At 63.0% G+C, this 57,671-nt stretch carries 45 protein-coding genes (2 of these 45 only partly in view); 20 read left to right on the top strand and 25 right to left on the bottom strand.

Features of this window, described 5'->3' with window-relative positions:
• The 3 genes in view from E4T66_RS19405 to E4T66_RS19395 are tightly spaced (at most 2 nt apart) and all read left to right on the top strand, a layout consistent with a single transcriptional unit that may run on beyond the window.
• A protein-coding gene (locus tag E4T66_RS19405) for an HlyD family secretion protein (RefSeq protein ID WP_136851409.1) crosses the window boundary here: on the top strand, window positions 1–1,157 show its 3' portion. The gene continues 1,174 nt to the left of window position 1, outside the view; 1,157 of the gene's 2,331 nt are visible here — the last part of the coding sequence; the start codon falls outside the window, past its left edge; it ends in the stop codon at window positions 1,155–1,157.
• Window positions 1,158–1,159: 2 nt separating this feature from the next.
• Window positions 1,160–2,647: a hypothetical protein gene (locus tag E4T66_RS19400; RefSeq protein WP_136851407.1), complete on the top strand. Its 1,488-nt coding sequence runs from the start codon at window positions 1,160–1,162 to the stop codon at window positions 2,645–2,647.
• Window positions 2,634–3,539 carry a sulfotransferase gene (locus tag E4T66_RS19395; RefSeq protein WP_169577729.1) on the top strand — a complete coding sequence of 302 codons (906 nt, stop codon included), beginning with the start codon at window positions 2,634–2,636 and terminating at the stop codon, window positions 3,537–3,539. Before E4T66_RS19400 ends, E4T66_RS19395 begins: the two co-directional genes overlap by 14 nt.
• A gap of 12 nt (window positions 3,540–3,551) precedes the next feature.
• On the opposite strand, the gene E4T66_RS19390 is transcribed toward E4T66_RS19395, so the two are convergent.
• The 10 genes from E4T66_RS19390 to E4T66_RS19345 form a co-directional block, all read right to left on the bottom strand.
• Window positions 3,552–4,307 (bottom strand): SDR family NAD(P)-dependent oxidoreductase, encoded by a 756-nt coding sequence (locus E4T66_RS19390; RefSeq protein ID WP_169577728.1) that lies wholly within the window; start codon window positions 4,305–4,307, stop codon window positions 3,552–3,554.
• A gap of 141 nt (window positions 4,308–4,448) precedes the next feature.
• Window positions 4,449–5,270 (bottom strand): CE1 family esterase, encoded by an 822-nt coding sequence (locus E4T66_RS19385; protein WP_282707016.1) that lies wholly within the window; start codon window positions 5,268–5,270, stop codon window positions 4,449–4,451.
• Window positions 5,271–5,370: 100 nt separating this feature from the next.
• On the bottom strand, window positions 5,371–6,228 hold the full coding sequence (locus E4T66_RS19380) for an alpha/beta fold hydrolase (protein ID WP_136851400.1): 858 nt from the start codon (window positions 6,226–6,228) through the stop codon (window positions 5,371–5,373).
• A gap of 8 nt (window positions 6,229–6,236) precedes the next feature.
• Window positions 6,237–6,524, bottom strand: a complete 288-nt coding sequence (locus E4T66_RS19375) for a phosphopantetheine-binding protein (RefSeq protein ID WP_136851398.1) — start codon at window positions 6,522–6,524, stop codon at window positions 6,237–6,239.
• Window positions 6,508–7,344, bottom strand: a complete 837-nt coding sequence (locus E4T66_RS19370) for a CatB-related O-acetyltransferase (RefSeq protein WP_136851396.1) — start codon at window positions 7,342–7,344, stop codon at window positions 6,508–6,510. The genes E4T66_RS19375 and E4T66_RS19370 overlap by 17 nt, the downstream gene beginning before the upstream one ends.
• 78 nt (window positions 7,345–7,422) lie before the next feature.
• Complete coding sequence (locus E4T66_RS19365; RefSeq protein WP_136851394.1) at window positions 7,423–9,027, bottom strand: alkaline phosphatase family protein; 1,605 nt, start codon at window positions 9,025–9,027, stop codon at window positions 7,423–7,425.
• Window positions 9,028–9,083: 56 nt separating this feature from the next.
• Complete coding sequence (locus E4T66_RS19360; protein ID WP_136851392.1) at window positions 9,084–13,946, bottom strand: type I polyketide synthase; 4,863 nt, start codon at window positions 13,944–13,946, stop codon at window positions 9,084–9,086.
• 5 nt (window positions 13,947–13,951) lie between these two features.
• On the bottom strand, window positions 13,952–22,906 hold the full coding sequence (locus tag E4T66_RS19355) for a type I polyketide synthase (protein WP_136851390.1): 8,955 nt from the start codon (window positions 22,904–22,906) through the stop codon (window positions 13,952–13,954).
• A 63-nt stretch (window positions 22,907–22,969) separates the two neighbouring features.
• Complete coding sequence (locus tag E4T66_RS19350) at window positions 22,970–23,785, bottom strand: alkaline phosphatase family protein (RefSeq protein WP_136851389.1); 816 nt, start codon at window positions 23,783–23,785, stop codon at window positions 22,970–22,972.
• 277 nt (window positions 23,786–24,062) lie between these two features.
• Complete coding sequence (locus tag E4T66_RS19345) at window positions 24,063–24,878, bottom strand: symmetrical bis(5'-nucleosyl)-tetraphosphatase (RefSeq protein WP_136851388.1); 816 nt, start codon at window positions 24,876–24,878, stop codon at window positions 24,063–24,065.
• Between the two features lie 154 nt (window positions 24,879–25,032).
• Here E4T66_RS19345 and E4T66_RS19340 point away from each other — a divergent pair, with 154 nt between their 5' ends.
• From E4T66_RS19340 to E4T66_RS19280, 13 genes are all read left to right on the top strand, one after another.
• Window positions 25,033–25,230 carry a Flp family type IVb pilin gene (locus E4T66_RS19340; RefSeq protein WP_136851387.1) on the top strand — a complete coding sequence of 66 codons (198 nt, stop codon included), beginning with the start codon at window positions 25,033–25,035 and terminating at the stop codon, window positions 25,228–25,230.
• A 61-nt stretch (window positions 25,231–25,291) separates the two neighbouring features.
• Window positions 25,292–25,777: an A24 family peptidase gene (locus tag E4T66_RS19335; RefSeq protein ID WP_136851385.1), complete on the top strand. Its 486-nt coding sequence runs from the start codon at window positions 25,292–25,294 to the stop codon at window positions 25,775–25,777.
• Complete coding sequence (locus E4T66_RS19330) at window positions 25,741–26,295, top strand: TadE/TadG family type IV pilus assembly protein (RefSeq protein ID WP_136851383.1); 555 nt, start codon at window positions 25,741–25,743, stop codon at window positions 26,293–26,295. The genes E4T66_RS19335 and E4T66_RS19330 overlap by 37 nt, the downstream gene beginning before the upstream one ends.
• Before the next feature lie 52 nt (window positions 26,296–26,347).
• Window positions 26,348–27,247, top strand: coding sequence for a Flp pilus assembly protein CpaB (gene cpaB / locus E4T66_RS19325; protein WP_136851381.1), 900 nt, complete (start codon window positions 26,348–26,350; stop codon window positions 27,245–27,247).
• 8 nt (window positions 27,248–27,255) lie between these two features.
• Entirely contained in the window at window positions 27,256–28,590 is a 1,335-nt protein-coding gene (locus E4T66_RS19320) for a type II and III secretion system protein family protein (protein ID WP_136851379.1), read from the top strand.
• Between the two features lie 40 nt (window positions 28,591–28,630).
• A complete protein-coding gene (locus E4T66_RS19315) occupies window positions 28,631–29,821 on the top strand; it encodes a hypothetical protein (RefSeq protein ID WP_136851377.1) in 1,191 nt (396 codons plus the stop codon).
• A gap of 22 nt (window positions 29,822–29,843) precedes the next feature.
• The gene (locus tag E4T66_RS19310; protein WP_136851375.1) at window positions 29,844–31,064 is read left to right on the top strand and encodes a CpaF family protein; all 1,221 of its coding nucleotides are present in this window, start codon (window positions 29,844–29,846) and stop codon (window positions 31,062–31,064) included.
• A complete protein-coding gene (locus E4T66_RS19305) occupies window positions 31,064–31,987 on the top strand; it encodes a type II secretion system F family protein (RefSeq protein ID WP_136851373.1) in 924 nt (307 codons plus the stop codon). Before E4T66_RS19310 ends, E4T66_RS19305 begins: the two co-directional genes overlap by 1 nt.
• The gene (locus E4T66_RS19300) at window positions 31,984–32,922 is read left to right on the top strand and encodes a type II secretion system F family protein (RefSeq protein ID WP_136851371.1); all 939 of its coding nucleotides are present in this window, start codon (window positions 31,984–31,986) and stop codon (window positions 32,920–32,922) included. The genes E4T66_RS19305 and E4T66_RS19300 overlap by 4 nt, the downstream gene beginning before the upstream one ends.
• Window positions 32,923–32,938: 16 nt before the next feature.
• Window positions 32,939–33,619, top strand: a complete 681-nt coding sequence (locus tag E4T66_RS19295) for a tetratricopeptide repeat protein (protein WP_211243036.1) — start codon at window positions 32,939–32,941, stop codon at window positions 33,617–33,619.
• Window positions 33,616–33,882 (top strand): DUF3613 domain-containing protein, encoded by a 267-nt coding sequence (locus tag E4T66_RS19290; protein ID WP_136851366.1) that lies wholly within the window; start codon window positions 33,616–33,618, stop codon window positions 33,880–33,882. The genes E4T66_RS19295 and E4T66_RS19290 overlap by 4 nt, the downstream gene beginning before the upstream one ends.
• A 2-nt stretch (window positions 33,883–33,884) precedes the next feature.
• A complete protein-coding gene (locus E4T66_RS19285; protein ID WP_136851364.1) occupies window positions 33,885–35,618 on the top strand; it encodes a pilus assembly protein TadG-related protein in 1,734 nt (577 codons plus the stop codon).
• Between the two features lie 74 nt (window positions 35,619–35,692).
• Window positions 35,693–38,668 carry a sensor domain-containing protein gene (locus E4T66_RS19280; protein ID WP_169577727.1) on the top strand — a complete coding sequence of 992 codons (2,976 nt, stop codon included), beginning with the start codon at window positions 35,693–35,695 and terminating at the stop codon, window positions 38,666–38,668.
• A gap of 85 nt (window positions 38,669–38,753) precedes the next feature.
• On the opposite strand, the gene E4T66_RS19275 is transcribed toward E4T66_RS19280, so the two are convergent.
• From E4T66_RS19275 to E4T66_RS19255, 5 genes are all read right to left on the bottom strand, one after another.
• Entirely contained in the window at window positions 38,754–39,185 is a 432-nt protein-coding gene (locus E4T66_RS19275) for a universal stress protein (RefSeq protein ID WP_169577726.1), read from the bottom strand.
• A 54-nt stretch (window positions 39,186–39,239) separates the two neighbouring features.
• On the bottom strand, window positions 39,240–40,037 hold the full coding sequence (rsmA, locus tag E4T66_RS19270) for a 16S rRNA (adenine(1518)-N(6)/adenine(1519)-N(6))-dimethyltransferase RsmA (protein ID WP_136851358.1): 798 nt from the start codon (window positions 40,035–40,037) through the stop codon (window positions 39,240–39,242).
• Window positions 40,027–41,061, bottom strand: a complete 1,035-nt coding sequence (gene pdxA / locus E4T66_RS19265; protein WP_136851356.1) for a 4-hydroxythreonine-4-phosphate dehydrogenase PdxA — start codon at window positions 41,059–41,061, stop codon at window positions 40,027–40,029. Before pdxA ends, rsmA begins: the two co-directional genes overlap by 11 nt.
• A gap of 61 nt (window positions 41,062–41,122) precedes the next feature.
• Window positions 41,123–42,457 carry a peptidylprolyl isomerase gene (locus E4T66_RS19260; protein ID WP_136851354.1) on the bottom strand — a complete coding sequence of 445 codons (1,335 nt, stop codon included), beginning with the start codon at window positions 42,455–42,457 and terminating at the stop codon, window positions 41,123–41,125.
• 99 nt (window positions 42,458–42,556) lie between these two features.
• A complete protein-coding gene (locus E4T66_RS19255) occupies window positions 42,557–44,722 on the bottom strand; it encodes an LPS-assembly protein LptD (RefSeq protein WP_136851352.1) in 2,166 nt (721 codons plus the stop codon).
• Window positions 44,723–44,861: 139 nt separating this feature from the next.
• Between E4T66_RS19255 and E4T66_RS19250 the strand changes: the two genes are divergently transcribed.
• From E4T66_RS19250 to pmbA, 3 genes are all read left to right on the top strand, one after another.
• Window positions 44,862–45,893: an aminoglycoside phosphotransferase family protein gene (locus E4T66_RS19250; protein ID WP_136851350.1), complete on the top strand. Its 1,032-nt coding sequence runs from the start codon at window positions 44,862–44,864 to the stop codon at window positions 45,891–45,893.
• The gene (murU, locus tag E4T66_RS19245) at window positions 45,890–46,570 is read left to right on the top strand and encodes an N-acetylmuramate alpha-1-phosphate uridylyltransferase MurU (RefSeq protein ID WP_136851348.1); all 681 of its coding nucleotides are present in this window, start codon (window positions 45,890–45,892) and stop codon (window positions 46,568–46,570) included. The genes E4T66_RS19250 and murU overlap by 4 nt, the downstream gene beginning before the upstream one ends.
• 61 nt (window positions 46,571–46,631) lie before the next feature.
• Window positions 46,632–47,978 (top strand): metalloprotease PmbA, encoded by a 1,347-nt coding sequence (pmbA, locus tag E4T66_RS19240; RefSeq protein WP_136851346.1) that lies wholly within the window; start codon window positions 46,632–46,634, stop codon window positions 47,976–47,978.
• Window positions 47,979–47,995: 17 nt separating this feature from the next.
• On the opposite strand, the gene mgtE is transcribed toward pmbA, so the two are convergent.
• The 10 genes from mgtE to E4T66_RS19190 form a co-directional block, all read right to left on the bottom strand.
• Complete coding sequence (mgtE, locus tag E4T66_RS19235; RefSeq protein ID WP_136851344.1) at window positions 47,996–49,345, bottom strand: magnesium transporter; 1,350 nt, start codon at window positions 49,343–49,345, stop codon at window positions 47,996–47,998.
• A 96-nt stretch (window positions 49,346–49,441) separates the two neighbouring features.
• The gene (gene ptsP, locus E4T66_RS19230; RefSeq protein ID WP_136851342.1) at window positions 49,442–51,184 is read right to left on the bottom strand and encodes a phosphoenolpyruvate--protein phosphotransferase; all 1,743 of its coding nucleotides are present in this window, start codon (window positions 51,182–51,184) and stop codon (window positions 49,442–49,444) included.
• 109 nt (window positions 51,185–51,293) lie between these two features.
• Window positions 51,294–51,575, bottom strand: coding sequence for an HPr family phosphocarrier protein (locus E4T66_RS19225; protein WP_136851340.1), 282 nt, complete (start codon window positions 51,573–51,575; stop codon window positions 51,294–51,296).
• Window positions 51,572–51,970: a PTS sugar transporter subunit IIA gene (locus E4T66_RS19220; RefSeq protein ID WP_136851338.1), complete on the bottom strand. Its 399-nt coding sequence runs from the start codon at window positions 51,968–51,970 to the stop codon at window positions 51,572–51,574. The genes E4T66_RS19225 and E4T66_RS19220 overlap by 4 nt, the downstream gene beginning before the upstream one ends.
• Window positions 51,967–52,863, bottom strand: coding sequence for an RNase adapter RapZ (gene rapZ / locus E4T66_RS19215; RefSeq protein ID WP_136851336.1), 897 nt, complete (start codon window positions 52,861–52,863; stop codon window positions 51,967–51,969). Before rapZ ends, E4T66_RS19220 begins: the two co-directional genes overlap by 4 nt.
• On the bottom strand, window positions 52,860–53,429 hold the full coding sequence (locus E4T66_RS19210) for a hypothetical protein (protein ID WP_136851334.1): 570 nt from the start codon (window positions 53,427–53,429) through the stop codon (window positions 52,860–52,862). Before E4T66_RS19210 ends, rapZ begins: the two co-directional genes overlap by 4 nt.
• A 16-nt stretch (window positions 53,430–53,445) precedes the next feature.
• Window positions 53,446–53,907, bottom strand: coding sequence for a PTS sugar transporter subunit IIA (locus E4T66_RS19205; RefSeq protein WP_136851332.1), 462 nt, complete (start codon window positions 53,905–53,907; stop codon window positions 53,446–53,448).
• Window positions 53,908–53,997: 90 nt separating this feature from the next.
• On the bottom strand, window positions 53,998–54,318 hold the full coding sequence (hpf, locus tag E4T66_RS19200) for a ribosome hibernation-promoting factor, HPF/YfiA family (RefSeq protein ID WP_136851330.1): 321 nt from the start codon (window positions 54,316–54,318) through the stop codon (window positions 53,998–54,000).
• 31 nt (window positions 54,319–54,349) lie between these two features.
• Entirely contained in the window at window positions 54,350–55,837 is a 1,488-nt protein-coding gene (locus E4T66_RS19195; RefSeq protein ID WP_136851328.1) for an RNA polymerase factor sigma-54, read from the bottom strand.
• A 156-nt stretch (window positions 55,838–55,993) separates the two neighbouring features.
• Window positions 55,994–56,512 carry a DUF4399 domain-containing protein gene (locus tag E4T66_RS19190; protein WP_136851326.1) on the bottom strand — a complete coding sequence of 173 codons (519 nt, stop codon included), beginning with the start codon at window positions 56,510–56,512 and terminating at the stop codon, window positions 55,994–55,996.
• Window positions 56,513–56,775: 263 nt separating this feature from the next.
• Between E4T66_RS19190 and E4T66_RS19185 the strand changes: the two genes are divergently transcribed.
• Window positions 56,776–57,671: the 5' portion of a DEAD/DEAH box helicase gene (locus tag E4T66_RS19185; RefSeq protein ID WP_136851324.1), read on the top strand. Its footprint extends 418 nt past the window's final position; only the first 896 of its 1,314 coding nucleotides appear in the window; it begins with the start codon at window positions 56,776–56,778; the stop codon falls past the right edge of the window.

Genomic DNA, 57,671 nt, shown 5'->3' with positions numbered 1-57,671 from the left:
CGGGAATCGGCAGCTGGCTTGCTGATCACTTCCGCGGCAGCGGCTTTCTGCTTTTGATGATGGTGATGGGGGCATACATGTACAGGCAGTTCAACAAGGCAGCGGGGACGCGCAGCAATCTCGGCTGGAAGCGCAACTGGATGCCGTCTCGGCGCAGCCTGCTGATTGCCGGTGGCATCCTGCTGCTATGCCTGATTCCATATCGCTATGAGCCCAGCGGCGAGTTTGTGGTGCTGCCGCAGGCGCGAGCCGATGTTCGGGCGCTGGTTCCGGGCGACGTCCGCGAGGTCCTCGTGGAAGAGGGCAGCACGGTCAAGGCGGGCGACGTCATCGCGCGCCTCAGCGATGACGAGCAACGCGCGAAAGTGGCCGCCAGCAAAGCCCAGCTGGCGCAGCTGCGCGCCGACCTTGCCCTGGCGCGCAGCGGCGGCAAACCTGAGGAAGTCGAGGTTGCGCGGCAACGGGTGGAGACCGCCCGCAAGCGTGCCGAGGTTGCTCGTACCAACGCGGATCGCCTGTCGCAGGCTTACAGCCGTCGCGCGGTGACCGCGCAGGAATACGAGCATGCGCGCGGCGCCGCCGATGTCGCGGCGCAGGAATTGGTTGAAGCCGAACGTTCGCGGGATCTGGTGTCGAGCCCCGCAGCGTCGGAACGCATCCAGGCGATCGAGGCTCAGATCGAGGAGGCTGGGGCGACTCTGGCCTATAACGAACAGGAACTGAAGAACACGCGGGTCACGGCGCCGATCAGTGGACGTGTGGTGTCGCGGGCCTTGCTGTTCTCGGTCGGAAACTATCTGAACCGCGGTGAACTGCTGGCGGTGGTTGAAGACAGCGCCAAGCGTCAGGTCGAGATCAAGTTGCCTGAAGCCGGTATCGGTGAGGTGAAGCTGGACAGCCGCAGCTACGCCAAAGTCTGGGCGTTTCCGGGGACGACCTTTCGCGGCAGCGTCACCAGCATTTCGCCAGCGGCTGAAGACGGGAAGTACGGCAAGGTAGTGCGTGTCTATGCCGTTGTCGAGGATCCGGACGATGTCCTGAAGTCGGGGATGACCGGCAACGCCAAGGTTCAGGGTGAATGGCACCTGGCGATCGTGGTGTTCACGCGCGCACTGATGCGCTTCCTGTTCGTTGAGGTCTGGTCCTGGCTGCCCTGAGCATGACCGTAGGTGCCGAGCATCGCCTGAGCGAAGCTGACTTTCGTCTGATCTGCGAGAGCGGGTTCGGCGACGGCTGGAACCACTATGCTCACAGCATGGCGTGGTTCGAGGGGCGCATTTACGTGGGCACCACGCGCGCGACCATGGCCGCGAACAAGTGGAATGTGCCGCGACCGGCGTGGCACCCCTGGCCGGTCGACAGCGCCGAATACATCTACGATGTGCCGCGCCAGGCCGAGATCTGGGCCTATACGCCCGAGATCGATCAGTGGGAGCGCCTTTATCAGGCGCCGATGGTTGCGTCCAAGCGCAGCAGTCATCCGGTGCCGCGCTACATCGGGTTTCGGGGCATGACGGTATTCCAGGGTGCGTCGGATACAAAGCCATGCCTGTATGTGTCGACCTGGGCGCCGATGCTGGCGGAGCCGCCGGATGTGCTGCGTTGCGAGGATGGCATCACGTTCGAGCCGGTTCCGCGCCCCCCGTTTTCGCCCGCCGTGCGTTCGTTCCGTACCTTGCAGGTATTCAACGGACGCGTGCATACGACCCCGACCAGTTCGACCGCCGGCGCTCGCCGTGCTTCGGACAGCCTTGGTTCGGAAGCGACGATCTATGCCACGGATGATCTGCAGAGTGCGGACTGGAAAGCCGCGAGCGAGGAAGGCTTCGGTGACCCCAACAACCTGACCGTTTTCGAGATGCACGTCTTTGACGGTCATCTGTACGGGGCCACGGTCAACGGCAAGAACGGCTTTGAACTGTGGAAAACCCGCGGCGGCGAGTTGCCGTATCAATGGACGCGGGTACTGCAGCACGGCGCCTGGCGCGGGCCGTTCAACGAAGTCGGCGTCAGCCTGTGCGAGTTCAACGGTGCGTTGTATATAGGCACGGGCATTCTCAATGGCGGCTACCACCGCGCGTTCGATCTTGGGCCGGCGGCGGCGGAGTTGATTCGCGTCTGGCCGGATGATTCCTGGGAACTGCTGATGGGGGATCCGCGGCTGACGCCCGACGGCATTCGATATCCGCTTTCCGGGTATTCGTCCGGATTCGACCAGCTGTTCAATGGCTATGTCTGGCGTATGGGCGTGCATCAGGGCTATCTCTATGCCGGAACCTTCTGCTGGGCCAATTCCCTGCCGTATCTGCCGATGCAGGTGTGGCCGGAAGACGTGCTGGCACTGATAGATCGCTGGGGCGTCGACAAGCTGGTGCGTTACCACGGCGGCTGCGAGTTGTGGCGCAGCCCGGACGGCATCCGCTGGGAGCCGGTGACGCGTTCCGGCTTCGGCAACGTCTACAACTGGGGTGTGCGCAATATCCAGTCGACGCCGCACGGCCTGTTTGTGGCCACGGCGAATCCGTTTGGGCCGACGATCGCGCAGCGTCAGGCCAACGGCGAGTGGGAATATGTGCCGAACCCGCGCGGTGGCTGCGAAGTCTGGCTGGCCAAGGACACCAACCCGAGTTCGCATGAGACCCGTTGATCCCATCTTCATTCTGGCGGCGCCATTTTCCGGCGCGTCTTTTGCCGCCGCGATCCTGGGACAGCATCCGTCACTCTTCGCAGTGCCGCAGCTGGACCTGTTCATGGCCGATTACGTTGGCGAGCTGCTGGAGATTGTCGATATCGGGCAGGGCGCACACGGCGATGGATTGATGCGGGCTCTGGCGGTTCTAGAATTCGGCGGTCAGGACGATGACCACATCGAACGGGCGCGCCGGTGGCTGCAATCGCGTGCCGATGTTTCGACGGCAGAAATTCTGCATACGCTGGCGACGATGGCTGCACCGCGTCGGTTGGTGGTGCCGGATGTCGAGACGCCGCTGCGAACCTCTGATCTGCTGCGCCTGCGGACTGCCGCGCCAAGAGCAGAAATTCTGCAGCTGCTGCGACATCCGTATGCACAGGGATTGGTGCAGGCGGCGTGGCTGCGTGAGCGACTGTTTGTTCCGGCTGATTTCAAGGATCACTCCAGACAGCCGCCGGTGATTGATCCCCAGCTCGGCTGGTTCCGGGTTCACCACAACATTGAGCGTTTGCTCGCGCACGAGGCTCAGATTCGGATTGTGCGTCAGCGCATTGAAGACATTGATGTGGCTTCAGTGGCGTCGCTGCATGCACTGTGCACTGCGCTTGGCCTTCCGGCGGAAGACGTGGCGCTGGCCGCGATGGCGCAGCCCGACGACTGGTCGTTTGCCGGGTTTGGCCCGCCGTCGGCGCCTTATGGTCTCGAGGCGGATGTGCTCGAATCGATCACGCTGCCGCGGCGTTGGGATCAGACGCCAAGGCTCGAGGGAGTGTTGCCGTGGCGCGACGACGGCTGCGCATTTTCTCCGGATCTGGTCGAGCTTGCGCGCGATCTCGGTTATGCCTGAAACCCTGAGGGCTTAGTGGCAACCGTAGCCGCCGTCGATGGACAGCATGTGGCCATTGATGAAGGAGGCTTCCGGTGAGCTCAGCCAGACCACCGCTGAGGCCACCTCTGCTGCAGTACCCGGGCGCGCCATCGGGTGCATATCAATCAGGCTCCGGACCACTTCCGGTGGGCGTGACAAGACTTTCAGCCCCAGGCCGGCGTCAATCAGACCCGGGCATACCGCGTTGACGCGAATGCCTTTCGAGGCATAGCTCAGCGCTCCGGTCTTGGTCAGTCCGGCGATACCGTGTTTGCTGGCGGTATACGGTGCGCTGGCGCCGCCATGCAGGCCGAGAATCGAGCAGTTGTTGACGATGCTGCCGTAGCCTTGCGCCGACATGATCTTCAATTCCTGCTTCATGCACAGGAAGGTGCCCGTCAGATTGACCTGAATGCAGGCATGCCACAGATCATCCTCGGTTTCAGTCAGCGGTACCGCACCACCACCCCGTCCGGCGTTGTTGAATGCGGCGTCGATGCGTCCGAAGCGGTCGATCACCCGATCGAACAAGCGTCCGACCGAGTGCGCGTCGGTGATATCGCAGGCAAAGCCCTCGACATCGACGCCTTGCTCGGCTAGGCGTGACGCCTGCTCGCTGACCTGATCCAGATCCAGATCCGTGAGTGCCAAGCGGTAGTGATGTTTCGCAAAGAGATCGGCAGTGACCTTGCCGATGCCCCCGCATGAACCGGTGACAAGCACCACCGGCGCTGATTCCCCAACCATCGCAGATTCCCCCATCGCGGCGCCCCATGTCGGGGTCTCCTGCATCGTCGCCTGGCGGCGGTTCAATGCAGTCCTATGGTGATGCTGCGCGTAGTCGATCGCTTACGCAATAGGAGAATTATCCCCGGTGGGGTCCGGAATTCAACGGGCGGCTGGTGTCGCGGATCGGGCAATCTGGGTGCCAAAGAACTGGCCGATGGCTCGGCTGGCGTCCCATGTTGCGGTATTTTGACCAAGCAATCGGGGCAGGTAAGTGGCGCCGCCGGGCCACTGGTGACCGACGCCTGCCAGTCCGCACCACTGCAGCGTTTCTCGGCAGCTACTGCGTGCACTGCAGCTGACAGCGCCTTTCTGCTCAATGACCTGTTCGCCGGCGCCACAGCCATTGCGCTGCGCCAGCGAGTTCACCACATCCGCCATTGATGGCCGGTAGCTGTCATCGAACACGCCGCCGTTCCACGGAATTCGCGGGTCGTCGCGGCCTTGGATCAGCAGCGCGGAGACACCGCTGCGTGCGGCGCAGGGGCTGAGCATGATGCCGCCGGAGACCGGTGCGATCGCGCTGAAGGTGTCGGGGGCCTCGCAGGCGATGCGGTGCAGCAGCATCGCCCCGTTGGAAAATCCGGTGCCGAAAATATGCGCGGTATCGACGGCATAGTCCCGTCGAACCTGCGCGATCACCGCGCGGACGAAGCCGACATCGTCGATCCGCTTCTCCATCGCCGGCCCACAACAGCGCCCGGCGTTCCAGGTGCGCCCGATTCCATCCGGATACGCGACCAAAAATCCACGCGCCTCGGCAACACGATTGAAGCCGGTCTGCTCCGCCATGATTTCGCCGCTGCCCAGACCGCCATGCAGCGCGACGACCAGTGGCATCGGTCGCTGCGCCGAATAGCCAGGAGGGATGAATATCCGGTAGCTGCGAACGCCATCCGCTGTCGATAACGTGCTTGAGCGCATCGCGCTGTCCGCGGGTGTGGCGGTGGGTGCGCGTGGAACACTGCACGCGCAGAGCATCAGAAGCACCGCCGTCAGCAGGCCGATGCGACGGCAGAAACGACTACGATGCATCGCCAGCGAAGTCCTGCAACACGGCCGCGACGGTGGCGGCGTGGCTGACCGGGAAGAAGTGGCCGGCGCCAGCCAATTCCTGATACCGCGGGGCAGGGAGCAGCTCCTTCAGGGCTGCGGCCGACGGCAGGCAGCGTGAGCCCTGCGCATACATCAACAGACTCGGCATCGTCAGCCGGCGCAGGACTTCGGTCTCGGCGCCGGGCTCGGCGAATTCATCACGTGCCCGCGTTTCGTCGAGTAGACGTAACCACTGGCGTGCGGCGCGCACGGCGCCGCGGCCTTCGCCGAACGGCGTGAAGCTATCACGCAGATCGGCGTCGAGCGCATCGGCCCGCAGGCGCGCGGTCGCCTCGAGAAAGCGGAAGCCGACCTGAGTCTCAGCATCCCAGTCATAGCCGTACGCACGGGTGCTGGCGTCGGCAACGGCACGCTCGTAGGCACTTAGGGGCAGATCATGCATGCGCATCTGCGGCTGCAGGCGCTGTATCCGCGAGTCGAACAATGCCAGGCGGGTACACCGCTGCGGTGCCTGAGCAGCAGCTTCCAGTGCGATGGCGCCGCCATAGCTGTGACCGGCGAGCACTGCGGCGTCGATATCCAAGGCATCCATCAGCTGCAGCAGATCGCCTGCCATGGCGCTAGCGGAGTAGCCGTCGGCAGCGCGACTGCTGTAGCCGTGCCCGCGCAGGTCATACAGGGTCACGCGAAAGCGCGGCGCCAGCGCGGTCGCAGCCGCAAACCAGAATGCGCGGTTGGCCGCGAGGCCATGGACCAGGATCAGATCCGGCCCGTCGCCAAGCTGTTGCCAGGCCAGCTGTGCGCCGTTGATGTCGGCCTGGGCCATGCCTGATTTCAGCCGCGAACGAAGGCGCTGAGAAAATCTGCGATCTGGCCAATGCTGAGGTCGTCGACATAGCGGCCGTCCTTCATCAGCAGCTTGTCGAACGGTGTTTTCGACAGGCCGAAGTCTTCTTCGATGGCGACCGTCAGCTGGATGATGTCCACCGATTCGAAACCGAGATCGGCGAGCAGGCGACTGTCGGCGCTCATGGCGGCGTCGAGGTCGTTGTCCCAGTCCTGGGTAAAGTCCTCAAGCAGGACGATCAGTTTGCCGACGATGGCGTCACGGTCTAGAGGCATGGTCAAGTCTTGGAGGGGGGAATGGAAATGGGTCGGTGTCGCTGCAGAACAGCGGCTTTGACAATCGCTCGAAGCGCAGGGCTTCGCCAGCGGGCGTCACACGATAGGTGTCCGGCATCAGTTCGGCAAGGTCGTTGTCCGCGAGGCGCTGTTCGAAAAATTCCAGGGTCGCCTCGACCTGCGAGAAATCGACCTGATGCTTGAACGGAGCAAGATCATAGCGCCACCACTGCAATTGCAGCAGGCGCTCGACGATGCGCTCGTCGAAACGCAGTCGGATCACCCGCGCCGGGCTGCCAACTGCGATCGCGTAGGGCGGGATGTTGCGGGTAACCACGCTGCGTGCGCCGATACAGGCGCCATGGCCGATACTGACGCCGCGTTTGATAAAGGATCCAGCGCCCACATAAGCCTCGTGCCCAATGTAGGTATCGTTGGGTTGCTGGTCGGCCCAGGCGGATTCGTCGCTAGCTTCCGGTCCGAGCCGCACAAAATCCGGCGTCGAATAGATGTTCGGCATGTGCTCCGGCCGAGTGAATGCGAACGGATGCGAGCTGAACCAGTCCATCGGATGCTCCGGTGGACCGATGATCGACGATTCGCCGATCTGCGAGTAGCGTCCAAACGTCACGCGATAGGCGCTGGTGGAGCCGGCCGCGTTGAAATACGCGAACGCACCGACAGTACAGTTCTTCAGCCGATGCCGATAAATGTACGCCGGCCGTTCGTAACTCAGTTCGCCGTGAATCATGCGGCCGTCACCGGCCAACAGGCCTCGCGCCGACAACTCGGTCAACGGCACCAACTGCATATCACCCATCACAAGACTCCTTGACGGACGCGTTAACGTCCGGACATGACCCGGGCTCCCCCCGGTTCTGCCAACATCCCGGAGTCGTTATTCCATGTAGCCGAGCATCTGCAGCTGCTCGATCATCTTTTTCTTTTCCTCTTCATCCATCTCTTCACGGGCTTCACCGCTGCGCTCCAGGCGCGTCTTGGCGCCTTGCTTGACCGGGTTCTCAGCCATGTATTCCGCAGCAAAGAAACTGGTTGGAACTTCGCCCTCGAGGTCCGATGGTACCGAAAGACCGAGGCTATACAGCAGCGTCGAAGCGACGTCGACGATCTGGCGCAGTTCGACTTCCTGGCCGGTTGCGTCGATGCCCTTGCCGTACGCCATGAAGATTCCGTCGGGGTGATGTGTCCCGGCGGCATTGGGGCGCTGGACGACGGCCGGCTTGTAGTTGCGTATCGAAACGAAGCCGTTGTCGCTCAGCACCAAGGTCAAGTCGCAGGCCTCCTTCATGTGCGGACCCGGGAACCATTCTTCGCGCTTGAGCACGTCGACAATGATTTGCTTGCCCGTTTCAGGGTCCTTCAGCGACATCAGGTCGGCAATCAGCTTGTCGCGGAAGGCGACATAGTCTTCCGGCTTGATGCCCGGATCGCCGGGATTTTCGGCGACGCGGATGTGGATGCCGTTGGATGACGGCGTGCGGCAATAGGCCGTGGTCTTCGACCAATCGAGATTGGCGAAGTCGCTGGCTTCACGGCGCAGCGCCTGCTCGCTGCCGTCGCTCTCGGCCCACTTCAGATAGCCCAGGTCTTCCAGCAGGCTGTTGATGCGCAGCACGAAGTTCGATGCGGTGAACCCGTGATCCGAGGCGAAGAACACCTGCGCTTCAGGGCCGGCCAGGGTCACCAGGCGCTCGATGTAGCGGTCGAGATTGCGGAAGTATTCCAGGCACACCGCGCGCATGCGGGCTTCCCAGCCCTGCGGGTTAGCCGGAACCAGTGCGGGATCGAGGAACTGCCAGGCTTGATGCTGGATCTTGTCAGTGCCATCGAACATCACGGCCATCAGGTCGGGACGTTCGCTGTCGAGGATGTACTCGGCAATCTTGAACCACTGTTCTTCGCGCGGCAGGTGATAGCGCACCCAGTTTTCGGTGTCCTCCGGCGACAGCACTTCCAGCGCCTGCTTTTCGTTGTCGAAATCCCACGCCAGTTCCTTGGGATCGAAGCCGGGAATGTTCTGCTTCATGCGCTCGAACAGTTCGCGCGGATGCGTATTGCGACGCAAGTGCTTGGCCGGAATGAAGCCCGGCACAATGAAGCCGTTGATGTTGCCCGGGGGCGGCGCCGTCAGCGGGAAATTCAGTGCGGCAATGCGCTTTTTCTTGCGGCTGGCGACCGACCAGATCGTTTCCGAATCGACATCGCGCGCGTCATACAACGTCCAGAACACTTCGCCGCCTTTATCCTCGGCACGGATGAAGTCGAACACGCCGTGCTGGCCAGGGCCCTTGCCAGTCTGGATGCTGGTCCATGCCGGGGGAGTCAAGGGATTGGGGGTCGAGCGCAGCTTCGCGCGGACGCCGCCTTCGACGACGCGTTTCATGAAAGGCATCGTCACGCCTTCACCGGGCAGGTCGCGAATCATCTGATCGAGAACGGTGAAAGTGCAGCCGTCGAGGCCGATGAACAGGGTGCGGGTCATGGGGGGTGATCCTTGGGTATAACGGAGCTCGAATGGAGTCGGACGATCGACGGCTTCTAGGCCGCAGTCTCCGCCCGGGGACGCTGCAGCACGGACTGCCCGACACGGCAGACCGCAACGACTTCATGGGGGCCAGGGAAACGGACGTCGATGTCGAAAGTCTGACCCTGATACTCGATCTGTATCGATGCCCGCGCACTGTCGAAGCGTGCGTGGGTGACGGTCCAGTCCAACGGCCGGCCTTGCAGGCCGGTTCCGACCGCCTTGGCGGCCGCTTCCTTGGCGCACCACAACGCGGCTGTGCGACGCAGGTGCTCGCCATGGTCGGCATGTGCGGCCAGCGGTCGCTCGGCTTCGGACAGTCCACCGGTGGAAAGGTGGCCGACGTCGATCCCTTCGAGGCGCTGATAGTCCAGACCGAGCATCGTGCCCGCCGGTGCCAGAGCAGCCACCGCCCAATAGCGGCTGTGACTGATCGACAGCGTCGGCAGTGCGTGGCCATGCAGCGCCGGGCAGACGATGCGGGGTGCGCCGTCCGCGTCGTTGGCGATTTCGATATCAGCAGCGCACAACGAAACACCGAGGCTCGCGGCCCAGTCGCGGACGACGTCCTTGGCCGCGGCGCGGCCCATCAGCCATTCCTCGCGGCGTGGACCGGTCTGCGGCAGCGCATAGAAACTGCGGCGCTCGGCGTGGCTCAGCAGCATGTGCGCCAGCATGCGTTTCCAGATTGCACCACCCTCGTCGAGAAAGTGCTGCGGAAACGGTTCCATCTGCCGCATCAGGATCTCTGGCGGCAATTCAGCGGAGAGATAAGGCTGCGTCATGAACTCGCGATCCGGACGGATGCGGAATTCGTAAAGCCGCTGCGGCACGGCGAACTTGCGGTCTTCCCAGCCGTCAGCGCGCATGATCACCGCACCATCGGCGCCGATCATGTCGAACTGGGCTTCCAGAATGGTTTCGTCGGTGAAGCGGACGTCACCGCGGCAGATTACGCGCGTTCCCGCCGCAGGCGGCGGGCCGTACAGGCTGAAACGACCGAGCCGGAACGGGAAGCAGTTGAAGCCCCAGGTGTGCTTTTCGGTCAGCCAATAGCCCGCGAGCTGGCCGGCAGCGTCGAGCATCGCGGCGTCGAACTGGAAGTGCGGCGCCTGGGTGAACGAGAAATAGTCGTGGGTCGGGATGGCTTCGAGGTCGGCTTCGATCGAGTCGGAGCCCCAGCGTCGCACATGTTTGACACCCTGCAGGCGCGGGCCGTGAAACATGCCGTGGCTGTACAGCTCGCCATCCGGATTGTTGGCCGGTGCAAACTCGTCGGAGGACGACCACGGGCGTGCGGCAGGAGCGGGTGGGTACTGCTCCGCCAGCAATACCGTGCCTTCAAACACCAGCATGCCACCTTGCGGTCCTTTGCCGAGCATGAAGATGCGCACGTTGACGCGCTCATCGGCGGTGCTGGTGGCGTCGCGGACTGCGACGATGCGCAGTCGTACCGAGTCGTCATCCAGTGACAGCCAGCGATTGCCGCGGGACTGTTCGATCGCCACGACAACCCGGTCGTCGCGCCCGATCAGACGCATCGCCGCTTCGGCCAGGATTTCCATGCTGAAAGTGAACGGAATCACGGCGATCGGCAGCAGGTCCGGATCACGCAGCGACGGCGCTCCACCGATGGTGTGGTCGCGCAGAAACAGATCGCGGGACAGCGAGAATTCACGCTCGATGACCAGGCGCGTCGGCTCCTGTTCGACGATGGTTCCCAGCATCGGGAAGTCGTCCTGGCGCCGGGTTTGCACCGGGGGCGGGCTGGTCGCCGCCGCCGCCGCCGCTGCCGGCACTGCGGCAGCGTCTGGTGCTGCGGGGGGGGCGCCTGCAAGTCCGAGCACGCGAGCCTGACTGTCGAGAAATTCCTGCATCAGTGCGAAGTGCGTTTGCAGGAACGTCGAGCGCGGGTCGTTGCTGGCGGCTGCCACGGGGATTGCCGGCGCCACTTGCGCTGGAGACGACGACGGCGCAACGACCGTGCCCAGGATCGGCAACGGCGGCACCGGGATTGACTCGGGCCAGTGCAACTTCGGCATCATCAGGTTCAAGCTCGGACGCCGTTTGACCGCAGGCGGCGTTGCTTCAAGATCCATTGGATCGATGTTGCGGAACGCAAACAGCTGGCGCGGATCAATCGCTACGCCGGTTGTGTACAGCTGAGCCAGTGCGTGCTGCAACTGGCTGATGCCGGATTTACGGCGGCTGTTGCTGGCAATTGCGATGACATCGTCGCGGCCACGCAGGATGTCGGAAACAAAGGATGTCAGGTTGCCGCTGGGGCCGGCCTCGACAAACACGCGATAGCCATCGTCGTAGAGGCGCTGAACCGTTTCGGTGAACCGCACCCGGCTTTCCCATTGACTGGCGACCAGCTCACGGATTGCGTCGGCGTCGTCAGGAAATGGACCGACACTGCAGGCGCTGTACAGCGTCGCAACGCCGGGTCCGAAGCCGATGGATGCAAAATAGCGCCGGTAGGCGTCGCCAATCGGCTTGAACAACTCGGTGTGATACGCGCGACCGAACGGCAATTCGACGCAGATCGCGCCTTCGCCGGACAGCTCGGTCTTCAGCGCGTGGATATCCTCGCGACTGCCGAACAGCACCAACTGGTTCGGGCAGTTGTCCATCGCCACCTGCAGCTTGCCGTCGGCGCGGGCCAGCAGGGCTTCACGCTGAGGCGGCTTGAGCGCGCCGACCGTCAGCAGTGCGCCTTCGACGATCGCACCCTGTTCGTCGAGGTCGCGATAGATGCGGTTGAGATCACGCACGGTATCTGCGATCTCGCTGCGGTTCTCGAAGCGTCGCACCCGCGATGCCGTCAGCGCGGTGTTCTCGCCGGTGGAGTGGCCGAGCATCGCGTCCGGTTGCAGACCCAGTGTGCTGAGAATCTCGTACAGCGCCATGCTCGCGGTGAATACGGATTCCGCGCCGTAATCCATTTCGTGCAGCTGAGCTTCCAGCCCGGCACGGGTCTGCTCGTCGATCGTGGTCGGAACCGGAAAGATCACGGGTGCGCGCGCACCGCGGCCTTCTGTGGTGCTCTCCAGAAAATCAAACCAGCTGCGCGCCTGCGGGAAATGCACGCAGACGTCTGCCAGCATGTTGGTGTACTGCGCGCCTTCACCGGGGAACAAAACGCAGACTTTGCCAGGCGCATTGCCGATGCCGTAGTACAGACCGCCACGGGTCTTGAACGGACCGACCGCAGGATCGTGCAGCTTGTCCGCAGCCTGTTCGAGACGCTTCAGCAGTTCGGCCTTGTCGGCTGCGACGATCGCAAGGCGGTGCTCGCCTTCGGAGCGCTCGGCGCAGGCTTTGGCCAGCGACGGCAGCGATGCCAGCGGTGAACGCTGCAGGGTTTCACGCAGCGCACCGACCGCGGCCAGCAGATCGGAGCGCGACGCTGCACCCAGCACGACCAGCTCGGACTCTGACGGCGCGTGCATCACCGGCACCTGTACCGCGGTGCCGTTGCTTGGCCGGTATTCCTCAAGAATCACGTGCGCATTGATGCCGCCGAAGCCAAAGGCGTCGACTCCGGCACGGCGCGGCGTGCGGTCATCGTGGATCCACGGCCGCGTCTCGTTGTTGATGTAGAACGGCGTTTTCTCGAGTTCCAGTTCCGGCGCCGGCTCGTCGCACAGCGTCGGCGGCAGCACCTTCTGGTACAGCGACAAGGCCATCTTGATCATGCTGGCCGCGCCCGATGCTGGAATTGCGTGGCTGATCATCGATTTGACCGAGCCCAGTGCGATCCGCGGCAGTGCGCCGTCACGTGCGCCAAACTGGGTCGACAGCGAGCGCACTTCAGTGCGATCGCCCAGCGCGATGCCGGTGGCATGCGCTTCGATCAGGCCGATCGTTGCAGGGTCAATGCCGCAGGATTCATAAGCGCGACGCAGTGCCACGACCTGGCCTTCCTGACGCGGCGCGAACAGGCCCTTGGCCTTGCCGTCGCTGGCGACGCCGATGCCCTTGATCACTGCATAGATGCGGTCACCGTCGCGCTCGGCGTCTTCGAGGCGCTTCAGCACCAGTACGCCGCAGCCTTCGCCGAGCAGCGTGCCGTTGGCGCCTTTCTGGAACGGCCGGATCTGATCGCGTGCCAATGCGTTGATCTGCGAAAAGATCATGTAGGTCTGCGGTGGCGTCTGCGCGTGTACGCCGCCGGACAGCATCAGGTCGCAGCGGCCTGAACGCAGTTCGCGTGCGGCGTGTTCGATCGCTACCAGCGACGACGCACAGGCGGCGTCGACGATGTAGTTCGGCCCCATCAGGTCGAGCCGGTTGGCGATGATGCCGGTCGTGATGTTCGGGATCAGGCCCGGCAGCATTTCCGGATTGAACGGAGGCAATTGGGCGCGGAGGCCTTCACGCAGCGCGTCGATTTCGTCGGCACTGAAGTCGGGGCGAACCGTCGCCACCAGTTCGACCACCTGATCAAGCAGGCTGCCGTGGGCCAGCAGAGTAGCCTGACCGCGATTGGTGTTGTTGCCGCGACCGAGCACGATGCCGGCGCGCTCGTGATTGAACGGCTTGTCCAGGTATCCCGAGTCCGCCAGGGCATCGCGCGCGTTCTGCAATGCCAGAAAATGGTCGGGTTCGCGGCCGTCGACCGCGTTGGGCATGACGCCGAATTCGCGCGGGTCGAATTCGGCGAGGTCATGCAGCCAGCCACCTTGTGAGGTGTAGATGCGGTTGGATGCCGTGGAGTCCGGATCCAGGTACGGCTGCGCCCAGTCCGGCGACGCATCGGTGACCGAATACACCTTGTTGAGGATGTTCTGCCAAAAGGTCGTGACGTTGCGTGCACCGGCATAGCGGCCGGCCATACCGATGATGGCAATATCGAGCGGTTTCGAGTCCATGGACGTCACTGTTGTCCGGCGAGTCGGTTCAGCGCGGCGCTCATGGTGCCTTCGAGCTGCAGCATCTCCAGCACCACGCGACCGTCTGCATCGACGAACCAGGCGTCATAGATCACCGCATGTTCGTGCGGGGCCGGCCGCATGCGCATCAGTAGCCGCAGCGGACCGGCGGCACTGCCGCGATAACGGCGGATCGAACCGAATGCAGAGGGCAACGCGGTCATTTCGTGATGCTTGCGGGACCACACAATCGCCAACTGTGGCGGCACATCCATCAAACCCGGATCGAACAGCCAGTCGCCGCCGTCGGTTCCCAGCCAATGTGCGACCGATGACCGATGCACGGCAGCATCAACGCCAGCCGGTGCAAGTGCGTCAATCGCATCGACCAGCCGGAAGCGGTCGCCGTGGAACAGATACTCGGCGTAGGCGCGTTGCGGCGAAAACGGTTCGGCGCCGTCCAGTGCCGCCAGATTCGGTGCCAGCGGCGCTTCGGGCAGCTGCTGCACCAGCACCACCGTCGCACGGTACGCCGGCAGCTTGCGCGCGGCATCGACGATTTCAACCGTGACCGCCTGACTGCCCGGATCGGAATGACTCGATGCGCGCGCGCGCAACTGCACATCGCGGCCGCTCTCGGTGTCGATGACGATGCCGTTGAACATGCGCAGATCGCGCACCTCGCTGACCATCCAGCCCGGCCAGGCGCTGGTGGCAAATTGCGCGATCCACTCGACCGCACCCGCAGCGGGCATGACCGGTTTGCCGTCGAGGCGGTGGTCGTCCAGATACGGGTCGGCTTGCAGACTGAGGCGGTGGTCCAGCGTCATGCTGCCGCCGGGGCCGATGCGCGAGGTCGCGCGGATCAGCGGCAAGTCGGAGGCCTGAGTCGGATTGACCGGCGGTGACGTCAGGGTTGTGCCCCAGGTACCACGGCCCGCGACCAGTTCGACTTCATGCCGCGGTCCGAGCGCCAGTTCTTCGCGGAACATGCGGCGACCGGCCGCGACCGGAATCGGTTCGATGCCCTGGTCGCGGAACGCCTGCTTGACGCCTTCGCTGGCCATGCCCGCATCCCACGGACCCCAGTTGATCGCAATGACCCGGGTCTCGGGCCAGCGACGCTGTAGATCCCAGGCCATGCGGTTGAGTGTTTCATTGGCCGCGGCATAGTCGGTCTGTCCACGGTTGCCATAACGTCCGGCGACCGAGGTGAACAGGGCCAGACATTTCAGCGAATCCGGGCGCAGCTTGCGGCTGAGCACAAAGGCGGCGTCGAGCTTCGTCGACAACACGCGTTCGAACGACTCTGCGGTCTTGTCGGCCAGCAGTCGGTCTTCGATGACGCCCGCGCCGTGAATTGCAACGTCGATACGGCCAGCGCGAGCGTAGACATCGTCGATCAGCGCGCTGAAGGCCTTTTCATCGCGAACGTCACAGGCGAGATATTCAACCGTCGCCCCCGCCGTGCGCAGTCGCTGGATATTCGCGCGAATTTCGCGATCGGCCAGCAGCCGTGACAGGGTGCGATCGATATCGGCCGGCTTGGGTTTCTCGCCGCGAGCGATCTGCGCATTGATCAGAATCTTGCGCAGTGCCTGCGGATCGCTGGCGTTCCGGGTGGAGGCATCTTCAGGTGCCGGTTCGCTGGAACGGCCCAGCAGCACCAGGCGCATGCCGGGTCGCACCAGCCCTTCAAGAATTTCCGCAGTGATGCCGCGGGCGCCGCCGGTGGCCAGCACGACCCATTCACCCTTGGGCTCCAGATGCGGAGCAAAGGCACTGTCAGCGAGTGGCTTTTCGACGGTCGCAGCACCCAGGCGCTCCAGTCCGACATAACCGGCTTCGGGTTGCGCGTCGTTGCTGCGCAGTTCCGTCAGCAGCAGCGTCGCAATGTCATCGTCGGATTGCCCGTCAAAATCGACCGTGCGCATTGTCGCGTTGGGGAATTCGTGACGCAGGCAGTTGGTCATGCCCACCAGTCCGCCGGCAGTGATCGATCCGCTGCCCATGGTGTCGCGGCCGAAAGTGCCGCCGAGCCGGGTTGCGGCGATCAGATGCACGGTCCGGATGTCGTCACCCAGGGCCTGCGCCGCATGGAACAGTGTCAGCAGATTGCGCTGATACTTTTCGCGCCACTGCGCCAGCGACTCGGCTACCTGGGGGCTCAGGCCATGCAGGTACAGCATCGCCTGGACCGCGCCGTGACGGGCACGAGCTTCGGTGATGGCGTCGCGCACCCGTTCCGGTTCGGTGGCTGCAATCATGACCGGGGTTGCGCCCTCGGCCTTGATTGCTGCGATCAGCGTGCTGCTGATCGCGGTGGAATCACCCAGCAACAACACCAGCCCCGACAGCGGCGTGCTGTCGCCGCTCAACGGCGCTGGCGTCGGCTTCAAAACATAGCGCGGGATCGTCGTTGAGGCCGCGGCGCCGGTCGTTGCCGACGTCATTGCCGCTGACGTCATTGCCGGCTGCGGCGTCGACGGCGAAGGAGTCAGCGCCTGGATCTCGGCGAGGATGGCGTTCAGGGTCTTGGCGCGGGTGAAACGTTCCATCGCCGCCTGGACGTTGCCACCGAGTTCACCAGGAAGGGCCTTCTGGAACGCGCCGAGGATTTCGACACGCTTGATCGAGTCGATGCCGAGATCGGCTTCGAGATCGGCGTCGAGCCCGAGCATGTCGTCCGGATAGCCGGTGCGTTCGGCGACGATGCCGAGCAGCAGCGCCTTGAAGTCGATTGCCGGCGTTGCAGCCACTGCGGCAGCTGCCGCAACAGCAACCGGCGCCGCAACCGCGGGTGCCAGCGCCTGGATCTCGGCGAGGATGGCGTTCAGGGTCTTGGCGCGGGTGAAACGTTCCATCGCCGCCTGGACGTTGCCGCCGAGTTCGCCGGGCAGGGCCTTCTGGAATGCACCAAGGATTTCGACGCGCTTGATCGAGTCGATGCCGAGATCGGCTTCGAGATCGGCGTCGAGCCCGAGCATGTCTTCCGGATAGCCGGTGCGTTCGGCGACGATGCCGAGCAGCAGCGCCTTGAAGTCGATTGCCGGCGTTGCCGCCACTGCGGCAGCTGCCGCAACAGCAACCGGCGCCGCAACCGCGGGTGCCAGCGCCTGAATCTCGGCGAGGATGGCGTTCAGGGTCTTGGCGCGGGTGAAACGTTCCATCGCCGCCTGGACGTTGCCGCCGAGTTCACCGGGCAGGGCTTTCTGGAATGCGCCAAGGATTTCGACGCGCTTGATCGAGTCGATGCCGAGATCGGCTTCGAGATCAGCGTCCAGCCCGAGCATGTCTTCCGGATAGCCGGTGCGTTCGGCGACGATGCCGAGCAGGATCGACTTGTAGTCAATCGTGGTGACGCGTGCGTCTGCCGCCGTAGCTGCGGGCTCAACGATCTCAGCACCGCCGGTTTCAGGCGCCAGGGCCCGAACTTCGTTCAGGATGGTGTTGAGTGTCTTGGCGCGGGTGAAGCGTTCCATCGCCGTCTGGATGTTGCCGCCAAAGTCACCGGGCAGGGCTTTCTGGAACGCGCCGAGGATTTCGACGCGCTTGATCGAGTCGATGCCGAGATCGGCTTCGAGATCGGCGTCGAGCCCGAGCATGTCTTCGGGGTAGCCGGTGCGTTCGGCGACAATGCCGAGCAGTACAGCCTTGAAATCAACGCGTGGCGCGCTGCTGTGGCTCGGTACCGGCTTGACGATGGCCGGTGACGGAGACACTGCAGCAGGCGCAGGCGCAGGCGCAGGCGCGACCGCAGATCGTGAAGTCGCTGGTGCTGCGACTGCGGACGGCGTGGTGTTGGCGATCGGCAATGGTGCCGAGATCTGAGGCAGGGCTGCCGACGTGGAAGGGGCCCCACCGCCCAGGAACTGCTGGACCACGCGTTCCTGCAGCTGCAGGAATTGGCGCATGGTCTGCTGATAGGCAACCACGGCTTCACTGTTCAGGGCTGCGTTAACGGGCGCCACAGTGCTGGACGGCATCGGAGACGCAGCGCTTGCAGGCGCTGCCGCAGCGGCGGACTGCGCCGCGGCCTGGAGCTCGGCTGCGCGCTTGGCCTGGGCGGCTTCTGCAGTGGCCTTGTTCAGCGCGGGCTGACGGCCGGTGCGAATCTGCGGGTCGGTGATCTGGCGTGCGCAACCTCCGCTGACCATCCAGGTATGCTGCGGCAGCGACAACGGCTGCGCCATCTGCGCCAGCTCGTTCAGATCCAGCAGTGCCAGATCACGTCCATCGAACAGATTCAGGATGTCGAGTTGCACGCCGGCTGCGCACAGATCGGCGATCCCCTGCAGGGTTCCACGCAGGCTGCCGCCGGCGTCCAGCGATACCGCCAAAGCCTCACGCCCTCCGAGAATCTGCCGCACCATGTTGCTGCAGATGCTCTTGGGGCCCAGTTCCAGGAACACACGACAGCCGGCGGCATACATCGCCTCGATTTCGCTGACGAACTCGACGCTGTTGAGCAGATGGTCATCCAGCAGTGCCTGGATCGCATCCGGAGCTTCCGGGTAGGGGGCACCGCGGCTGTTCGAGTAGACCGGGCACTGCGCCGGCGCAAATTGCGTTGCACGGATTGCGGTAGACAGCGGTGTGCGTGCCGCGGCGACCAGCTCGGTATGAAACGCGCCGGATACCGGCAGCATGACTGCGCGAATCCCGGCTTCCGCCAGTTTTGCGACCGCCTGCTCAACGCCTGCGCGTGCGCCCGAAATCACGCTTTGTTCGGGTGCGTTGTGATTGGCAATACGGACGCCGTCGATGCCTTCAATCAGCTCGGCGATGCGTTCGCGCTTTGCCTGCACCGCGGCCATGGTGCCGGGTGCCGAGGTGGTTGCGGCCTCTGCCATGGCGCGGCCGCGAACGGCGGACAGATACAGCAGGCTTTCGGCGTCGAACACGCCGGCGGCGTGCAGCGCCGCGTATTCGCCGTAGCTGTGCCCGGCGGTCGCCACCGGGTTCAGCCCCAGGCGATGCGCCAAGCGCAGATAGCCCAATGCCAGCGCACCGATGGCCGGCTGCGCAACGCGGGTATCGGTCAGCGCCTGCTGCTGAGCAGTCTCTGCGGCCGGGTCGAACGCTGCCGGGGGCATCACGTAAGACGACAACCGCTCGGGGAACTCGCTGCGCAGACTGCGATCAGCCAGTTCCAGTGCGCTGCGCAGATCGTCCAGATAGAGCGCCGATTCGCGGCCCATGTTGACGTACTGAGCCCCCTGGCCGGGGAACAGGAACGCGACGTCGGGCGACTGCGCCGGGGTTTGCCGGTTCAGCCGCGCGGTCGGAGGCAAGGGTTTGCTGGCGTCATGCAGATGCGCCACCACCGCGTCGATCTCGGACAGCAGCGCGCTGGCCTGAGTCGCGACCAGGCACAGCGTCAGTGCTGCGCCGCGGCGTGCTTCGGCCGCGCGAGCCAGCGCAAACGCGAGTTCGCCCAGGACCACACGACTTCCGGGCTGCAGCATTCCGCGCAGTTTTTCGAGGTCCCGCGCCAGGCTGGCGCTGTCGGCGGCTCGCAGCAGCAGCAGTTCGGCCGGCCAGCGGCCCTGACCGATGACCGGCGCGGTTGACGCGTACTCCTCAAGCACCGCATGGAAATTGGTGCCGCCGAAGCCGAACGCGGACACGCCACCGCGGCGCGGGTGGTCCGGATGCGCCAGCCACGGCCGCGCATCCTTCAGCAGGTAGGCGGGCGAGGCGGGGTCGGCGATGGTGTCGATCGGCTGACTGACGCCGTGATGCGCCGGCAGGACGCGGTGATACAGCGACAGCGTGACCTTGATCAGTCCGGCGACACCGGCGCTGGCCTTGGTGTGGCCGATCAGCGTCTTGACCGAACCCAGTGCGACGCTCTTGGGCGCAGCGGATTCGGCGATCAAGGCGCTGGTAATCGTCTGCGCCTCGGCGCGATCGCCGACAGCGGTGCCGGTGCCGTGCGCTTCGATCAGGCTCAAGGTCGAAGGAGAGAAACCTGCCTTGGCGTAGGCGCGATGCAGTGCCCGCACCTGGCCTTCCGGGCGCGGCGCGGTCAGGCCGAGTGCCTTGCCGTCGCTGGAGCCGGAAACTGCCTTGATCACCGCGTAGATGCGGTCGCCGTCACGCTCGGCATCGGCCAGACGCTTCAGGGCCACGACCGCGAGGCCTTCGCTGATCGCAATGCCGTCGGCGTTCTTGTCAAAAGTCTTCGGCTGGCCGCTTGGGGACAGCGCCTGGGTTTTCGAAAAACACAGGTAACCGAACGGCGACTGCACCGTATCGATGCCGCCAGCCAGCACCATCGAGCTGCGACCCGATTCGAGTTCACCCACCGCCAGACTGATGGCTGCCAGTGATGACGCGCACGCGGCATCGACGGTGAAGTTCACGCCGCCAAAATCGAGGCGGTTGGCGACGCGGCCCGCAGCGACGTTCAGCAGGGTGCCGGCGAAGGATTCTTCGGTCCACTCGGGCAGCCGGTCCCAGGTTTCGTCGGAAATGTTGTCGACGAAGCGGGGCAGTTCAGCACGGACGCCGTATTGCAGGCCGAGGTCGCCCAGGCCGCCGCCCGCACCGAGGATGATCGAGGTGGTTTCACGTGCAAAGCCGCCGTCGCGATAACCGGCGTCGTCCAGCGCGCGACTGGCCACTTCCAGCGTCAACAGCTGCATCGGGTCGATGGATTTCATCGACTTGGGCGGAATGCCGAAGCGCATCGGATCGAAGGCGACCTCGTCGATGAAGCCGCCCCAGCGCGAATAGACCTTGTCCCGCGCCTTGCGGTCGGCGTCGAAGTACTGCTTCCAGTCCCAGCGTGAACTCGGCACTTCGCCGATTCCGCCGATCTTGTGAACGATGTGATCCCAGTAGTCCTGCGGCGAGTCCGCCTTGGGCAGCAGCACGCCGATACCGACGATGGCCACGTCCGACGGCTGTGCCGCCTGGACCCGCATCTTGTGCGCGGCAGCCAGCGTTTCGAGCATGGCCTGACCGTCGTGACTGACTTCGGTGTGCAGCGCTTCGACGCTCAACACGTGATCGCGCAGGGTGGCGACCTGACCGATCATGTACATGCCATCCGTCAGCTGCTGCTGCGGATCGATTGGCACGATCTTGCCGTCGCCACTGCGGTCCACGCCCTTGGACGCAATGCGCAGGCGGCCCAGATTGAGATCCTCGAGGATGTCGCGGATTTCCTCGGCGCTCTTTCCTTCGCCAATCAGGCGCTTGCGGGTTTCATAGAAGTCGTGGGCAAACTTGGTGTCGACGCAGCGGGTCGCGTGTCCCGGTCCGGTTTCCAGGCTCATTGTGCGATGACACTTCAGGGCTTCGGCCTGGAATCCCTCGACCACAGCGCCCGATTGCACGATTTCCTGGGTGAACAGATAGGCCGTGCCCATCAGGGCGCCGACCTTCATGCCGCGCGCAGCCAGCGGCGCGGCCATGGCCGCGATCATCGCGCCGGAAGTGGCGTCGTGAATGCCGCCTGCAAACAGGACGTGGACCTTCGATTCTTCGCCGGCCGGCACATCGGTCAGCAGCACTTCGATCATCTGCTCCCACAACGGGAAGCTGGCCAGCGGACCAATATGACCGCCGCATTCGCGGCCTTCGAACACGAAGCGGCGCGCGCCCTGTTCGAGATACATCTTCAGCAGCGCCGGTGCCGGTGCGTGGATGTAGGTTGCGATGCCGCGCTTCTCAAATTCAGCCGCCTGATCGGGGCGACCGCCGGCGATCAGCGCAAACGGCGGTTTGCATTTCCAGATTTCGGCGCATTGCTCTTCGCGCAGGGCGTGAGGAACAAAGCCAAGCATGCCGACGCCCCAGGGGCGATCGCCGATCTGCGCGCGCGTCTGCTCTAGCATCTGCGCAACCTGCGGTCCGCGCATCAGCGCCAGCGCAAGAAACGGCAGTGCGCCGCCCTTGGCGACGTCGACCGCGAATTCAGGGCTGTCCGATACACGGGTCATCGGCCCCTGGCACAGCGGGAAGCGGGTGCCGTGTGAACGCGCCAGTGGGCCGTCTTCGCCTATGAAACCCAATTCTGCAGCCTGTTCCGCCTGCTGGCGCGACGCGCGGCGCATGGCCTGCACCAGGCGTGCGACGCTGCGGTACTGCTTGCGGTACTGTGCGGCCAGACCGATGCCCTGGCCCAGCGGCAGAACGCGGCTGGAGTCGGCGCTCCAGCCCAGGCTTTCGCTGAGCCGATGCGTCCACTCTTCGACCGTCAGGCTGCCGCCTTCGGCGGTGCGGGTGAGTTCCTCCGCCGCTTTCAGTGCAGGGCTGTTCGGGCGACCATAGACCCGGCACGGGCGGCCGAGTAGCTCGCCAAGCAGGCGGGTCTCGGCGCCGTTGAGACGGCCCAGTTCGCTTTTCTGCGTCTCAGTCAGCGGAGACTCGGCCAGCAACAACAGGGTATCGTCGAGGACGACACCTGCCGCGCCGGCAACGCGGCATGCGGCTGCGGCGCGCACGCCAATGCCGCCCTGGACGTAAATCGGCCGTTGTGTGCGACGGCGCACCTTCTGCAGCAGGATGTAGCTGGTGTCGTCGCCGACCCAGCCACCGGATTCGTGACCGCGCAGCAGCAGCGCTGCGCAATGGGGTGTCACGGTATCGACATCGTCGGCCGAGGTGATCTCCGCGAGGCAGAAATCCTGATCCCGAAGTTGGAGTTTCTTGCGCAGCGCCGGAAGCTCGGTTGCCGCTCCTGCCAGCACAACAGTCAACGCGCGTGCACCGGCGGTGGCAATGATTTCAGCCGCGAGCGACGCCTGCGCTGCAACGACGCGCAGACCAATGCGGGCATCAGTGGCCTCGAACAGTCGCCGCAGGTTGTTCCGCGCCTGGCCGGTATCTGTCACGAATTCCAGGTCGAGCAGACCGGTGGCACCCGACCGCGCCAGTGCCAGCGCCAAGCCCGGATGAGCCATATCTGCGGGAACAATGCCCGCAATCTCGAACGTCTTGTCTGTCATCTTCCCCGCTCCGTGTACTGCTTACGGCTCTGTGCCGCTCTAACGTCGGCACTCGTGCCCTGACTATCGTTTCTTGCCTTCCAGGAACGGTACTTCCAGTACCTTTTCGTGAACGATCGGTCCGTGGCCGAAATAGCCACCCTCGCCGAAACATTCGCCATGGTCGGCGGTAATGATGAAATGGGTGCCTACCGGCGCCTTGCTGATCAGTTCGTCCAGCAGCCCGTCGACATGTTCGACCGTCTTTATCTGCTGTTGATGCAGCATCTTCATCTGATCGTCGTCGAAAAACACGTCTTCTGTCGGCTTTCCGAGGTCATCGTCCATGCGCTTGAACACGCCATGCACGCCCGAGATGTGCGGCAGACTACCGGGATCCAACATATACGGATAATGCGTCTCGCCCAGGTTAAGAAAGTGGAAGCTGGGTTCGTCCTCGTCGAACTCGACTTCCTTGATGATGCCGCCGAAGTCATTGTGATTGGACATCAGCTTGTAATCGTCGAAATGACGATTCAGGTGACTCATCGGGTTGAGTACGGGCAGCGATACACGTGCAACCGTGCGGTACCCCTCGTCCTGCAGCACCTTGGGCAGGGACAAGGTCGGCACAAAGCTCTTAAACGACATGTCGTCGACGCCGAGGCGATCGACCCAGCGCACGAAGTCCTTCTTATAGACCTCGGAAGCGAATACGCCCTTGGGGCTGTCGTGCGGGATCATGCCCATCAGGTAGGTGTAATGCGACGGCGAGGTCCAGGATGCATAGGCATAGCGGCGGTCGCCGATTCCGATGCGGTCCATGTTGGGGGTTCGCGCAGCGGCATAGCTGTCGAAGCGGCAGCTATCCATGACAATGAAAATCAGATTGTTGCTCATATCATTTCGGTGGCGATGGGCGGCTGCTGCGGACTGTAGTCTCTGCAAAGGACGAATTGATGACCTGCATGCGACGCTAGGCCAAAGCGTCCAAAAAAATTGAGCATGGCGTCACGATTTTCTGAAGCCAGAGCCGTGCCATTCATGAAAAATTGGGTTCAAATGCATGCGATAACGGCGTTAGCAGCAGCCGCGTGTCGGAGCAATGGCAATATTAACCCCGGCAAATCTGGGCATGCTGTAGGAATATCTCCATACTCGAGCCTGACTCGAGATGTCATTCCGTACGCGAAGTCACCTGAAACAGGCAGCGATCCTCCAGACGCAAGGCCGTCATCGCGCCACCCCAGACATAACCCGTGTCTAGGCCAACGACATTCCATTGTGGCCAGGTGATTTGGCCCAGCGTGGACCAATGCCCAAAGATGATGGTAGTGCCGATGCTGCACCGATTTGGGGCGGAGAACCAAGGCAATAAGACTTCTGGCTGGGTGCCTGGCGTTCCCTTGCTGCGGAATTCAAAGCTGCCGTCGGCGCTGCAGTAGCGTGCCCGGGTCAGGCAATTGATCGTGAAGCGCTGTGCCTCGACGGCATCGAGATCGTCTCGCCATTGTGTGGGCTGGTTGCCATACATCTGCGGCAGGAAGGCCTGCAGCGCATCGACGTCCCGCAGGGTGGCTTCAACCCTGCTTGCGGCGTGCTGCGCATCGGCGATATGCCATTGCGGTGGCAGACCGGCGTGAATGACCAGCACATTGTGAGTCGGATCGTGCCAGGTCAAGGGCAGGTTGCGCAGCCAGTCACGCAGGATGTCGCGATCATCGGCAGCGAGGATGGCTTGCAGGCTGGCATCGGCGTCAGCGTGACCGTACAGCGCCGCGAGCAGGTGGAGATCATGGTTGCCTAGAACCGAAATGGCTGCAGTCCCCAAAGCGCGGACAAAGCGCAGCGTCTCCAGTGATGCCGAACCGCGTGCGACCAGATCCCCGGTGAGCACCAAGCGATCGGAGCCAGGATCGAACGCGCAAAGCTCCAGCAGGCGCCGCAATCCGTCAAGGCAGCCTTGCACATCGCCGATGACATAAGTGGACATCAGGAAAGCTTCGGGATGAATGTCATGAAAATGTTAACGATTACCGACAAACGGTAGCGTTGCTGCCAATCAAGAACTTTGACGCCTTTGCGCTTCGGCACGATAGTATGACCGCCGGCTGAGTGGTGTCGGTGTTCCGAGTGGAGTGATTTCGATGGTTAAGGTATTCAACAAGTTTCTGCGGGATGAAGAGGGCGCAAGCGCGGTCGAGTACGGTCTCATTGTGGGTCTGATTGCAGTCGCACTGATTGTGGTTCTGACGGCGCTGGGTGGAACGAGCACTTCTGGCTTGAAAGGCCTGTTTACCCAAGTCAAGGACTCAGTTGATACGGTGCAGACACCGACGCCGTAACGATGACATGGCGCAGCGATGATTTCCGTGCTGCGACCGCCGTCCGGGAACGTCGTTTCCGATGATCCTTGCGCAGTGGCTGCTGAGCGGGTGGTCTGTGGCCGTGATCGTTGCGGATTGGCATGCGCGACGGATTCCGAACGGCTTGTTGCTGGCTGTTTGCGGTGGGGTCGTGCTGTACTGGGGATGGGCCGGGGAGGGCGTATTGGGGCAGACGTGGCGCTCCTCCCTGATCGGTTTCGGCCTTGGCGTGACGGTCTGGCTTCCCGGGTATCTGTGGGGGCAGGTCGGAGCCGCTGATGTCAAGCTTGCCGCGTGCTGCGGACTTGTACTGGGGGCTTATCCGACCGTCGTCTGGCTGTTGCTGAGCTCGTTGCTGCTGGGCTGCGTCTCGATAGTGGTGAAAGTGGCACCGGGACTGGCGCAGCGTCTGCGTCAGCGCGACGCACAAGCGGGCAGGGTCATCCCGGCAGGAGCCTGTATGATGCCGGCCTTCGTCGCAGTCATGTGGTGGCCGGCGTTCGCCGGATCAGGGCTATCTGGATAGCAGCCATGGGTCGCAGCAGACATCAAGTCGGGATTCGGTCGGTCGGAAATTGGCGGCGGATACGCGGCGCGGTCGCGGTGGAATTCGCTTTCATTTTTCCGATCCTGTTCCTGCTGGTCTACGGCACCATCGTCTACGCCTATGTTTTTGTGCTGCAGCAGTCGATCACACATGCGGCACAGGAAGCAGCCGAAGCGGCGGTCGCGATTGTTCCCGGTCGCGAGAACACCAATACACTTCGTGAGGCTGCGGTACGATCAACTGCGGTCGCAGCCCTGTCCTGGCTGCCGCAAAGCCAGCGACAGCGCGTGCTAGGTGATTCCGGCAGTGCGGTGCTGGTTCAGCCCTGTCCGGCCGGCGCTGAAAACTGCCCATCCGACAGCGAGGGGCTGCGGGTGACGCTAAAGTTCAATTTGAAGACGCCGACGATGCTATTTCCGGTGATCAATCTTTACCTCGTCGGGGAAATACCACCGCTGCCCGATACGCTGACCGCTTCGGCGGTGGTCAGGATCTAGAATAAGACGTGCCGGTTTCGGACTGAAACCATCATTGCGGGAGTCGCACGAGATGAGCAGTACAGTTCTGAAAATCATCGCGGTGGTGTCGGTACTGCTTGCTGTCATCCTGGCGGCGATCGGCTACAAGGTCAGTCGCGGGTACGCCGAGCGCGCCGAACAGGTTGAAGTGCAGGTTCAGCAGCAGCAGGCGCAGCAGGTGCTTGCGGTGGTTGCTTTGAAACCCTTGTCCGCCTATCGGGCGATTGCGCGGGATGATGTGGCACTGGTGCCGGTTTCGGTCTCGCCGGCGGATCCCTACACCAATCTCGACGATGTCGTAAACAAAGTGCCGCTGGTTGATATCGATGCCGGAGCGCCGGTGACCCAGCGCTATTTCAAGGAAGGCAACGTGCTGGCGCGGATCATTCCGCCCGATCATCTGGCGCTGTCGGTCGAGGTCAATGACGTCATCGCGGTCGGCGGATTTGTGCGACCGGGCGATATTGTCGATGTGTTGCTGTATCTGCGCGGTGGCGCCGCGGGGGTTTCGCCGCAGTCGCGAGTGCTGCTGAAAGCGGCGCGGGTGCTGGCGTACGAAGAACGCATCATCGATCGTCCGGAAGGGATCAAGGACGACGATAAGAAGCCTTCAAGGGTGCGGACTGCAGTGCTGGCCGTACCCCAGAAGGAGACCACCAAATTGATGCTCGGCGCCAGCATAGGCGAGTTGCGGCTGGCTTTGCACGGTCAGGCGGCTGAAGCGGGCGAGTCCCCTGTGTCCGAGAAGACAGAATTGCCACTGACCCCGGAGGCAGTGACCGCCAAGACGGACAATGTTGCGCCAGAACAGGCGATCAGTCTGGAGGAACTTGGACGGATCAAGCCGCCGCCGTCCCGTGCTCGCGTAGCGCCAAGACCGCGAGTCGAGATTGTGCGGGGCACCGCCAGTGAAGTCGTGACCACCAAATAAGGCTTGCTATGAATCAGATCATGATCCGTCTCTGCATCCTTGTTGCGTGTGCCTTGTATGCGCCGTTGTCGCTGGCAGTTTCGGCCAACGACGTGATTCTGGTCGAAGTGGATACGCACAGGCTTCACCGCGTGACCGGTGAAGTTTCGCGAGTCGCCGTGGGGAACCCTCTGATTGCCGACGTCTCCGTAATCAACCGCCGCGAGGTATTGATTACCGGCAAGAAGCTCGGGATCACCAGTCTGATGGTCTGGACCAAGGGGTCGGACTTTCCGCGCGAGTATCGCGTGCGTGTCGGGGCGGTACAGGATCCGCTCAAGGCGGCGACACCGGATCCCGAGTTGAGCCGCGCAGTAGTCGAAACGGGCAGCAGCCTGTCGGGCAAGTTGCCGAATCTGTTGGCGCATCGTCGTGCCCAGCTTTCGGCACAAACGTCGAAGGATGGACAGATCGCCGACCGCAGTGCGGTCGACCTTGAGACCCAGGTGCTGACTTCGGTCAAGATTGCCGAAGTCAGCCGCAGTACGTTGCAGAAATATGGACTCAACGTACTGGTCAATCGAGGGACTACCGGCGGTGTGTTCGCGCCGGGCGGCTTCAACAACTCGGCGCCGACATCGAACGGGTTTTCGATCAATCCCACCAGTGGGATCGCGGCGCCATTGAGTGACGCTTTCAATCTGGTGGTTGGCGACGGTAGCAGCAATATCCTGGGCATTCTGAGCCTGCTCGAAGGCAAGGGGTTGGCGCGGACCCTGGCTGAACCGAGTCTGGTTGCCATGAGCGGACAGACAGCAAGCTATCTGGCGGGTGGCGAGTTTCCGGTGCCTGTGAGCCAGGGCGGCGCCACTGCCGGTGGAATCTCGATCCAGTACAAGGAATTCGGCGTGCGCCTGACGCTGTCGCCGACGGTACTGGCACGCGATCGCATTGCTCTGAAGGTGGCCCCGGAGGTCAGTGATCTCGATTTTTCGGCGGGCATTCAGGTCGGTGGTGTTTCAGTGCCGGCGCTGCGTGTACGCCGGACCGATACCACGATCGAACTCGGCGACAATGAAAGCTTCGTGATCTCCGGATTGATCAGCTCCAGTCTGATCAACAATGTCGACAAATTGCCCTGGCTCGGCGACGTGCCGGTACTTGGCGCATTGTTCCGGTCCACCAGTATCCAGCGCGAGGATCGCGAACTGATCATGGTGGTCACGCCGCACTTGGTGCGTCCGTTGGCGGCGGGCGTGCGTCCGCCTGCGCTGCCCGGTTCCGAATACAACAACTACCGGCCGAGCGCCGCACGTTCGGTGTTCCTTGAAAACGGCGACTTCGACTCCGGGTTCAGTCGTTAGAATTCTCTGAAAGAACCCAGACAGGACGCGAATTGCGCACATGAAATCCCAGGCCATAGTCATTGCTGACGATCCGGTCTACCTGAGCTGGCTGGAAAACTCTGCCGGCGATGCCGCCGAATTCTCATTGATCCGGCCGCTGGATGCTGAGGACCTGATCGAGCGGGTGCAGTCGATGGGACGCATCGATGTTGCGTTCTTCCAGTTCGAGAGCGCCAATCTCGATGCTCGGATCAGCATGATGGAGCGATTGGCCGAACGTATGCCGGACTTGCCGGTGGCTGGGCTTGGGGCAGACAGCAATCCGGACATTGTGTTGTCGGCGATGCGTGCCGGCGCGCGCGACTTCCTGGTGTTGCGACGGGATGAGGGCGATGTTGCGGCGCTGCTGGCAAAGCTGCTGCGGCGAACGACGCCAATGGCACGCGCGGCACAGAAGCAGGGCCAGATGTTTGCGGTGTTTGCAGCCAATCCGGTCGATACCATTGCATTTGTTGCAGAACACATTGCGTTGGCGATTGCCGAAGCCTCCCCCAAACCGGAATCGGTTCTGCTGGTCGACATCGCGACCCCCCCCGGTGCAGCGGCCATTTTCCTGAACATCAACCAGTCGTACAGCGTGCTGGATGCGATCAACGATGTATATCGATGTGATCAGACACTGATCGATACCGCATTCGCCAAGCACGCCAGCGGGGTCTATTTGTTGAGCCTGCCGGAGGATCTGGTTGGGCGCCCCTCTGCGAACTACGAAGAATTCATCAAGCTGCTGCAAGTATTGCGCGGCCTGTTTACCAGCATCGTCGTCGCATTCGACGGACATCTGCCGCTGGATACGATCGCAGGCATCGTGACGCAGGCGGATCGGTCGGTGTTGCTGACCGATCAGTCGATTATCAAGTCGCGGCACAGCAAATACCTGCTGCGGGCATTGCGTCTGGAAGATTGCCCGCTGGATCGCGCCGCACTGGTGGTGGACAACTATCGCCATCGGCTGGGACTTGAGCCCGGGCATCTGGCAGAGATCCTCGACATCCCGTTGCTCGGAACCTTGCCGGCGAGTCCCGGCAACGGCCGCATTCACGCGATGAATGCTGGTGAGCCGATGTACACCGTTGCGCCCAAGGATCCATTCTGTGCGGGTACGCGCAGTCTGGCTGCCGCTTTGCTGGCCGGACAGCCGCGCATGGAGCAGCCCGGTCAGGGCGTCCTCAGCCGCCTGTTCGGGTGAGCCCATCTCGCTATAGGCTGCCGTGAGCAATTCAGACCCGCAGATCACCCGGTTCCGCCTGTCTGATCAGTATCAGCAGCTGAAGAACAACTTTCATCGGCATCTGATCCAGCAGATCGAGGAGCGCAATCTCGACATCGATCAGTGGGATGAAACCAAGATTGAACGTTTCGTCACCGAGCAGATGCGGCGCTACGTCGTCGATCAGCGTCTGCCGGTCAACCAGCGCGAGTCAGAGGCACTGGCGCGGGACGCACGCGACGAGCTGATGGGCTTCGGTCCAATCCAGTCGCTGGTCGATGACGATAGTGTCAACGACATCGTCGTCAATGGTCCGAATAACGTCTTCGTCGAGCGCGAAGGGCGCCTCTATAGTGCGCCGGTCAGGTTCTTCAACGATACGCATGTCGTGCGTGTGATTCAGCGCATCCTGGCTCCAATCGGCCGTCGCGTTGACGAGTCGACGCCGATGGTAGACGCACGTCTGGCCGATGGCTCGCGCGTCAACGCGATCATTCCGCCGATTGCGCTGGATGGTCCGTGCCTTTCAATTCGCAAATTTCGCAAGCAACCGCTGACTGCGGACGATTTGTTGCGCAGCGGGACGCTGAATCAGGCGGAGCTCGACTATCTGCGCGATCGTGTCGACCGGCGCACCAATCTCCTCGTCGTTGGCGGTACCGGGACTGGAAAGACCACCTTTCTGAATCTGCTGTCGACCTGGATTTCCGAAGAGGAGCGCGTAGTTACAATCGAGGATGCTGCCGAGCTGCGATTGAATCATCGGCACGTCGTCCGCCTGGAAACGCGTCCGCCGAATCTGGAGGGGCAGCGCGCAGTCACTGCACGCGATCTGGTCCGTAACGCATTGCGCATGCGACCGGATCGCATCATCGTCGGCGAGGTTCGCGGCGATGAGGTGCTGGACATGTTGCAGGCGATGAATACGGGCCACGACGGCTCGATGACCACACTGCACGCCAATAGTTGTCGCGATGCTGTCCATCGGCTTGAACTGCTCGCCGGTTTCGCCGGCTATACCGGCAGCGAAACAACGTTTTTGGGACAGGTGGCTTCGGCAATTCAGCTTATGGTCCATGTTGGCCGCCTGAAAAGCGGCGAGCGGCGAGTGATGGCGATCACCGAAGTGCTGGGGTCGCGCGGCAACGAGCTGATCATGCGCGATCTGTTTCGCTATGACATCGAGACGCGCAGTCACATCGACTGCCGGGGAGACCTGTAATGGCGCTGGCGCTGCTGTTCCTGGTTGCAGTGGTGGCAGGCGGGGCGGCGATCGCGCTGTTCATTCGAGCAGGGCAGCGCGAGCGCGAGGAAGAGGTGCTGCTGCGTCTGCGTGCGATGGGCAGCGAGGAGAACGCCGCGCTGAGCGTACAGATGAGCGCTCGCATCGGAAATCCGCTGGTACGCTGGGCCTGTCACCTGGTCTGGCGGACGGGTGCCGAACTGACGCCACAAACGGTGGGGCGTATTTTGCTGGTGTTGATGCTGCTGATTCCGGCCGCGCTGCTTATTCTCGGCTGGCTCGGCGGCATGCTGGCAGTGGCCTTGCTGCTGGTTATTGGGTGGGCCTATCTGAACCGGATGGCGGCTTTGCGCCGAGCCCGCATTGTCGAGCAGCTGCCAAATTTCCTCGATGCCGTGATTCGGGTTCTTGCTGCAGGCAATACGCTCGATGAAGCCTTGGCGTCAGCTGCACGCGAAAGCCCAGATCCGAGCAAGCAACTATTTCTCAGTGTCAGCCGTCAGGTGCGACTGGGGGCAGCGGTCGAGACCGTCTTGCTGGAGACTGCCGAGATTCATCGGCTGCGCGAGCTCAAGGTGATGGCCTTGGCGTCAGCAATCAACCGCAAGTACGGCGGCAGCCTGCGCAACGTTCTGCGCAGCCTGATCCAGGCGGTGCGTTCGCGCGATTCGGCCGCGCGCGAGCTGCGCGCGTTGACAGCAGAGACCCGGTTCTCAGCGGTGGTGCTTTCTGTCATTCCGGTGGCCCTGACTCTGTTCATCCTGGTTCAGAACCCGGACTACTACACCAACATGTGGCAGGACAACGTCGGCCGTATCCTGCTGGTTGTATCGATCCTGTTGCAGATCAGCGGCGCTGCGGTGATCTACAGGATGATGCGATCGACAGAGGAGTTCGCATGAGCCCCGCGGTCTTCGCATTGATTGTGTCGCTGGCGGTTCTTGTGGCCGTCATCGGCGTGCTGGCGGCTGTGACCTTGGGCTTGCGCGCACGTGGTACTGCGCGCATTCGGCGGCGGCTGACACCAGATGATGCCGACGTCAGTGATTTTGAAGACGTCGACCAGGCGCCGGTCATTGCTGCCATGGCCCGTGGTGGTCGGGCGATGGAAGCCTGGGTCGACAGCGAAGGTGAAAGCAATTTGCTACTGCTGCGTGCGGGATGGCGCAGCGGTGAGCGTCGCCTGATGTGGTATGTGTTCCAGGCGGTGTTGCCATTCGCACTGTTTGGATTGGTGCTGGCGTACTGGCTGTTTGCCGAGATCCAGAACAAGGGCCTGATTCTGATCCTGTTGCTGGCATCGGCGGCGGTATTGTCGTTTCTGGCGCCGCGTTGGATTCTTCGCGCCGTTGCGGCGGCACGCCAACGGCGTATCAAGTCCGAAGTGCCTCTGTTGATCCACCTGCTGGTCCTGCTGTTCGAGGCGGGTTTGTCCATTCGGCAAGCGCTGTCGAGCCTGGTCCGCGAAGGGGGTGGGGTGCTGCCCGAACTGGGTCGTGAGGTCGAGATTGTCATACGGCAACTCGACGCTGGCGCTGAAACCAGTGAAGCGCTGAAGAACTTGTCAGATGTCCTGGCCGTCGAGGATCTGACCACGGTGCTTGCGACCCTGCGCCAAGTCGACCGCTACGGCGGTGAAATCCGTGAGCCGCTGCTTGAAGTCCTGGACGTGATCGAGGAGCGGCGCAGTCTGGATCTGCGTGAGCGGGTCAATCACATGTCCGGCCGTATGACGGTCGTCATGGTGTTGTTCTTCTTTCCGGCCTTGATGATCTTCGTCGCCGGGCCGGCATTTCTGTCGATCATTCGTGCACTGGCAGAAGTCAATGCGAAATGAGCGTGTCATAACGCTGATGTTTTTCGCGGCACTGGGTTGCAGTGCCTGCGCCTTGCCGCGTCCGCTTGATTCGACATCGTCAGGTTCGCAAGCGAGCAAGACCAAGGGCGCAGAGGATTCGGTGGATCGTGCGGTTTACCGGGATCTGATTGGGTCGATGCTGGATCAGCATCAGTACTACGCCGCGTTGGCGCATGTGCAGCAACAGCAACAGCGGAGCGGCAACACGCCCGAGCTGAAATATCTTGAAGCCGAGGCGAGGCGTAATCTGGGTCAGGTGGCACAGGCTGATGCGCTGTATCGCTCGTTGTTGCGCAGCGACATGGCGGCGGAGGCCTATCACGGACTTGGCCTGCTGCATGCGCGCCAGCGGCCCGCACAGGCCGTTGCCTATCTGCAGGAAGCTGCGCGGCGGCGACCGACCGATGCCGAAATTCGCAACGATCTGGGTTATGCGCTACTGAGCATGCGGCGTTACGACGAGGCACTGCCGGAGTTTTCGACCGCGGTAGAGCTGGCCCCCGGTTTGGAGCGAGCGCGTAACAATCTGCTGCTGCTGCTGTTGGCGCGCCGTGATGAAGCGGCCGCCAGCAAGATGATTCGTGAGGCTGGAATTTCGTCAGATACGGTGGCGCGTCTTCGACGCCAGGCAAGCAGTTTTATGGCCCCGCAACGGGCCGTTGGAGGTGTGCAATGAAAAGATGGGCAATTGCAGCGGCGTTGGCATTGGCAAGCGCGACAGCCTGGGCGGCAGATGACGCACAGGCCTTGCCGCAGATTGGCGACAGCACACGTGCTTGGCTGGAACTGCAGTCCAGCGGCAATGCTTCGCTGGGTGCGGTGAGACCGATGCCGGGAGAGGTGGCGGAGAAGGTGTATCAGCGCTATCTGAAGAGCTTCGAGAAAGAGATCCCGGATAAGTTTGATCGCGAGCAGTTTGTCTCCAGTTCCGGTTCCTGAGCATGCGTCGCTGGCGCGCTCGACAACGTGGCGCAGCGGCAATTTTTGCTGCGATTGCGGCGGGCGCGTGTCTGATCGCGGTCGCGCTGGTGATCGATATCGGGCGTTTGTATTCCGCACAACGCGATCTGCAGCGCATGGCCAATCTGTCCGCGCTGGATGCCGCGAGAATCGCGGGCGGATGCATGGGCGTTCCCGGCAATCCGCAGGGTGCGGCGTTCAGTGAAGTGTCCGACAGCATCGTCCGCAATGGTGCGCGTAAAGGCGTCATCACGGTCGATTCGGTCCTGCTGGGGCGGCAGTACGATTCTCCGGATGGCGTGCGACGGTTTGTCATCACAGAGCCGGGAAAAATCAATGAAGCGGTGCGTGTCGAGCTGTCGCGCCCGGTACCGCGCGCCCTGTTGCCGTTTGCCCGCGCCGGCGGCGGCACGTTGCGCGCGAGTGCGGCGGCATATTCGCGGCCCAGTGCTAGCGTAAAAATAGGGACCCGGTTGGCTGAAGTCGATCCTGACTTCCTGAACAAATTTCTAAGCGCAGCGCTGGGCGGCCCGGTGAAGCTGGACGCCGTGGGCTATGCCAGCTTGATCGACGCAAAGCTGCCGCTGGACGAACTGATCGATCAGCTCGACGATGCAGGTCAGGGCAATGTCTTGTTCGAACGCATCAGTATCCATGGACTTCTGCATGCGACTGCCGATGCGTTGTCGGCAAGCGGGCAGAGCGTGGCGAGTGCCACGGCGCAGCAGATGGCTGATGTTGCGACCACCAGCGCCACGGTTGTGCCCGCTGAACTGGTTTCGCTCGAGCGGGACCTGTCAGCGGCTGTGGGTTCGTCCCTGATTGACGTTGGCGAGCTGACGCTCGCTACGGCGCAGGTGGCGACGCAGTCTTCCGCGGTGCGATTTGCCTACGCCTTGCCGCCGCCCTTGGGTGACAGTGACATCCTGATCCGGGTCCTCCAGGCAGCGCAGCAGGGCCCGGCGATTGCTCCGGCGCTTCCCGGAGAGGATGCAGAGCCGGAATATGTATCGAACGCTCAAGGTCTGGTGCAGACCAATCTGAGCGTGAGTTTCGCTCCTCTTGGCGTCACGGCAAAACTGCCGCTGTGGTTTGAGTTGGCGCAGGGGACTGCAGAAGTCACCAATATCGAATGCGCGCGCGAGGGTGTGGCTTACGATCGGGTCGCCGTACTTGCGCGCACCAGTCTGAGCCGTCTCGGCATCGGCGAATTCGACGACATCAACGCACCCGAGCCGAAGGTTCGGCCGGCTGCACTGGTCGACGCTGATTTCAGCGCTGGCCTGCTCGGCATTCCGCTGCCGGTTCATGTGCGTATTACTGCGCTGGCACTTCACGCTGTCACCAGCGGGCAGGATGCTCTGGTGTTTCAATCGCCATTCGAGGATCCGCAGACGGCGGGAGGATCACTGGAATTGGCGGATGCGATTGCGCAGTTGCCCGGCGCTGTCGATCTGAACGTGGAAATTACGCCGTTGGGCAGCAATGCCCTGCCACTGCTGTCAGGCGTGGTCGATCCCACACTGGATGCCGCGCTGGCATCGGCCAAGAGTGCGATTGAGGCGGCCCTGCGCAATCGCCTGGCCGAATTGACACTGCCGATGGCCGATGCGCTGTCGCGCAATATTCTGAGCGGCGCCGGCCTTTCCGTAGGCAACGCCGACGTGTGGGTCTTTGGCGTCAACGTGACAGAGCCATACTTGTTTACGCACTGAAGACGACAGGGGGCGGCATGCGGCTTCAGGGCCGTCAAGCAGACTTGCGCTACTGGGCTACCGGTTTGGCGGGCGTGTGCGCGCTCCTGCTGGCGATGCAGGCGTTGCTGTGTCTGTGGCAGGCGCGTGCGTTGCAGCTGAATCTGGATCATCTGTATGTGTCTGCTGCGGCTGAGCACAGTCTGGCAGACGCACTGGCGCAGGATTCTGGTGAGCGCAGCCTGCGGCCGTTGCTGGACTCCCTGATGCAACGTGGCGATCTGGGATTGCGCTTCCTGGCGGTGCGTGATGCAGAAGGCGTCGTGCTGACCCGGGCGGGCATCTTCGAGTCATGGCAGTTGCCCCGGCTTCCGCAGTCGCTGATGCGGCAGATGCGCGATCGGCTGTATCAGATCGTTGGCAGCGGCGGTAGCCGCCGTATCGTTTCCGCGCAAAATCGATTGCTGGGCAGCGTTGAATACCGTATCGCTCCCGGTGAAGTGCAGGGGGTTCGTGTCGAAGCGGTAGCAGCACTGCGACTGGCGGGATGGATGTCCGCTGGTGTCATGATGGTGCTCGGTGTGATGGCGCTCATCGGCTGGCAACGTCTGCGCAAGCAGCAGCCGCAGTGGGCCGGACGTGCGAATCCACAACGACGCGAAGAGGAAGAAAGCCGCAGCATTGAGCTGGAGCAGCTCGGCGGGCGTGGTGGCGCGCTGATGCAGACGCTGGACTACGGCTTGATTGTGACCGATCGCGAGACGCAGGTGCGGTATTGCAACGGCATCGCCGAACGTCTGACGGGGTGGCCATCAGCCGATGCTGCAGGGCGCCTGCTGTCGTCGATCCTGCACGTGGTCGAGGAGGGTGGTGCGGTTCGCGATGGCCCGGTTGAGGCTGCGATGAAGCAGGGGCGCAAGTTTTCCGCGCTGGTCAAGTTGCGCGGGCGCAACGGTGAATCGCGTCCGGTCGATGTGACCGTGAGCCTGCTGCGCGGCACGCGCGGACACACTGACGGCTGGGCCATCGCCTTGCGCGACGCCAGCGTGAAGTTGCGCGAGATAGAAGGGCTGCGACGAGAAGCGCGCCTGTCGCAGGCTGTTGTGGACCATCTCGAAGAAGGTTTGCTGACGACGGATACAGCCGGCGTCGTGCGCTCTGCCAATGCGCGCGCCGAACGCATGTTCGGCTATTCCCGTGATCAACTGGTCGGATTTACTGTCACCAAGCTGATGCCGGTGCCGTTTCTGAATGTCCCTGGTGTACGCATTACCGACTACGTCGTTGGACGCAGTAGCGGCAAGTTGCCCAAGGTCGTGGGCTGGCGACGGGACGCAACGACATTTCCGGCCGAACTGTGGGTGCAGTCGATGCGCGTCGATGAGGCCGACGGACTGGTTGTCATCGTGCGCGACATCAGTGAGCGCTTGCGCGGCGAGAATCTGGCGACACGCTTGGGTCGCTTGCTCGACAGTGCTGTCGAGGAGGTCTACATCTTTGATGCCCAGACCCTGCGCTTCCTCGAGGTCAACCGCGGGGCGCGCAATAATCTCGAATATCCCGCTGAAGCTTTGGCGCGCATGACCCCGCTGGATATCAGCGACGATCTCTCCGAGGAAACGTTCAACGGTTACATCGAGCGACTGCGCGATGGAGACCGGGATCACCTGATCTATCGTTGCCGGCACAAACGCGCCAATGGTGAAAGTTATCCGGTTGAGGTGCGTCTCAATTTTTCGCGTGAAGAGGAGCCGCCGGTATTTATGGCGATTGCGGTGGACATCAGCGATCGGCTTGCCGCAGAGGAACGGCTCAACCAGTTGGCACACTACGACGCTTTGACCGGGCTGCCTAACCGCATCACCCTGTACGACCGTTTGCAGCAGGCAATGCTTGCAGCGCAGCGCGATCCACGCGTGCTCGGCGTGTTCTTTCTAGATCTTGATCGTTTCAAGGCGATCAACGATGAGCACGGGCATGAGATGGGCGATCAGGTGTTGAAGACGGCGGCCGAACGCATGCAATCGACCGTGCGTCCCACTGACACGGTCGCGCGCCTGGCTGGCGATGAGTTTGTCATCATTGCGCCCGGCTTACGGTCGGCAGACGATGCGCGCTTCCTGGCGCAGAAGCTGCTCGCCCGGTTTGATCAGCCGCTGGATCTTCCGGGCCTGTCGCTGACGACCCGTGCCAGTATCGGCATCACGCTGTATCCGCTTGACGACAGTGACATCGAGGGTCTGCTGCGACACGCCGACAGCGCGATGTACGATGCCAAGCAGGCTGGCCGCGGCTGTTTTCGCATGTTCAACAGCGAGATCGATCCGCAGCGTCGGCGCCGGCTCGAACTTGAACGCGAGATCCATGTTGCCGTCGCGCTCAACCAGTTCGACTTGCTGCTGTCGCCGGCTTTGGCGGCCGATGGTCAGGTTCTGGCGGTACTCTCTGGACTGCACTGGAATCACCCGCGCTATGGTGATGTTGGGCACGATGAAGTGATGCAGGCGGCTGGGCGCGCGGGTTTGGTCGCCGATCTGGAGCTATGGCAGATCTGCCAGGTCTGTGAGGTGCTCAATGCCCCGAATCTGCGACCGCTGTCGCTGCCATGTGTCGTGGCGGTTTCGGGTTGGCAATTGCGTGATCCTGAATTCAGCCGTCATGTAATCGACCTGTTGCAGCGCTACTCGATCTCCGGAGAGCGGTTGATTCTTGCGCTCAGTCCGGACGGTCTGGCCGAAGCGCAGACTGCACCAGCGGATCCGCGTGCCTTGATCGCACGGGGTATCCGTTTCGCGCTGCGGGATTTCAATGCGGTCCCGGAAGCGAAAGGACAGATTCCGCTGACGTTTGCGCTGGTCAATGCGGCCGACCCTGAGGTACTCGAATCGCTGTCCCACCGGCGCGCCGAGTCGACCGGCGCAGTGCGCTGGATTACCTACGGCATCGCAAGTGAGAGCGCGAAAAGGCGGGCTTATGCCGCAGGAATCGATGCCTGCTCGGGTTCTGCGGTGGCCGGTGTGCGCGGTGCTTCAGCGCTTGAGGCATGGCTTGAGACACGCAAGCCGGACTGAAGCCGGCAGAGAGGCACGTATTTCAGTGCTGTGCTGTGACGCTGCTGCGCATGAGTACAAGGTGGACGAGGTGCCGCGCAGCCCATCAGGACAAGTGAACTGCCAGGACGTCACAACGCGCGCGCTGGACGATGTCTTCCTCGGTGTGACTGAACAGTGCCGCCAGACCGTGACGTGGGTGATGACCCACAACGATCAGATCGATCTGGAGATCGGCGGCGGCGCGATGGACTTCGGCGGCGACGCCGCCACTGACGATGCGTTGCTGATCGACGGCAAGATTGCAGCGCTCGCACAAATCCATCAGCCGCGACTGGGCCTGCGACTGTAGCTGTGTAGCCAGATCGGGAGGCGCCGCCATCAGGGCTTCGCCGGTTTCCAGCGGGATATATTCGACGATGTGGATCACGGACAAGCGCGCTCCGAACTGTCGCGCCAGATCGCCGGCGCGCAGCAGCACGCGTTCACCGAGTTCGTCCAGCGAGATCGCCGCAAGCAGGTGTTGATAGGCTGACATCGAGGGGCTCCGCAGCGTGAATACAGCTGCAGTATCCATGGCGCAGCGTTGACGTCAACGGCTGATCTGATTGGCCAGGCGCGCAAAGTCCGCGGCGTACAGTTTTTCGGCGCGCAGCTTCGGATCGATGCCTGCGGCTGCAAAGTCTTCCGGGGTTGCGGTGCCTTTGAGCGAGTTGGACAGTGTCTTGCGCCGCTGCGAAAACGCCTGCGCGACGAGTCGATCGAAGCTGCCCCAGTCGCGCACTTCGAACGCCGGTGGGCGCGGCGTGAGCCTGACGACTGCAGAGTGAACCTTGGGCGCTGGCTTGAATGCGCCGGGGCCGACATCAATCAAGTGGGCCACTTCGCAGCGTGCGGCGAGGGCCACGCTGAGGCGCCCGTAGGCGTCGTCTTCCGGCGTAGCACACATGCGATCAACCACCTCTTTCTGCAGCATGAAGTGCATGTCGCGGATTACATCGGCTTGATTCAGCAGGTGAAACAGCAGCGGTGTTGAGATGTTGTACGGCAGGTTACCGACAAGTCGCAGCGGCGCGCCGTCGACGACGAAGCGGCGATAGTCCAGTTTGAGTGCGTCGGCCTGGGTGATGCGCAGGCCCGGATGATCGCCACAGATTGCACGCAGATGCGGGATCACGTCGCGATCGATCTCGACGACATCCAGCTGCCCGCAGCGGGCCAGTAGAGGGACGGTCAGTGCGCCCATCCCGGGGCCGATCTCGACCAGCGTCTGCCCTGGCTTCGGTGCAATCGCACGAATGATGCGTTCGATCACATCGGGATCATGCAGAAAATTCTGGCCGAAGCGCTTCTTGGCGGTGTGCCCCTCGACATGGATATCAGATTTCATATGCCGTCCGGTCGCTGCGTTTGGCCGCAAGATTCATCGCCAGTTCCAATGCGGCACACAGGCTGCCGCTGTCGGCGCGACCGGTGCCGGCCAGATCCAGTGCCGTGCCGTGATCGACCGAGGTGCGGATGATGGGCAAGCCCAGGGTGACGTTCACGGCGGACCCGAATCCTGCGTGTTTGAGCACCGGCAGGCCTTGGTCGTGATACATCGCCAGCACGGCATCAGCCTGGCGCAGACGTGAGGGCACGAACAGCGTGTCTGCCGGGAGTGGGCCTTCGAGTTGCAGGCCCTCGCTGCGCAGACGGTCGAGGACCGGAATGATGATGTCGATTTCTTCGCGTCCCAGGTGCCCGCCTTCGCCGGCATGCGGGTTGAGTCCACACACCAGGATGCGCGGTTGCGTGATGCCGAACCGTGCGCGTAGTGAGTGATCGAGCGTGCGCAGACAGTAGTCGAGCACTTCGGCGTTGATTGCATCGGCCACGGCGCGAAGCGGCAGGTGCGTGGTCACCAGCGCAACCCGCAGATCTCCGGCGACCAGCATCATCACCGGCTGCACGTTGCCGCAGCGTTGCGCCAGAAATTCGGTGTGACCGGAGAAATGGCCGGATGGATCGACGCCGGCGTCGTTGATGACGCTTTTCTGCACCGGACCGGTGACCAGGGCATCGGCACGCTGATCCAGACAGCGATCGCAGGCCTGTCTCAGGGTTTCCAGCACGTAGCCAGCGTTGCCAGGATCAAGATGCCCCGGTGTTGCAGGCCGTTTCAGGACCACCGGGAGTACTGGAAGTTGACCCGCGCGATGGGGCTGTCGCTCGAGCGCATCGTCGACGGCAACGACTTCCAGCGGCAGGCCGAGCTGACGCGCACGTTCGCGCATCAGCTCGGGATCGGCTACCGCGATCAGCTGCGCGGGCCAGTCTTTCATGGCCAACGCGCAGACCAGATCGGGGCCGACGCCGGCGGGCTCTCCTGGCGTGACCAGGACGCGTGCAGTGACGTGAGGTTCAGGCGGCATTCGGCAGCGTCCGACTGTGGGACGCGACGACTCGATGCGCCGCGCTCACAGAATGCTCCGCTCAGCCGTCCTTGGACGCTTCTGCAGCGGACGCGTCGGTCGGCAGACGGTATTCGACATAGGCTTCGTTGCGCAGGCGGCGCAGCCAGATGTCATATTCCTCGGCTGCTTTGCGATTTCCGATCGCGGCACGCGCACGAGCGCGGCGGGTTTCGTCGGTGGTGTCACGGGTGCGGCGGTCGATTACCCCCGCGACATGCCAGCCGAACTGCGTACGAAACGGAGGCGACAGTTCGCCCGGCTTCAGCTGATCGATGCGGACCTGGAATTCCGGCGCGAACACGCCTGGTGGCTGGAAGCCCAGGTCGCCGCCGCTGTTCTTCGAGCCTGGATCGTCGGAATACTGCTTTGCCAGCGCCGCAAAATCATCGCCACCCGCAAGGCGGTCGTAGATTTCGCGCGCAAGCACGCGGGCCTGTTCGTCGGTGCGGACGGCGTTGGTGGTGATCAGAATGTGGCGTGCATGGGTTTCCGTCACAGTCTTGCGCTCTTCGCCACCGCGCACTTCATCGAGCTTGATGATGTGGTAGCCGCCGGAAGTTTCCAGAATGTCGCTGAGCTGTCCGGCGGTGAGCTTGGCTGCGGTCTGAGAAAACAGCTGCGGCAGGTCGGCGCTGCGCCGCCAGCCGAGATCACCGCCCTGCAACGCCTGTTGGCCGTCAGAATGCGAAATGGCGACTTCGGCGAAGTCTTCGCCCGACTTCAGACGCTGCAGCAGCGTGTCAGCCTTCTTGCGCGCCTGCTCCCGGGCCTCGGCGCTGGCACCGTCAGGCAGGGACACCAGAATGTGCGACAGGTGATATTCGATGTCTGCATTGGCGCCCTGGGTGCTCAGCAGATTGTCGACATCCTGGTCGGTGACGGTGACGCGACTCTCGACTTCTCGGGTACGCAGACGCTGGATCATGACCTCGTCGCGAATCTGTTCGCGCACGGCGAGGTAGTCGAGGCCGTCGCCACGAATGGCATCGGCGAACTCGGACAGGTTCATGCCGTTCTGTTTGGCGAGGTTGGTCATCACCTCGTTGAGCTCACGGTCGTCCACGCGGATGCCGGCCTGCATCGCGCGCTGGGTTTGCACGGTGTTCAGGATCAGGCGTTCCAGAACCTGGGCACGCAACGCGTCTTCCGGCGGCGCGGCAATCCCACGATTGCGGATCTGCAATCGCGCATCATCCAGCGCGCGATCCAGCTCGCTTTGCAGGATGACACCGTCGTTGACGACGACGATGATGCGATCCAGCGGCTGGGCGGCGGCACCCGCAACGGCGCTGAAGCTGAGTGCGAGCGCAGCCAGGGCGGCAGCGAGCAGGGGTCGGAGGGACAGCAGCTTCATAGGGGCGCGAGTCTCGAGAATGCGTTGAAGCCGGCATTATCGCCTATTGGGCGAGGTTGCCGGGAGTGGGTGGATCCTGCTGGGTCCAGGGCTTGGGGTTCATTCGACAGCACTATGCGGCAGAAGGTTCTGCAGGCCGGTGCCGACGCGGGCCAGGCCCTTGAGCTCCAGTTGCAGATAGACGCCGGAATTGAAATCGCCTGCGGTGTTGCTGACATAGCGCCGATAGGCCGCCTGGACGCCCCAGCAGCAGGTTTCGTACTGGAGTCCGGCGACTGTATCCAGCGACTGGCGATCCGACAGCGAATAGCGCCAGCGGCCAAGCATGCTGACGCCGTTGTACAGCGGGGTTGCCAGCAGGACATCGGTCTGTTCGAGCAGACCTGCACGATAGCGGTAGGCCAGCTGCAGCGTGCGCAGGTCGGAGTGATAGCGCATGGCGACGCTGCTGCGGCTGAATTCCGCGTTTTCCGGCGACCACTGCGTATCCAGCCCCACGCTCAGCGTCTCGGACAGATGGTAGTCCAGGCTGCCGATGAAATCGGTTGCGCCCTGCTGTGGGCTGCTGTCGTCCGGCAGCTGCACCCGGGGTGCTGTAAACCGGAACAGCTGCCCAATGCTGCCGCTGACGAGCTCCGCTCCGGTCTGCGAGTCCAGATGTCTGCCGGTGACGGCAATGGCCATGTGGTTGGCATCAGAAATGCGGTCAGCACCAGAAAAGCGGTTGCGTGCGAACAGCTGGGTGTAGTCGAAATCGGGTTCGCCGCTGTCGAAGATCGGCAGATCGTCCTGGTTCGCGTAGGGGGTGTACAGGTAGAACACGTGCGGCTCCAGTGTCTGGACCGCACCGCCGTCCGTAATGCGTTCAAAGCGCAGGCCGTATTCCGCGCTATAGCTGTACAGCGCGCGATCGGGATTCTGCGATTGCAGCGCTGATTCGTTGGCGAGCTGGTAGGCGGTGTAACGGAAGTCGATCTGGCTTTTGATGAACCATGCCAGCCAGTCCTTTTCCATGCGCAGGAACGGATGCAAGTCGACACGTTGACCTTCGGTCGAATTGTCACGCGCAAAGTTGACGTACTCGCCCTCGACGCCTGCTCGCGTGTCCCACAGGGCATTGCGCGTGATCGCGTCGAAGCGCACCTGCGGCAGGCGTTGGTACGGATCGTCCGTCGTGGCCAGATTACTGGCGATGGTCTGATAGTCCTGGAACAGCATCTGCACCGTGTAGGCGGCCGGTGCAGCGTAGGTGAAGCGTGCACTGCGCTCCAGGTGGGTGATCGCGCTGAGATCGATATTGCCGCCGAAATCCTCAAAATACCTGCGATCGCTGGCTTCGGCGAAGCGGATATCGGCACCCAGCCTGCGGCTGATCAGACCCCGGTGATTGAAGTAGCCGTAGGCTCGGGTTTCACCGTTCTGATTGTCGCTTTCCAGGTACTCGTAGCCCATGGAGCCTTCGGCGCGCGGCATCAGATAACGACCTTCGCCGTTGAGCTGCAAGCCACGATCACTCATGTAGCGCGGGGTCAGCGTGGCGTCATAGTTGGGTGCCAGATTCAGGTACACCGGTTGGCGGTAGTCCCAGCCGGTGCGATCGGAGCGGCCGATAGTCGGAAACAGCAGTCCGGTGCGGCGGCGATCATCGATCGGAAACTGGAACCAGGGGGCGTAGAAAATCGGCACACCCATCAGGCGTAAGCGCGCATTGCGTGCAGTGCCCAGGCCCTCTTCGTGATCGAGATGAATGGTGCCGGCCTCCAGGTACCACGCGTTGGAGCCCGGCGCGCAGGTCGTGTAGCGCACGCCATCCAGTTCTGCTGTGCCTGCGCGTGACAGGCGAATTTCCCTAGAGTCGCCGCGGGCCGCACGCTGCGGCAGCACGAACTCGGTGCCACTGAACAGGCCGGTTTCGTCGTCCAGATCGAACTCCGCGCTACTGGAACGGATCGTCAGCTCGCGGTTGCGGAACAACGACTCCGCGTGAATCTGAACGACGCGTTCGATTTCGTCGAAGTCGAGCTGATCGGCGGTCAATTCCTTGTCACCCTGGCGCAGGCGGACTGATCCTAGCAGCCGCGACAGGCCGTCCGCGGAGGCGTCGACGGAGTCCGCGGTCAGCTCAAGTTGCGGATCGGAGCTCAACTCCAGTGCTGGCAGGGTGTCGGTCAGCTGTGCACACACGCCCGTGTCGCCATGCGCCTTGGGCGCGGCGAGCAGACAGATGCTGAGTGCAAACGGCAAGGACCTGCGCACGGCTGACATCGGGCGGGGGACGATGGCGGTAGCCGGCAAGTATCGGTGCAGGCCGCGCCTCGACGCAATCTTCGAATGGCCAGCGCGTGCGTCTGGCGCCCCGAAGCACTAAGCTGCCGCCGCTGCGACCACTGACCCGATTCATTGCATGAAACCGACTCAGACTGATGTCATTTCCGCGCTGGATGCGCGCGCTGTCGAGGGCCGCGACTGGGCTCTGGCAAAGATTGGCGGCGATGCCGAGGTGGCGTTCCGCCCAGCTTCTGCCGATGCCAGCTTTCGGCGCTATTTTCGCCTGAGTGACGGTGATGCCAGCTGGATCCTGATGGATGCGCCGCCGCAGCAGGAAGATACTGCACCTTTCGTGCGGGTTGCCGAGCTGATGCATCAGGCTGGGTTGAATGCGCCGCGCGTACTGGCTCAGGACAGTGCACGTGGCTACTTGCTGCTGAGCGATCTCGGAAAGCAGACCTTTCTGGACGTGATCAGGGCTGATGGAACGACGCCGGAAGCCGCCGAGACGCTGATGCTGGCCGCGATTGATGCGCTGCTGGAGTGGCAGCAGTCCAGTCGCCCCGGGGTGCTGCCACCCTACGACGCTGCGCTGCTGCAGCGGGAGCTGGACCTGTTCGAGGATTGGTACGTTGCCCGACATCTGCAGCGCACGCTGACGCCGCCGCAGAAAGCCGCGCTGCGCGGCATACAGCAGCTTCTGATCGACTCGGCGCTGGCCCAGGCCCCTGTTTTCGTGCACCGCGACTACATGCCGCGCAATCTGATGGTGTCAGCATCGGGGCCTGGAATTCTCGATTTTCAGGATGCGGTCGAAGGCCCGATCAGCTATGACGTCGTTTCGTTGGTGCGTGACGCATTCTGGTCATGGCCGGCGGACCGGGTCGATGCCTGGATGCGACGGTATTGGGCGCTGGCGCGCGAGCGTGGACTGCCGGTCGACGCCGATTACGCCGAATTCCGCCGCGCCGCAGACTGGATGGGGCTGCAGCGACATCTGAAAGTGATCGGCATCTTTGCGCGCATCAACTATCGCGACGGCAAGCCGCACTACCTGGCTGATGTGCCGCGATTCATTGCCTATGTGCGCTCGGTGGCTGCGGACTATCCGGCCATGGCGCCGCTGCTGCAGCTGTTCGACGAACTCGACCTGCGCGCGAGCTCATGACGCCGAAGGCTTTCATACTCGCCGCCGGCCGTGGTGAGCGCATGCGGCCGCTGACCGACCACACCCCCAAGCCGTTGCTGCAGGTCGGCGGGCAAAGTCTGATCGTGCGCCACTTGCAGCAACTGGCCTCGGCGGGTGTGCGTGAGGTGGTGATCAATCTGGGTTGGCTGGGTGCGCAGATTCGCGAAGCGCTCGGGGATGGTCGGGACTATGGCGTGACGATCGCCTACTCCGACGAGGGCTGGCCGGCGCTGGAGACCGGCGGCGGCATTCATCACGCGCTGGCCTTGCTCGGCGATGCGCCGTTCATCGTCATCAACGGTGATGTTAGGACCGACTTCCCGCTGCGGCGCTTGGTGGAGCGGGCACAGACAATGTCGGCCAGCGATCAGGCGCATCTGGTGCTGGTGCCGAATCCGGAGCATCACCCGCAGGGCGACTTTGTGCTGTCGAATGGCCGTGTCGTCGAGCCGGCCGATGCCGCGACATCACGACACACCTTCAGTGGATTGTCGGTGCTGACGCCGACCTTGTTTGCAACTGCCCAGGCGGGGGCCTTCGGACTGGCGCCATTGCTGCGCTGCGCCGCTGCGGCGGGGGCGGTAAGCGGTGAGCTGCACAGCGGAGCGTGGTCGGACGTGGGTACACCGCAGCGTTTGGCGGCGTTGAACGCATAATTCGAAGCGGGCGCTGCCGCGCAGGATGCTAACCTGCGCGCTCCTCCGCCAACGATCCGACATGAACGACTCCGCCGTCGCCCTGCCCAGCGAATCCGAACTCCAGACCCGCGTCGCCCTGGCGCTTGACGCCGCTCGCGTTGCCGGCGCCACCGAAGCCGAGGCCAGCATATCGGCCAGCCGCGGGCTGACCGTCAGTGTGCGCAAGGGCGAGGTCGAAAGCCTTGAATTCCAGCAGGACCGTGATCTGGGGGTGACCGTTTATGTCGGTCGGCGCAAAGGCAACGCCACCACGGGTGATCTCAGCGATGCCGGCATCCGCTCTGCGATTGACGCCGCGATGGCGATTGCGCGCTTTACCGGCGAGGATCCGTACAACGGACTGGCTGATCCGTCATTGCTTGCGCGCGGCCCATTTCCGGACCTGGATCTGGACCACCCTTGGACGATCAATGCCGATCAGGCCGTTGATCTGGCCATCGAATGCGAGGCCGCCGCACTGGCGGTGGATCCGCGCATCACCGGCAGTGAGGGGGCGTCCGTCAACACCCACCGTGGCACCTCGATCTACGCCAACAGCAATGGATTTGTTGGCTATCGTCAGGGCACGCATCACAGTCTCAGCTGCGCCGTCATCGCCAGTGATGCCAACGGCATGCAGCGTGACTACTGGTACAGCAGCACGCGCCGCCCGCAGGATTTGATGGCTGCGGATGCGCTGGGAGCCAAGGCCGGACGCCGCGCGCTGGCACGCCTGGGTGCGCAGCGGATGGCAACCTGTCAGGCGCCGGTGCTGTTTCCGGCCGAGCTGGCACGAGGATTCTGGGGGCATTTGCTGCAGGCAATTTCCGGCAGTGCGCTGTATCGCAAGGCCAGCTTTCTGCTGGACAAGCTGGACCAGCCGGTTTGTGCCGACTGCGTGACTCTGGAACAGCGTCCGCTGATCCCGATCGGCGCCGGCAGTGCTGCATTCGACAGCGAGGGCGTGGCCACGCGCGAGCGCACGCTGGTCGATGCCGGAGTGCTCAAAGGCTGGCTCCTGGGCAGCTACTCCGCGCGCAAGCTCGGCCTGCAGACCACCGGCAACGCCGGCGGCGTGTTCAATCTGCTGGTGACGCCGGGAACCGACGATTTCGAGGCGCTGGTGCGCCGCATGCACCGCGGACTGATCGTCAGCGAGTTGCTGGGCCATGGCGTCAATCTGATCACCGGCGACTATTCGCGCGGTGCTGCCGGTTTCTGGGTCGAGAACGGTGAAATCGTGCATCCCGTCGAGGAAATCACGATCGCGGCCAACCTGGCTGACATGTATCGCGGCATCGTCGCGATCGGCAACGATATCGAACCCTTTTCGAATGTGCGGACCGGATCGGTGCTGATCGAGCAGATGACGCTGGCGGGGCACTGAAGCCGGCGACGCGCCGCTCAAGTCAGGATCAGGCTTCCCAGTCCCAGCAGCGCAAAGAAACCGATCACGTCGGTGACGGTGGTCAGGACCACCGAACCGGCGAGGGCAGGGTCGATGCCGATGCGTTTGAGCAGCAGCGGAATGAAGACGCCAGCGGCGGCGGCAATGACCTGATTGATCACCAGCGCCAATGCAATCACCAGTGCCAGCAGCCCACTGCGGAACCACAGGCCGGCGATCAGTGCGACCACCAGCGCCCATAGCAGGCCGTTGATGGCTGCGACCGCCAGCTCCTTGCGCAGCAGAAAGCGCATGTTGGCGGCATCGACCTGACCCATCGCGAGGCTGCGAATCATCAGCGTCAGGGTCTGGCTGCCGCCGATGCCACCCATGCTGGCGACCACCGGCATCAGCACGGCCAGAGCAACAACCTGTGCGATCGTCGCTTCGAAATAGCCGACCACCCAGGCGGCGGCGAACGCGGTCAGCAGGTTGATGCCCAGCCATACCGCACGGCGTCGCGCGGCGCCGCGTACCGGCGCGAACAGATCCTCGTCCTCGTGCAGGCCGGCCATCGACATCATGTTGTGTTCGGCTTCGGCGCGGATCACGTCGACGACGTCATCGATGGTGATGCGTCCGACCAGGATGCCTTTGGCGTTGACGACCGGCGCGGCCACCAGATCCGCACTCTCAAAGCGGCGGGCAATCTGACGTTCGGTGTCCGTGTCCGCGACCGCAGGCGGTTCACGCTCCATAGCGTTGGCGACGATCTCATCGGGCGCGCGTGTCAGGATCTTGTCCAGCGACAGCGCGCCCAGGTAGGCGCCGTAGCGGTCGACCACGTACAAGGCATCGGTATGCGCCGGCAGTTCGCCGCGCAGACGCAGGTACCGTTGCACCACATCCAGCGACACATCCGGGCGGACGGTCACCGTGTCGGTGTTCATCAGGCCGCCGGCGGTGTCGGGCTCGTAGGCCAGCACTTGTTCCAGGCGCGCGCGATCGTCCGCGTCCAGCGCCTTGAGTACCTGCTGTGTGACCGTCTCGGGCAAATGCTCGAGAAAGTCGGCGAGATCGTCGATCTCGAGTTCTTCGGCGGCCTTGATCAGTTCGGCCGTGTCCATCTGCCGAATCAGTGCGGTACGCACCTCGTCGGGGACGTGCAGCAGCACCTCGCCGTCGTCCTCCGGGCTGACCATTTCCCAGACCAGATTGCGCTCATGCGGCGGTAGCGATACCAGCAGGTTGGCAATCTCGGCGGGATTCAGCGCGTGCAGCGTCCGCTTGACCGGCAGCATCTTGCCGTCCGCGAGGGTTTCGCGCAGACGTTTAAGTGCCGCATCTGAATGATTGCGTTCGCTCATGCCATGGACGGTCTGGAACCGGACGAGAATAGCATCGCGAGCTTTCGCTGCGCTGACTGCGATACGGCGTTTGCCGGGTCTGCTGAGCGCGTTGGCTCAGTGTGTGTGCAGTCGGTCCAGCTCTGCGATGCGGTCGCGCATCTGTTGTGGTTCCTCGCATTCGAGCAACTCGGCAACGGCGCTGCGCAGGCGCCCGATGTCGGACTCGACCACGATCTGCTTGACCTCCAGCACGCTGGCCGGATGCATCGAAAAATCGGTCAGGCCCAGGCCCAGCAGCAGTCGCGTGAAGCGTGGGTCGCCGGCCATTTCGCCGCACATGGCGACCGGGATGCCGGCTTTGCGGCCTGAATCGATGGTATGGCGGATCAGCTGCAGCACGGCCGGATGCAGTGGGTCGTACAGGTAGTTGACCTCGTCGTCGACACGGTCGATCGCCAGGGTGTACTGGATCAGGTCGTTGGTGCCGATCGAAAAGAAGCGCGCATGCCGAGCGAGAATCGGTGCGGCAATGGCCGCTGCTGGAACCTCAATCATCGCGCCGATCGGCACATGTTTGTCGCAGGCAATCCCTTCGGCAAGCAGCTCATCGCGTGCACTGTCAATCAGTGTGCGCGCCTGACGGAATTCCTGCAGGTTCGAGATCATCGGCAGCATGATCTGGATCTTGCCGTGCGCAGAAGCGCGCAGCAGCGCGCGGACCTGAACCCGGAACAGTTCGGGCTCCTTCAGGCACAAGCGAATCGCACGCAGTCCCAGCGCCGGATTGGTTGGCAGGGGACCGTGCGAGCGCCCGCTGTCGACCTGCTTGTCGGCGCCCAGATCCAACGTGCGGATCGTGATCGGACCTTTGACCGCGGCGACGATGCGCGAGTAGGCCTCGTACTGCTCGTCCTCGGTCGGCAGCTCGCGCCGGTTCATGTACAGAAATTCGGTTCGATACAGACCGACGCCCTCGGCGCCGTTTTCCTCAGCGACCTTGGCGTCTTCCGGCATCTCGATATTGGCGAGCAGATGAATGTGCACGCCATCGCGCGAGATCGCGTCGCGGCCCTTTAGCTTGACCAGGTCGGCGCGATGGCGCTGCTGTGCTGCCTGCTTGTCGCGATAGAACTGCAGCGCCAGCTCGTCCGGATCGGCCAGCACGTGGCCGGCTTCGCCGTCGATGATCAGCAATTCGTTCTCGCGGATCAGCCGGCGTGCATCACGCAGACCGACCACGGCCGGAATACCGAGACTGCGCGCCAGAATCGCGGTATGCGAAAGCGGTCCGCCGTACTCGGTGACAAAGGCGGCGACCTGCTGCTGCGACAGCAGAATGATGTCGGCCGGGGTCACGTCGTCGGCGACGATCATGAAGGGTTCGGCGTGTTCACTGCGCGTCGGCAGCTGCTTTTCCGATTTCAGCAGAATGCGCAGGATGCGGCTGCAGACGTGTTCGACATCGTCGCGCCGGGTGCGCAGATAGGGATCATCCATCTGCTCGAAAACCGCAATCAGCGCGTCGCGGGTGCGGCGCAGCGCCGCCTCGGCGTTGATGCGTTCGTTGCGGATGTGCCCGACCGTCGTATCGGTGATGGAGCGGTCATCCATCATCAGGATATGCGTGTCGATGAATGCGGCGATATCGCTGGGCGTGTTTTCCGGAATCCGCGCGCGGACCTCGCGCAACTGCTCCTGCGCACGCTTGTGTGCGCCGTAGAAGCGCACGACTTCGCCATCGACGTCATTGGCTGCCAGCGCGTACTCGGGAATATCGAGTTCACCGCCGTGCATTTTCTGCACGCGTGCGATGGCAATTCCACGCGATACACCAATGCCCGAAAGCCACAAGCTCATGCGCACACTCCGGTGGCGCAGTTTCGAGTCGGATGTTTCCAGATTCCAGAAGACGCGACAGCAGGCGCTGTTACGGGACGCTGGCAGCTGGCAGCTGGCATCCGCGATTTCATTCGTCTTCTCCGAATCGCGCAGCCACCAGTTGCGCAAGCTCGTCCAGTGCCTGCCCGGCATCATCGCCCTCGGCGACGAGGGTGATCTGCGTGCCCTTGGCGGCGGCGAGCATCATCACGCCCATGATCGACTTGCCACTGACCTCTCGACCGTCCTTGCGTACACGGACGTCGGATTCGAATTTGCTGGCCAGGGTCACCAGTTTGGCGGCGGCGCGTGCATGCAGGCCGAGTAGGTTGACGATGGTGACCGTGCGTTCCACTGCTGACTCCTTCATGAATCGGATCCGGGACAGACGATGATGCCGCGACTGCCGCCCTCGACTGCGCTGCGGGTCATCGCTGCGAGATCAAGGCTGGGGTAATTGAAGATGCGCACCAGCATCGGCAGGTTGACGCCGGCGACGACCGAGATCGGGCCCGCGTGGCGCAGCTTGTTGGCGATGTTGCTGGGGGTTGAGCCAAACGCGTCAGTCAGGACCAGTACGCCGTCGCCGGAATCGAGTCGCTCAAGCATCTTGCGGCCCTGGCTGATCAGGACTTCATGTGCCGAGACCCGGCGAACTTCGAGTACGTCCGCCGCCAGCGGCAGTTCGCCCATCATTTCGTGCAGCGTGTCGAGCAGGTGATGCCCGAGTTTGCCGTGTGTGACCAGCAGCAATCCGACGCTCAATTTTTCTTCTCCACATCATTCTGGCGCTGTTGTCCGCGCCATAGTTCACGATGCCGGACGGTGATCTGATCCAGGCGTTCCGCGTAATCGGCGGCGAGTGTCTCGACCACGAACACGCTGCGATGCTGCCCCCCCGTGCAGCCGATGGCAATGGTCAGGTAGGCGCGATCCTGCTTGCGCAGTTCCGGCAGCCAGCGGTCAAGGAAGCCGCGAATGTCATCGACCATGCGCACAACCGCCGGGTCACGGCCGAGCCAGGCCGCGACCGGGGCGTCGCGACCGCTGAGTGCGCGCAGCTCTGGTTCCCAGTGCGGATTGGGCAGGCAGCGGACATCGAACACGAAATCGGCGTCGGTGGGGATGCCGTTGCGGAAGCCGAAGGATTCGAACTGGATCGACAGTTTGCCGGAACCGCCGCCGGGAACCTGTGAGAGGATTTCCTCGCGCAGGCCATGCAGATTCTTCAATGTTGTGTCGATCGTCGCATCGGCCAGATTCGCGATCGGCGACAGCAGCGATTGTTCGAGCTCGATTGCGTCGGCGAGGGTGACATCGCCATGTGCCAGCGGGTGGCGCCGGCGTGTTTCGGAATAGCGCTGCAGCAAGACTGTCGTGTCGGCGCGCAGGAACAGCACATGCGTCTGGATGCCACGATCATGCAGACGCTGCAGGTAACGTGGGAAGCGTGCGATCTGCTGGGGGCTTTCACGCGCATCGACACTGATTGCGAGGCGCTCGTAGCGTTCATCGGCGGACTTCAGGCCGTGCCGAGACAGTGGGCCGAGCAGCAGCAGCGGCAGATTGTCGATGCAGTGATAGCCGATGTCTTCGTACTGCTTCAGCGCGACGGTCTTGCCGGCGCCGGACAGGCCACTGACGATGACCAGCTTCATGGCGCAGGGCGCCGCCGGGTCTGGCGGCGGATGGCTGACATCTGCCGGCGCGTCATGTCTTCGTCCGCGCGGTAGCCGGCGCGTCGCAACTTGTAGTCGCGGCACGCAGCTTCGACCAGTACAGCGAGATTGTGGCCCAGGCGCAGCGGAATCGAGATCTGCTCGATGTCGGTGCCGAGAATGCGGCACTGACTTCTGCGGCCGGACAGCCGTTCGATCCCGGATTCTGAATGTTGTGCGGCCTGGTCCAGGGCGATGACCAGTTCCAGCGTGACTGAGTCGAGCAGGCTGCGGCGACCGTACAGGCGACCGATGTTCAGAATGCCGAGGCTGCGGGCTTCGAGAAAGCCGCGCAACAGTGGCGGGCAACGCCCGCGCACTTTTTCACGTTCGATCGAAAATTCGGCGGCGTCGTCCGCGATCAGACGATGCCCGCGGCTGAGCAGTTCGAGCGCCAGTTCGCTTTTGCCGACGCCGCTGGCGCCGGTCAGCAGAACGCCGACGCCATGCACGCGCATCAGGACGCCATGCAGCGTCGCGGAGGGATCAGCGGCGCGGCGCGGCATCGCTCGGCGCTGTCGGTCAGCCGCCCGGCGTATAGGCGCTGAGCAACTTGAACAAAGCACCTTCGTCGGCGGCTTCGCGTGCCTGCGCGCAGAACGCATTGTCCGAAAACATCTCGGCGATGGCGGCCAGATGTTTCAGGTGGGCCTCGGTCGCGCCTTGAGGGACCAGAAGGCCGAACACCAGATCAACCGGCTGACCGTCGTGGGCGTCGTAGTCCAGCGGGTGTTTCAGGCGCATGAAGGCGCCGACGCTCTGGGTTACGCCCGGCATGCGGCCGTGGGGAATCGCGACACCATGGCCGAGGCCGGTGCTGCCGAGTTTTTCGCGCGCTGACAGGCTGGTCAGGATGTCCGCGGACAGAACGCCGGGCACGCCGCGAGCCAACAGCAGTGAGAGTTCCTCCAGCGCCTTCTTCTTGCTGGTAAAGGTATGGCCCTGGCTGACACGATCCGGGGAGAGGATTTCAGCAATTTTCATTGTCGGTTCCTGAGCTAGCTAAAGGGCCCGGACATGGTAATGGCCGGGCCCTGGCAAGCGTGATTCTACTGAAGTCTTAGTGCGCCTGCGTCAAGACTCCATACGCTTGTGCGCTTCCTTCTGATGATGGTCGCGCATTTTTTCCTTGTGCTTACGGGTCTGCTGATCGAGCTTGTCGGTCATCAGGTCGATTGCCGCGTAGAGATCCCCGTCGGTGGCTTCAGCGTGCAGATTGGCGCCGCTGGCATGGACCGTCGCCTCGGCTTTCTGACGCTGCTTTTCCACGCTCAACACCACCTCGGCACTGATCAGATTGTCGAAATGCCGTTCCAGCCTCTTCAGCTTGGAAACAACGTAATCGCGCATCGGAACAGTGATGTCGACATGGTGACCGGAGATGTTCAGGTTCATCGTGACCTCCTGACTGGGGATATGCCGGTTATCAGACCGGCGGCTTACGTTCGTGCGAGGGGGGGATCCCCAGGCCTTCACGGTATTTTGCGACAGTCCGGCGCGCGACCTGGATGCCTTCTTTCAGCAGCAATTCTGAAAGGGTCGCATCGGACAGCGGGCGCGCCGGGTTTTCGGCTGTGATCATGCGTTTGATCATGGCCTGAATGGCAGTTGCCGAGCAGACGCCGCCGCCGGTGGTCTGCACGTGGCTCGAGAAGAAGTATTTAAGTTCGAAGAGCCCACGCGGAGTGAGCATGTACTTGTTGGCAGTGGCGCGAGAAACGGTTGATTCATGTATGCCAAGCTGTTCTGCGATATCGCGAAGGACCAACGGCCGCATCGCTTCAGGTCCATAGTCAAGGAAAGCGCGCTGTTCTTCAACTATTGACTGCGCAACCCGCAGAAGAGTTTCATTGCGGGCTTCGAGACTGTTCAGGAAGTAGCGGGCTTCCTGCAGGTGCTGCTTGAGCATCTGCTGATCGCGGGAACTGTCCGCGCGCCGGATCAGGCCCTGGTAGTGGCTATTGATTCTCAGCCGCGGCGTGTGTTCCGGGTTCAGGCTCACCACCCAGCGGCCACTGCGCTTGGCAACGAAAACATCGGGCGTGATGTAGTCCGACTCGTGGGCCTGGAAAGGACGTCCAGGGTGCGGCTGCAGCGTGCGAATCAAGGTCAGTGCGGCGTGCACCTCGGCAACGGGTTCATTGCATGCGCGTGCCAGTGCTTCGATATCGCCGCGGGCAAGTAGCGACAGATGATCGTCGACGATCTTCAGCGCTGCGAACGCGCCCGGCGTGCGCGCCGGCATCGCTTCGATTTGCAGGCGCAGGCACTCGGACAGATCGCGTGCGCCGACGCCGGTCGGATCGAAATCCTGTACCAGTGCGAGCACGGCATCGCATTCCTCGGGGCTGGCGCCGTTTCGTGCGTGGATCTGCTGGAGCAGGTCGGACCAGCTCTGCAGGTAGCCGTCCGCGTCGATCGCATCGATCAGATACTCGGCAATCTGCGCCTGACGATCTGTGAAAGGCGCCATCCGCGCCTGATCAATCAGGTGCTCGTGCAGTCCCATCGAGCGGCGCAGGTTGGCCTCAAGGAAATCCCGCAGCTCGTCATCGTCGGACGAGCGAGGCTGGATTGGGAGGTCGTCGTAGACGTCCTCCCAATCGGCGTCGACCGGCATCTCGGCCGGGATCTCGGCATCTTCGCGCAGTTCGAGCGAGGGCGTGTCGTCCGATCCGGATGCGGTGTCTTCGGTGCTGGATGACGACGTCGGGCTGTTGGTTTCGGCCGCCGAGTCCGCCGAATCGGCGGCGGTGTCGTCGTCGTCGCGTTCCAGCAGGATGTTGGAATCCAGAACCTGCTCGATTTCCTGCTGCAGATCGAGACTGGACAGCTGTAGCAGCCGGATCGCCTGCTGCAGCGCTGGCGTCATCGTCAGTGACTGGCCCAGCCGCAGTCCAAGTGAAGACTTCATAAAGGTGTATCGACCCGAAAGTGCTAGAGCTTTATCTGATAGTCGGACTTTGACCCGACCGGAGGACGGTGCAAACGACGGCTCGACAGGCAGTGCCGGCGATTCCGGCAGGGCCTGTCGGTGACCGCGGCATTGAACATTTGGATTCCGGCATGCCTACTTTGCTGCCTTGACCGTGATGGTGATCTTGTCGGACATCAGGGCCGGATTTTGCGGCTGATGTTTCCAGTCACCGAGCAGCAGTTGCAGTGTATGGGTGCCGGGCGCCAGATTCAGCGTGGTTTCGGTCTGGCCACCGCCGAAGTGCTTGATCTGGTCAGTTGCCGGCAACGGTTGCGCGAAATCGACGGTCGGACTGTCGATCAGCAGATGGTGGTGGCCGGTGTTGGGTTGATTGACGCCTGCCGGTGCCACCCCCATGCCGCCGAGGCCGAACACGACATGGACAGGGCCGGTGACGATGTCGCCGTCTTTGGGGCTGATCAGATAGACCTTGGCGCCAGCCGGCGCCGCCTGTGGGAGGTTCAGCGATTCTTCGGCCTTCTGCGCAGCCTGCTGCTTGGCGACGTCCTTCAGGTCCTTCCAGGTGTCGGCGTGGACGGGGAGGGTGATCGTTCCAATCAAGAACGCCGTGCTGGCGGCGAACCGGAACAGGGTCAGCGGGGATCGCGACATCGGTCTCTCCTGGGTTTGGTCAAAAAATCGGCACATTCCTTGCTTGCCTTAGCATGACAGATTAGGTGAATCCGCACAGGGCCGCTATACTGCCTGCCGTTTGTGCAGCGCATCACCGGTTTGCGCTCTTCGCCCGGCCCCGTTCTTCGACGGGGCCTCTTGCCGCAAACCCCTCGGCCGCTAGGCCGTAAATATCTATCCAGCCTGAACCGGCCTGGGCCTCGGTCTTCGAGTCCAAGTGGGCGTGTTTTCAGGAGTTTTTCATGTTGTTTTCTGATCTGGGCCTTGCCCCGGAACTGCTACGCGCGGTTGCCGGACAGGGCTACGAAACGCCCACGCCGATTCAGCAGCGTGCCATCCCCGAGATTCTCGCGGGCCATGATCTGCTGGCTGCGGCGCAGACCGGCACCGGAAAGACGGCGGCGTTCACGCTGCCGATGCTGCACCGTCTGCAGCAGGCGGCACCCGCGGCTGATGGCCGGCGTGCGGTACGGGCGCTGGTTCTGGTGCCGACCCGCGAACTGGCCGCGCAAGTCGAGGAAAGCGTGCGCACTTATGGTGCGCAGCTGAAGGCATTGCGAACCGTGCTGATCTTTGGCGGCGTCAGCATCAATCCGCAGATTGACGCGCTGCGCCGCGGCGCGGATCTGATTGTGGCGACGCCAGGCCGATTGCTGGACCACCTCGGTCAGCGCACGGTCGATCTGTCGAAAGTCGAGTTTTTTGTGCTCGATGAAGCCGATCGCATGCTGGACATGGGTTTCATCCGTGACATCCGCAAGATCATCGAGCGGCTGCCACAGCGCAGGCAGAACCTGATGTTCTCGGCGACGTTCTCGCCGGATATCCGCAAGCTGGCCCAGGGCCTGCTGCACAATCCGGCGACGATCGACATTGCGCCGCGCAACAGCGCCGCTGAATCAGTCGAGCAGCGTTCGATTTTCGTCGACAAGGCCAACAAGTCCGCGTTGCTGTCGTACATGATCGGACACTTCAACTGGCGGCAGGTGCTGGTGTTCACCCGCACCAAGCACGGTGCCAACCGCCTGACCGATCGCCTGAATCGCGACGGCATTCCGGCTGCGGCGCTGCATGGAAACAAGAGCCAGAACGCGCGGACCAAGGCCTTGGCTCAATTCAAGGCGGGCGAGATCCGGAC

This window comes from Sinimarinibacterium arenosum, from assembly GCF_005047655.1.
Taxonomy (GTDB): Bacteria; Pseudomonadota; Gammaproteobacteria; order Nevskiales; family Nevskiaceae; genus Solimonas.
Note: the sequence above shows the minus strand (reverse complement) of the source record. Positions and strands in the feature narration are given on the sequence as shown.

Excerpts from the sequence above, each read along its gene's own strand:
- E4T66_RS19400 (WP_136851407.1), top strand. The coding sequence starts at position 1,160 with ATGACCGTAGGTGCCGAGCATCGCCTGAGCGAAGCTGACTTTCGTCTG.
- E4T66_RS19395 (WP_169577729.1), top strand. The coding sequence starts at position 2,634 with ATGAGACCCGTTGATCCCATCTTCATTCTGGCGGCGCCATTTTCCGGC.
- E4T66_RS19390 (WP_169577728.1), bottom strand. The coding sequence starts at position 4,307 with ATGGTTGGGGAATCAGCGCCGGTGGTGCTTGTCACCGGTTCATGCGGG.
- E4T66_RS19385 (WP_282707016.1), bottom strand. The coding sequence starts at position 5,270 with ATGCGCTCAAGCACGTTATCGACAGCGGATGGCGTTCGCAGCTACCGG.
- E4T66_RS19380 (WP_136851400.1), bottom strand. The coding sequence starts at position 6,228 with ATGGCCCAGGCCGACATCAACGGCGCACAGCTGGCCTGGCAACAGCTT.
- E4T66_RS19375 (WP_136851398.1), bottom strand. The coding sequence starts at position 6,524 with ATGCCTCTAGACCGTGACGCCATCGTCGGCAAACTGATCGTCCTGCTT.
- E4T66_RS19370 (WP_136851396.1), bottom strand. The coding sequence starts at position 7,344 with ATGGGTGATATGCAGTTGGTGCCGTTGACCGAGTTGTCGGCGCGAGGC.
- E4T66_RS19365 (WP_136851394.1), bottom strand. The coding sequence starts at position 9,027 with ATGACCCGCACCCTGTTCATCGGCCTCGACGGCTGCACTTTCACCGTT.
- E4T66_RS19360 (WP_136851392.1), bottom strand. The coding sequence starts at position 13,946 with ATGGACTCGAAACCGCTCGATATTGCCATCATCGGTATGGCCGGCCGC.
- E4T66_RS19355 (WP_136851390.1), bottom strand. The coding sequence starts at position 22,906 with ATGACAGACAAGACGTTCGAGATTGCGGGCATTGTTCCCGCAGATATG.
- E4T66_RS19350 (WP_136851389.1), bottom strand. The coding sequence starts at position 23,785 with ATGAGCAACAATCTGATTTTCATTGTCATGGATAGCTGCCGCTTCGAC.
- E4T66_RS19345 (WP_136851388.1), bottom strand. The coding sequence starts at position 24,878 with ATGTCCACTTATGTCATCGGCGATGTGCAAGGCTGCCTTGACGGATTG.
- E4T66_RS19340 (WP_136851387.1), top strand. The coding sequence starts at position 25,033 with ATGGTTAAGGTATTCAACAAGTTTCTGCGGGATGAAGAGGGCGCAAGC.
- E4T66_RS19335 (WP_136851385.1), top strand. The coding sequence starts at position 25,292 with ATGATCCTTGCGCAGTGGCTGCTGAGCGGGTGGTCTGTGGCCGTGATC.
- cpaB (WP_136851381.1), top strand. The coding sequence starts at position 26,348 with ATGAGCAGTACAGTTCTGAAAATCATCGCGGTGGTGTCGGTACTGCTT.
- E4T66_RS19320 (WP_136851379.1), top strand. The coding sequence starts at position 27,256 with ATGAATCAGATCATGATCCGTCTCTGCATCCTTGTTGCGTGTGCCTTG.
- E4T66_RS19315 (WP_136851377.1), top strand. The coding sequence starts at position 28,631 with ATGAAATCCCAGGCCATAGTCATTGCTGACGATCCGGTCTACCTGAGC.
- E4T66_RS19305 (WP_136851373.1), top strand. The coding sequence starts at position 31,064 with ATGGCGCTGGCGCTGCTGTTCCTGGTTGCAGTGGTGGCAGGCGGGGCG.
- E4T66_RS19300 (WP_136851371.1), top strand. The coding sequence starts at position 31,984 with ATGAGCCCCGCGGTCTTCGCATTGATTGTGTCGCTGGCGGTTCTTGTG.
- E4T66_RS19295 (WP_211243036.1), top strand. The coding sequence starts at position 32,939 with ATGTTTTTCGCGGCACTGGGTTGCAGTGCCTGCGCCTTGCCGCGTCCG.
- E4T66_RS19290 (WP_136851366.1), top strand. The coding sequence starts at position 33,616 with ATGAAAAGATGGGCAATTGCAGCGGCGTTGGCATTGGCAAGCGCGACA.
- E4T66_RS19285 (WP_136851364.1), top strand. The coding sequence starts at position 33,885 with ATGCGTCGCTGGCGCGCTCGACAACGTGGCGCAGCGGCAATTTTTGCT.
- E4T66_RS19275 (WP_169577726.1), bottom strand. The coding sequence starts at position 39,185 with ATGTCAGCCTATCAACACCTGCTTGCGGCGATCTCGCTGGACGAACTC.
- rsmA (WP_136851358.1), bottom strand. The coding sequence starts at position 40,037 with ATGAAATCTGATATCCATGTCGAGGGGCACACCGCCAAGAAGCGCTTC.
- pdxA (WP_136851356.1), bottom strand. The coding sequence starts at position 41,061 with ATGCCGCCTGAACCTCACGTCACTGCACGCGTCCTGGTCACGCCAGGA.
- E4T66_RS19260 (WP_136851354.1), bottom strand. The coding sequence starts at position 42,457 with ATGAAGCTGCTGTCCCTCCGACCCCTGCTCGCTGCCGCCCTGGCTGCG.
- E4T66_RS19255 (WP_136851352.1), bottom strand. The coding sequence starts at position 44,722 with ATGTCAGCCGTGCGCAGGTCCTTGCCGTTTGCACTCAGCATCTGTCTG.
- E4T66_RS19250 (WP_136851350.1), top strand. The coding sequence starts at position 44,862 with ATGAAACCGACTCAGACTGATGTCATTTCCGCGCTGGATGCGCGCGCT.
- murU (WP_136851348.1), top strand. The coding sequence starts at position 45,890 with ATGACGCCGAAGGCTTTCATACTCGCCGCCGGCCGTGGTGAGCGCATG.
- pmbA (WP_136851346.1), top strand. The coding sequence starts at position 46,632 with ATGAACGACTCCGCCGTCGCCCTGCCCAGCGAATCCGAACTCCAGACC.
- mgtE (WP_136851344.1), bottom strand. The coding sequence starts at position 49,345 with ATGAGCGAACGCAATCATTCAGATGCGGCACTTAAACGTCTGCGCGAA.
- ptsP (WP_136851342.1), bottom strand. The coding sequence starts at position 51,184 with ATGAGCTTGTGGCTTTCGGGCATTGGTGTATCGCGTGGAATTGCCATC.
- E4T66_RS19225 (WP_136851340.1), bottom strand. The coding sequence starts at position 51,575 with ATGAAGGAGTCAGCAGTGGAACGCACGGTCACCATCGTCAACCTACTC.
- rapZ (WP_136851336.1), bottom strand. The coding sequence starts at position 52,863 with ATGAAGCTGGTCATCGTCAGTGGCCTGTCCGGCGCCGGCAAGACCGTC.
- E4T66_RS19210 (WP_136851334.1), bottom strand. The coding sequence starts at position 53,429 with ATGCCGCGCCGCGCCGCTGATCCCTCCGCGACGCTGCATGGCGTCCTG.
- E4T66_RS19205 (WP_136851332.1), bottom strand. The coding sequence starts at position 53,907 with ATGAAAATTGCTGAAATCCTCTCCCCGGATCGTGTCAGCCAGGGCCAT.
- hpf (WP_136851330.1), bottom strand. The coding sequence starts at position 54,318 with ATGAACCTGAACATCTCCGGTCACCATGTCGACATCACTGTTCCGATG.
- E4T66_RS19195 (WP_136851328.1), bottom strand. The coding sequence starts at position 55,837 with ATGAAGTCTTCACTTGGACTGCGGCTGGGCCAGTCACTGACGATGACG.
- E4T66_RS19190 (WP_136851326.1), bottom strand. The coding sequence starts at position 56,512 with ATGTCGCGATCCCCGCTGACCCTGTTCCGGTTCGCCGCCAGCACGGCG.